General features: G+C 66.6%; 44 protein-coding genes (1 of these 44 running past the window's edge). 27 read left to right on the forward strand and 17 right to left on the reverse strand.

Features of this window, described 5'->3' with window-relative positions:
• Positions 1-504 precede the first annotated feature (504 nt).
• The gene (locus ACYJSS_RS10905; protein ID WP_111259597.1) at positions 505-810 is read left to right on the forward strand and encodes an NIPSNAP family protein; all 306 of its coding nucleotides are present in this window, start codon (positions 505-507) and stop codon (positions 808-810) included.
• Positions 811-977: 167 nt separating this feature from the next.
• Here the strand turns inward: ACYJSS_RS10905 and ACYJSS_RS10910 are convergent, their stop codons facing one another.
• On the reverse strand, positions 978-1277 hold the full coding sequence (locus ACYJSS_RS10910) for a hypothetical protein (protein ID WP_111259598.1): 300 nt from the start codon (positions 1275-1277) through the stop codon (positions 978-980).
• Between the two features lie 233 nt (positions 1278-1510).
• Between ACYJSS_RS10910 and ACYJSS_RS10915 the strand changes: the two genes are divergently transcribed.
• Positions 1511-2554, forward strand: a complete 1044-nt coding sequence (locus tag ACYJSS_RS10915) for a threonine aldolase family protein (RefSeq protein ID WP_111259599.1) — start codon at positions 1511-1513, stop codon at positions 2552-2554.
• A gap of 806 nt (positions 2555-3360) precedes the next feature.
• Here the strand turns inward: ACYJSS_RS10915 and gbcB are convergent.
• Positions 3361-4464 (reverse strand): glycine-betaine demethylase subunit GbcB, encoded by a 1104-nt coding sequence (gbcB, locus tag ACYJSS_RS10920; protein WP_111259600.1) that lies wholly within the window; start codon positions 4462-4464, stop codon positions 3361-3363.
• Between the two features lie 348 nt (positions 4465-4812).
• Between gbcB and gbcA the strand changes: the two genes are divergently transcribed.
• The gene (gene gbcA / locus ACYJSS_RS10925) at positions 4813-6102 is read left to right on the forward strand and encodes a glycine-betaine demethylase subunit GbcA (protein ID WP_111259601.1); all 1290 of its coding nucleotides are present in this window, start codon (positions 4813-4815) and stop codon (positions 6100-6102) included.
• A gap of 249 nt (positions 6103-6351) precedes the next feature.
• On the opposite strand, the gene ACYJSS_RS10930 is transcribed toward gbcA, so the two are convergent.
• Complete coding sequence (locus tag ACYJSS_RS10930; RefSeq protein ID WP_111259602.1) at positions 6352-6729, reverse strand: NUDIX hydrolase; 378 nt, start codon at positions 6727-6729, stop codon at positions 6352-6354.
• A gap of 532 nt (positions 6730-7261) precedes the next feature.
• Here ACYJSS_RS10930 and ACYJSS_RS10935 point away from each other — a divergent pair.
• Entirely contained in the window at positions 7262-7570 is a 309-nt protein-coding gene (locus ACYJSS_RS10935) for a hypothetical protein (protein ID WP_111259603.1), read from the forward strand.
• A gap of 345 nt (positions 7571-7915) precedes the next feature.
• Here ACYJSS_RS10935 and ACYJSS_RS10940 read toward each other — a convergent pair whose 3' ends face one another.
• The 3 genes from ACYJSS_RS10940 to ACYJSS_RS10950 all read right to left on the reverse strand — a co-directional run bounded on the left by ACYJSS_RS10940 (position 7916) and on the right by ACYJSS_RS10950 (position 12312).
• Positions 7916-10471, reverse strand: coding sequence for a fimbria/pilus outer membrane usher protein (locus tag ACYJSS_RS10940; RefSeq protein WP_459479873.1), 2556 nt, complete (start codon positions 10469-10471; stop codon positions 7916-7918).
• 167 nt (positions 10472-10638) lie between these two features.
• Complete coding sequence (locus ACYJSS_RS10945; protein WP_111259605.1) at positions 10639-11373, reverse strand: fimbrial biogenesis chaperone; 735 nt, start codon at positions 11371-11373, stop codon at positions 10639-10641.
• Positions 11374-11676: 303 nt separating this feature from the next.
• Positions 11677-12312 (reverse strand): response regulator, encoded by a 636-nt coding sequence (locus tag ACYJSS_RS10950; RefSeq protein WP_111259606.1) that lies wholly within the window; start codon positions 12310-12312, stop codon positions 11677-11679.
• Positions 12313-12479: 167 nt separating this feature from the next.
• On the opposite strand from ACYJSS_RS10950, the gene ACYJSS_RS10955 reads away from it, so the two are divergent.
• The gene (locus ACYJSS_RS10955) at positions 12480-13688 is read left to right on the forward strand and encodes an EAL domain-containing response regulator (RefSeq protein ID WP_236205475.1); all 1209 of its coding nucleotides are present in this window, start codon (positions 12480-12482) and stop codon (positions 13686-13688) included.
• A 23-nt stretch (positions 13689-13711) separates the two neighbouring features.
• On the opposite strand, the gene ACYJSS_RS10960 is transcribed toward ACYJSS_RS10955, so the two are convergent.
• The gene (locus tag ACYJSS_RS10960) at positions 13712-17323 is read right to left on the reverse strand and encodes an ATP-binding protein (protein ID WP_236205476.1); all 3612 of its coding nucleotides are present in this window, start codon (positions 17321-17323) and stop codon (positions 13712-13714) included.
• 503 nt (positions 17324-17826) lie between these two features.
• Here ACYJSS_RS10960 and ACYJSS_RS10965 point away from each other — a divergent pair.
• The gene (locus ACYJSS_RS10965) at positions 17827-18453 is read left to right on the forward strand and encodes a response regulator transcription factor (protein ID WP_111259609.1); all 627 of its coding nucleotides are present in this window, start codon (positions 17827-17829) and stop codon (positions 18451-18453) included.
• 19 nt (positions 18454-18472) lie between these two features.
• Here ACYJSS_RS10965 and ACYJSS_RS10970 read toward each other — a convergent pair whose 3' ends face one another.
• The 4 genes from ACYJSS_RS10970 to choX all read right to left on the reverse strand — a co-directional run bounded on the left by ACYJSS_RS10970 (position 18473) and on the right by choX (position 21971).
• Entirely contained in the window at positions 18473-18952 is a 480-nt protein-coding gene (locus ACYJSS_RS10970; RefSeq protein WP_111259610.1) for a thioesterase family protein, read from the reverse strand.
• Positions 18953-19025: 73 nt separating this feature from the next.
• Positions 19026-19991 carry an L-carnitine dehydrogenase gene (locus ACYJSS_RS10975; protein WP_236205477.1) on the reverse strand — a complete coding sequence of 322 codons (966 nt, stop codon included), beginning with the start codon at positions 19989-19991 and terminating at the stop codon, positions 19026-19028.
• A gap of 62 nt (positions 19992-20053) precedes the next feature.
• The gene (locus ACYJSS_RS10980) at positions 20054-20941 is read right to left on the reverse strand and encodes a beta-keto acid cleavage family enzyme (protein WP_236208552.1); all 888 of its coding nucleotides are present in this window, start codon (positions 20939-20941) and stop codon (positions 20054-20056) included.
• A gap of 91 nt (positions 20942-21032) precedes the next feature.
• Positions 21033-21971: a choline ABC transporter substrate-binding protein gene (gene choX, locus ACYJSS_RS10985; protein WP_236205479.1), complete on the reverse strand. Its 939-nt coding sequence runs from the start codon at positions 21969-21971 to the stop codon at positions 21033-21035.
• Between the two features lie 239 nt (positions 21972-22210).
• Here choX and ACYJSS_RS10990 point away from each other — a divergent pair, with 239 nt between their 5' ends.
• The 8 genes from ACYJSS_RS10990 to ACYJSS_RS11025 all read left to right on the forward strand — a co-directional run bounded on the left by ACYJSS_RS10990 (position 22211) and on the right by ACYJSS_RS11025 (position 31565).
• Complete coding sequence (locus ACYJSS_RS10990) at positions 22211-23221, forward strand: GlxA family transcriptional regulator (protein ID WP_236205480.1); 1011 nt, start codon at positions 22211-22213, stop codon at positions 23219-23221.
• 218 nt (positions 23222-23439) lie between these two features.
• Positions 23440-24417 (forward strand): dipeptidase, encoded by a 978-nt coding sequence (locus tag ACYJSS_RS10995; RefSeq protein ID WP_111259616.1) that lies wholly within the window; start codon positions 23440-23442, stop codon positions 24415-24417.
• Between the two features lie 139 nt (positions 24418-24556).
• Positions 24557-25087 carry a 4-vinyl reductase gene (locus ACYJSS_RS11000; RefSeq protein WP_111259617.1) on the forward strand — a complete coding sequence of 177 codons (531 nt, stop codon included), beginning with the start codon at positions 24557-24559 and terminating at the stop codon, positions 25085-25087.
• 16 nt (positions 25088-25103) lie between these two features.
• Complete coding sequence (gene dgcA, locus ACYJSS_RS11005) at positions 25104-27164, forward strand: dimethylglycine demethylation protein DgcA (RefSeq protein ID WP_459479877.1); 2061 nt, start codon at positions 25104-25106, stop codon at positions 27162-27164.
• 111 nt (positions 27165-27275) lie between these two features.
• Positions 27276-29240 (forward strand): dimethylglycine demethylation protein DgcB, encoded by a 1965-nt coding sequence (gene dgcB / locus ACYJSS_RS11010; RefSeq protein ID WP_236205481.1) that lies wholly within the window; start codon positions 27276-27278, stop codon positions 29238-29240.
• A 46-nt stretch (positions 29241-29286) separates the two neighbouring features.
• Positions 29287-30519: an electron transfer flavoprotein subunit alpha gene (gene etfA, locus ACYJSS_RS11015; RefSeq protein WP_111259620.1), complete on the forward strand. Its 1233-nt coding sequence runs from the start codon at positions 29287-29289 to the stop codon at positions 30517-30519.
• A complete protein-coding gene (gene etfB, locus ACYJSS_RS11020; protein ID WP_111259621.1) occupies positions 30509-31288 on the forward strand; it encodes an electron transfer flavoprotein subunit beta in 780 nt (259 codons plus the stop codon). The genes etfA and etfB overlap by 11 nt, the downstream gene beginning before the upstream one ends.
• A 31-nt stretch (positions 31289-31319) precedes the next feature.
• Positions 31320-31565: a hypothetical protein gene (locus ACYJSS_RS11025; protein WP_111259622.1), complete on the forward strand. Its 246-nt coding sequence runs from the start codon at positions 31320-31322 to the stop codon at positions 31563-31565.
• A 246-nt stretch (positions 31566-31811) separates the two neighbouring features.
• Here ACYJSS_RS11025 and gbdR read toward each other — a convergent pair whose 3' ends face one another.
• Both gbdR and ACYJSS_RS11035 read right to left on the reverse strand, forming a co-directional pair.
• Positions 31812-32912, reverse strand: coding sequence for a choline metabolism transcriptional regulator GbdR (gbdR, locus tag ACYJSS_RS11030; RefSeq protein ID WP_111259623.1), 1101 nt, complete (start codon positions 32910-32912; stop codon positions 31812-31814).
• 415 nt (positions 32913-33327) lie between these two features.
• Complete coding sequence (locus ACYJSS_RS11035; protein WP_236205482.1) at positions 33328-34704, reverse strand: L-serine ammonia-lyase; 1377 nt, start codon at positions 34702-34704, stop codon at positions 33328-33330.
• A gap of 269 nt (positions 34705-34973) precedes the next feature.
• Here ACYJSS_RS11035 and ACYJSS_RS11040 point away from each other — a divergent pair, with 269 nt between their 5' ends.
• From ACYJSS_RS11040 to betI, 6 genes are all read left to right on the forward strand, one after another.
• Positions 34974-35912 carry a choline ABC transporter substrate-binding protein gene (locus ACYJSS_RS11040; RefSeq protein ID WP_173174932.1) on the forward strand — a complete coding sequence of 313 codons (939 nt, stop codon included), beginning with the start codon at positions 34974-34976 and terminating at the stop codon, positions 35910-35912.
• Between the two features lie 672 nt (positions 35913-36584).
• A complete protein-coding gene (locus tag ACYJSS_RS11045) occupies positions 36585-37781 on the forward strand; it encodes a quaternary amine ABC transporter ATP-binding protein (protein WP_111259626.1) in 1197 nt (398 codons plus the stop codon).
• 2 nt (positions 37782-37783) lie between these two features.
• On the forward strand, positions 37784-38668 hold the full coding sequence (locus ACYJSS_RS11050) for an ABC transporter permease (RefSeq protein ID WP_111259627.1): 885 nt from the start codon (positions 37784-37786) through the stop codon (positions 38666-38668).
• A 51-nt stretch (positions 38669-38719) separates the two neighbouring features.
• Positions 38720-39664 carry a choline ABC transporter substrate-binding protein gene (locus ACYJSS_RS11055; protein WP_236205483.1) on the forward strand — a complete coding sequence of 315 codons (945 nt, stop codon included), beginning with the start codon at positions 38720-38722 and terminating at the stop codon, positions 39662-39664.
• 131 nt (positions 39665-39795) lie between these two features.
• Positions 39796-40653 (forward strand): glycine betaine ABC transporter substrate-binding protein, encoded by an 858-nt coding sequence (locus tag ACYJSS_RS11060; RefSeq protein ID WP_236205484.1) that lies wholly within the window; start codon positions 39796-39798, stop codon positions 40651-40653.
• Between the two features lie 203 nt (positions 40654-40856).
• A complete protein-coding gene (gene betI / locus ACYJSS_RS11065) occupies positions 40857-41450 on the forward strand; it encodes a transcriptional regulator BetI (RefSeq protein ID WP_111259630.1) in 594 nt (197 codons plus the stop codon).
• A gap of 750 nt (positions 41451-42200) precedes the next feature.
• Here the strand turns inward: betI and ACYJSS_RS11070 are convergent.
• Positions 42201-43736 carry a BCCT family transporter gene (locus tag ACYJSS_RS11070; protein ID WP_111259660.1) on the reverse strand — a complete coding sequence of 512 codons (1536 nt, stop codon included), beginning with the start codon at positions 43734-43736 and terminating at the stop codon, positions 42201-42203.
• A 362-nt stretch (positions 43737-44098) separates the two neighbouring features.
• Between ACYJSS_RS11070 and betB the strand changes: the two genes are divergently transcribed.
• The gene (gene betB / locus ACYJSS_RS11075; protein WP_111259631.1) at positions 44099-45571 is read left to right on the forward strand and encodes a betaine-aldehyde dehydrogenase; all 1473 of its coding nucleotides are present in this window, start codon (positions 44099-44101) and stop codon (positions 45569-45571) included.
• 77 nt (positions 45572-45648) lie between these two features.
• A complete protein-coding gene (gene betA, locus ACYJSS_RS11080; protein ID WP_111259632.1) occupies positions 45649-47340 on the forward strand; it encodes a choline dehydrogenase in 1692 nt (563 codons plus the stop codon).
• A 57-nt stretch (positions 47341-47397) separates the two neighbouring features.
• Here betA and torT read toward each other — a convergent pair whose 3' ends face one another.
• Positions 47398-48429 carry a TMAO reductase system periplasmic protein TorT gene (torT, locus tag ACYJSS_RS11085; RefSeq protein WP_111259633.1) on the reverse strand — a complete coding sequence of 344 codons (1032 nt, stop codon included), beginning with the start codon at positions 48427-48429 and terminating at the stop codon, positions 47398-47400.
• 128 nt (positions 48430-48557) lie between these two features.
• Here torT and mdtD point away from each other — a divergent pair, with 128 nt between their 5' ends.
• The 3 genes from mdtD (at position 48558) to ACYJSS_RS11100 (ending at position 52748) form a co-directional block, all read left to right on the forward strand.
• A complete protein-coding gene (mdtD, locus tag ACYJSS_RS11090) occupies positions 48558-49973 on the forward strand; it encodes a multidrug transporter subunit MdtD (protein WP_111259634.1) in 1416 nt (471 codons plus the stop codon).
• 83 nt (positions 49974-50056) lie between these two features.
• A complete protein-coding gene (gene dbpA, locus ACYJSS_RS11095; RefSeq protein WP_111259635.1) occupies positions 50057-51439 on the forward strand; it encodes an ATP-dependent RNA helicase DbpA in 1383 nt (460 codons plus the stop codon).
• 70 nt (positions 51440-51509) lie between these two features.
• The gene (locus ACYJSS_RS11100) at positions 51510-52748 is read left to right on the forward strand and encodes a GGDEF domain-containing response regulator (RefSeq protein ID WP_111259636.1); all 1239 of its coding nucleotides are present in this window, start codon (positions 51510-51512) and stop codon (positions 52746-52748) included.
• Here the strand turns inward: ACYJSS_RS11100 and ACYJSS_RS11105 are convergent.
• Complete coding sequence (locus ACYJSS_RS11105) at positions 52745-53479, reverse strand: substrate-binding periplasmic protein (protein WP_111259637.1); 735 nt, start codon at positions 53477-53479, stop codon at positions 52745-52747. The two genes, ACYJSS_RS11100 and ACYJSS_RS11105, sit on opposite strands and share 4 nt — an antisense overlap.
• A 153-nt stretch (positions 53480-53632) precedes the next feature.
• Here ACYJSS_RS11105 and ACYJSS_RS11110 point away from each other — a divergent pair, with 153 nt between their 5' ends.
• Both ACYJSS_RS11110 and yccS read left to right on the forward strand, forming a co-directional pair.
• A complete protein-coding gene (locus ACYJSS_RS11110) occupies positions 53633-54811 on the forward strand; it encodes a BaiN/RdsA family NAD(P)/FAD-dependent oxidoreductase (protein ID WP_111259661.1) in 1179 nt (392 codons plus the stop codon).
• A gap of 155 nt (positions 54812-54966) precedes the next feature.
• Positions 54967-57144, forward strand: coding sequence for a YccS family putative transporter (gene yccS / locus ACYJSS_RS11115; protein WP_111259638.1), 2178 nt, complete (start codon positions 54967-54969; stop codon positions 57142-57144).
• Between the two features lie 142 nt (positions 57145-57286).
• Here yccS and ACYJSS_RS11120 read toward each other — a convergent pair whose 3' ends face one another.
• A protein-coding gene (locus ACYJSS_RS11120; protein WP_111259639.1) for an REP-associated tyrosine transposase crosses the window boundary here: on the reverse strand, positions 57287-57671 show its 3' portion. It continues 47 nt past the right edge of the window; the window shows 385 of its 432 coding nt (coding positions 48-432); the start codon falls outside the window, past its right edge; the stop codon is at positions 57287-57289.

Raw genomic sequence — 57671 nt, forward strand, 5'->3', positions numbered from 1 at the left:
CGCTGATCTCCTGACGCGCCTGCGGTGGCGCCTGTCGTTTGGTACGGGGGCTTCCCGTTTGCAGCGATGGTATGACTCGCCCTGCCTTGCCAGATGCCTACGGACGCCACGGGAGAATGCGTTTGCGACATGCAAAGGGTCGCAATCGAACATCCTTGCAGCTGACCCGGTCACCCACAGTTTCCGTGGACCAAGCTGTGGATAAGCTGTACACCCCGCGCTACCGGCCAGGGCCCATGCAGGCTGTGGCCCATCGAGCATTTATTGAGCGATATCAGGCAGTTAGCGAATTTCTTACGCACAGAAGCTGTGCAGCGATCTGTGGACAAGCTGTGCGTGGATGCCGCAACGCCAGGATTGACGGGGCTTTCGACCGGCTGTACGTGAACCGATCAGCCCGCAGCAGGCGAAGATGCCCACAGCGACGCGCCTGGACAGCGAGGGTGGCAGTGGATAGTTTCGACTCCCCCGCGGCATTCCGCACGCGCCTGGACGAGCAACTGCATGATCACCTGCTACCTGCGCTACATCATCGATCCGTACAAGCTGGCCGAATTCGAGCACTACGGAAAACTCTGGATTCCCCTGGTGGAGAAATTCGGCGGCACCCACCACGGCTACTTCCTGCCCTCCGAAGGCGCGAACAACGTCGCCCTGGCGATGTTCAGCTTCCCCAGCCTGGCGGCCTACGAGGACTACCGCACCCGCTCCATGGCGGACGCCGAGTGCATCGCGGCCTTCGGCTATGCCGAGGCAACCCGTTGCATTCTCAGCTACGAGCGCAGCTTCTTCCGTCCGGTATTCGGCTGAGCACGCCCTCGCCCCCGGACCGAAGCCGGGCGACGCCCAGGGAAAACCGCCCACAAAGACCGTGGACCACCCTGTGGATAAGCTGTGCGACGAACGCGCAGGGCCAGGCACGGCGCAGGATGGCGCCGCCTGGCTCTTTTTTGCTCAGGGCCCGGCGGCCCGGTGGGTCAGTTCAGCTGGGTGAGGCACTTGTTGGTGACGCTCAGCAGCCGCTCGTGGGTGGCCTTGGGCAACGGCGTCTTCTGGGCCTTCAGCTCGTCCAGCTCGGCCTGGCTGAATTCGGCGCTGACCCGGTCGGCCGCGCAGCCGCAATATTTCTGCAACTTGTCCGCGCTGACTTGGGCCTGGGCCCCCGCCATGCACTCCTTGACGAAATGATCACGCTCGCCTGCGGGCCATTCGGCTGCCTGTGCGCAAAGGCTCACGAGCCAGGGTGCGGCAAGGGCGATCAGGTAGGGATAGCGCATCTGTGACACTCCTCATTGATGGCAAGGTCCGTCCCCGTGCAGGCACGGTTATGTTGTGAGCGGCAAAGACCCCGGCGAGTTCCTCCCGGCATCCCCGACACCGGACCGGGGACAGCGCCTGGTTTAAAAAGGATGTCGCCTGGAGTCATTTGCGGGCGTCCATCCTGTCGTAAAGTTAGTTCCCATCCGCCTGCCCCTCCCGGGGACCCGGGCGACAGGACCAAGGACCCGAGATGACCGACCAGACCCAGCAATTCGCCAGCGACAACTATTCGGGCATCTGCCCCGAAGTCTGGGCCGCCATGGCCGAGGCCAACCGTGGCCACGAGCGCGCCTATGGCGACGACCAGTGGACGGCGCGCGCCGCCGATCACTTCCGCCAGCTGTTCGAGACCGATTGCGAAGTGTTCTTCGCCTTCAACGGCACCGCCGCCAACTCCCTGGCCCTCGCGTCGATGTGCCAGAGCTACCACAGCGTGATCTGCTCCGAGACGGCCCACGTGGAAACCGACGAATGCGGCGCGCCGGAGTTCTTCTCCAACGGCTCCAAGCTGCTGCTGGCCCGCACCGAGCAGGGCAAGCTGACGCCCGAGGCGGTGCGCGAGATCGCCCTCAAGCGCCAGGACATCCACTACCCCAAGCCGCGCGTGGTGACGCTGACCCAGGCCACCGAAGTGGGCACCGTGTACCGGCCGGAGGAAGTGCGCGCGATCAGTGCCGTGTGCAAGGAGCTGGGCCTGCGCCTGCACATGGACGGAGCGCGCTTCTCCAACGCCTGCGCCTTCCTCGGCTGCACCCCGGCGGAGCTGACCTGGAAGGCCGGCGTCGACGTGCTGTGCTTCGGCGGCACCAAGAACGGCATGGCAGTGGGCGAGGCCATCCTGTTCTTCAACCACGAGCTGGCCGAGGACTTCGACTACCGCTGCAAGCAGGCCGGCCAGCTGGCCTCGAAGATGCGCTTCCTTTCCGCTCCCTGGGTCGGCCTGCTGCAGGACGATGCCTGGATGCATTATTCCCGGCACGCCAACAGCTGTGCCCAACTGCTGGCCGAACTGGTGGCGGACGTGCCGGGTGTGAGCCTGATGTTCCCGGTGGAGGCCAACGGCGTGTTCCTGCAGATGTCCGAGCCGGCGCTGGACTACCTGCGCGCCCGCAACTGGCGCTTCTACACCTTCATCGGGGCCGGCGGCGCGCGCTTCATGTGCTCCTGGGACACCGAGAAGGACCGCGTGCGCGAGCTCGCTGCCGACATCCGCGCCGCCATGGCCAACACCTGACACGTCCCTCCGGCCTGGAACCCCGGGCCGCGCTCCTTTCCTTCCGTTCGAGGCGCCCTGCGAAACCGGGCGCCTCCCACGCACCCGTCGCACACCCCGGATGAGGTTCCGCCGGAGATATCCTCAGGCGGCGGCTTATCCTCGATTTCAGTGCATCACCCTGTGGACAAGCTGTAGAGCGACGGCCAGGCGCCAGGCAGGGCGCCATCTGTGCAGAACAGGTCGTTTTATGAGCGTATTCAAAGCGTTATGAATATTCGGCACACAATTTCTGTGCGGCGATCTGTAGGCAACCTGTGGATAAACTGCCACAGGCCACGGGATACGTCCGCTGCAGGGAATCGATCAGATAATGAGCAGCGCTGTAGGCCGCGTGGCGCCTGGGGCAGCCCGGATGCGACACACGCAGTCTGGCAACGCCATGCCTGAATTTGTCCCCTGCTGCGGTGGAGGCTTCTGTGGACAAGCTGTGCAGCGTCGCCTGGATGCCTTGCGCCCCGTGGGGCGTGGCTTTCAGGCTATTTATCGAACGATTTCATGGGGATGGCGGCGATCTTGTGCACAGCCTCTGTGCAAGGAGCTGTGGCCTGCCTGTGCATAGCCCGCCGCATCGCCCGCCCCACGGTGGATACAGGCGAGCGGTCAATCCTTGATCAACGCCCCGCTCGCTGCCGAGCCCTTGCCAGCCGGGCCTCGGAGCCTGGTGACAAACCCACAGAAGCCGTGCACCAGCCTGTGGACAAGCTGTTCGCCAAACGCCAGGGGCCCCACGTGCCGGGGCCTGCGGGCGATCGGTCAGTTACTGATCAATAGTCGATGGCGACATCACCCTTGGGCACGCTGCAGCAGGAGAGGATGTAGCCCTCGGCGACGTCGTCGTCGGTGATACCGCCGTTGTGCTCCATCTCCACGTCACCCGCGGTCTTCATGACCTTGCAGGTGCCACAGATGCCCATGCCGCAGGCCTTGGGGATATGCAGGCCGAGCTTGGCGGCGGCGGTGTGCACGGTCTCGCCCGGCGCCACGCGGATGCTCTTGCCGGTGCTGGTGAACTCCACCAGGTTGAGGTCGGCCGCCGGCACCGCCGGTGCCTCCGCCGCTTCGGCCGCATGCTCCTTTACCTCGGCGCGGATTTCCGGCGGGGTGGGGCCGAAGGCCTCCTCGTGGTAACGCTGCATGTCGAAGCCGTTGGCTTCGAGCAGGCGCTTGACCGCGCTCATGTAGGGGGTGGGGCCGCAGCAGAAGATCTCGCGCTCCATGAAGTCCGGCGCGATCAATTGCAGCATCGGCTGGCTGAGGTAGCCGCGATAGCCGGACCAGGTCTCGCCGATGTCGTACTTCTCGCAGACTAGGTGCAGCTTGAAGTTGCCGACGCGCGAGGCCATGTGGCGCAGCTCGCGGTGGTAGATGATGTCCTTCGGCGTGCGCGCGCTGTGGACGAAGACCATGTCGACGTTGGCGTTGGTGTCGAAGAACCAGCGCGCCATGGACATCACCGGGGTGATGCCGACGCCGCCGGAGAGGTAGAGCACCTTGTCGGCCGGGAAGTCGATGGCGTTGAACAGGCCGACCGGGCCATGCACCGGGATGACGTCGCCTTCCTTGAGGTTGTCGTGCAGCCAGTTGGAGACCTTGCCACCCGGCACGCGCTTGATGGTGATGGAGAAGCTGTAGGGCACCGACGGCGAGCTGGAGATGGTGTAAGAGCGCATGATCGGCAGGCCGTCGATCTCCAGCTCCAGGGTCACGAACTGCCCGGGCTTGAAGAAGAACACCATCGGCTGATCGGCCATGAAGCAGAAGGTGCGCACATCCCAGGTCTCCTGGATGACCTTCACGCAGCGCATCAGATGACGGCCGTTGGCCCAGGTCTGTGTCGTCACCGGATTCAGGAAGCTGTTGCTGCTCATAACGCATCTCCGCGCGGCCGGAAATCGGCCCCAATGGAGCGGATTCTGCGTAAGCGAAAAAGCGCCCACTTACCTGCCAGCGACATTCACATGCTTATCGCGACCTGCCAGCAACGCCAAGGGCTGCGGAGTCGGAAACGGATGTGGCCGTGTCGTCCATGGATAAGGTCGGGTCAGTCCCCGACGCCACACTCAGCCCCAGCCGAACACAAGCAAACGAGCGACATTCCCCCCTCTATCAGCGCGCTATCGGCGGCGTCGGAAGGGGAGGTGAAGCCGCCTTGCGTCACGACCGAAAGCCATTTTCGCGGAGGCCGCCCAGCGCGCCCCGCCACTGAGGAGTCAACGATGGATATCACTTCCACCCTGAGTCTGGGCGATCCGCTGGACCCGGCGCGCAAGGCCACCGCCGAGATGCTCCGCGAGCGCGACCACAGCTTTTCCCTGCCGCAGCCGTTCTACAACGACGAGCGCCTGTTCCAGATCGACATGCAGGAGATCTTCCACAAGGAGTGGCTGATCGCCGGCATGACCTGCGAGATCCCCGCCAAGGGCAACTACCTGACCCTGCAGATCGGCGACAACCCGATCATCGTGCTGCGCGGCGCCGAGGGGCAGGTGCATGCCTTCCACAACGTCTGCCGCCACCGCGGCTCGCGCCTGTGCGTCAGCGACAAGGGCAAGGTCGCCAAGCTGGTCTGCCCCTACCACCAGTGGACCTACGAGCTGGACGGCCGCCTGCTGTTCGCCGGCACCGAGATGGGTGCCGACTTCGACCTGAAGGACTACAGCCTCAAGCCGGTGAAGGTGAAGACCGCCGGTGGCTACATCTTCATCTCCCTGGCCGAGAACCCGCCGGCCATCGACGACTTCCTCTCCACCCTGGCCCATTACATGGAGCCGTACGACATGGAGAACACCAAGGTGGCCGTCCAGACCACCCTGATGGAAAAGGCCAACTGGAAGCTGGTGATCGAGAACAACCGCGAGTGCTACCACTGCAACGGCTCGCACCCCGAGCTGCTCAACACCCTGCTGGAGTGGGACGACGTCACCGACCCGCGTGCCAGCCAGGCCTTCAAGGACCAGGTAGCCGCCTGCACCACCGCCTGGGACGCCGAGAAGATCCCCTATGCCCACGCCAGCTTCGGCCTGCGCAACCGCATCGTGCGCATGCCGCTGCTGCAGGGCACCGTGTCCATGACCATGGACGGCAAGCAGGGCAGCAAGAAACTCATGGGGCGCATCCAGAACCCGGACCTGGGCTCCATGCGCATCCTCCACCTGCCGCACTCCTGGAACCACTGCATGGGCGATCACATGATCGTCTTCACCGTGTGGCCCATCGGCCCGCAGGAAACCATGGTCACCACCAAGTGGCTGGTGCACAAGGACGCGGTGGAAGGCGTGGACTACGACGTGGCGCGCCTGCGCGAGGTGTGGGACGCGACCAACGACCAGGACCGTCGCCTCGCCGAGGAGAACCAGCGCGGGATCAATTCCACCGCCTATCAGCCGGGGCCCTACTCCAAGACCTACGAGTTCGGCGTGATCAATTTCCTCGACTGGTACAGCGAGCGCCTGCTCAACAACCTGGGCGACGTCCCCGCCACTCGCTTGCGCCAGGTCGGCGAATAAGGCGATGAGCCTGAGCCTGGGGTTCGTCCTGCTGCTCACCCTCTACACGGCGCTGGCCTGTCGCAAGGGACGGCGCCCCGAGGCAACACACTGAGGTCCCGCAAGGGACACCCTCGCCCCCACCAGGTCGTCGGCCCTGGCGGGGGCTTTTTTTGCCCAGGTCCCGCACGCCAGGGCACCATGGCCCGGGTCTCAGCCCGGGAAACCGGCACGGAGCAGGCGCGAGAGAGCTTCTCGGATGGCGTGAACCTATGCGCCTGGCCGCTGGCAGGTCTTGAGCAGGCGGCGGATGGCCTTGTTGATGCTGCGCTTGCCCAGGTCCTCGACGGAGAACCAGCGGCAGTCGGCGATCTCGTTCAGCGGCGTGGGCTGCTGGGATGCCGGCATCGGCGCTTCGAAAACGTAGTGAAGGGTCGTGTAAAGCTCCAGGGGCGCGATGTAGTCGAGGGTCTCGAGCGCGAGCCCGGTCTCCTCCACCAGTTCGCGGAACGCCGCCTGCCCGGGCGCTTCGTCCGCCTCGATCCGGCCGCCTGGCAACGTCCACTTCGACCTGGGTTTGCGCACGAAGAGAATCTTGTCTTCCATGCGGCAGATGACGGTCGCCCGTTCTTTGATTGCCCTGCCCATCTGCTCACCCCCCGCCACTGCGTTGAAAGACCGGAACGGCCACGAAAACCCTCGTAACCAAAGCAAGAAGGGGGCCAGACATGGCCGGCCCCCACACGAGGACGCGCCTGTATCTAACGTTAGGCGCCCTTGGCGATATCTGCCTCGCGCAGAAACTTGGAACAGGACATTCCGGGGAAGATTCCCGGTCTATTCACCGTGGCAGGCGAATCCGCCACGTGGTTCGGGTGAAGACACCCGCAAGAAGCCGGCAGGAAACGAGGGGTGGATGCGCAGAAAGACCGGAAGCCCGACGGAAATTTCTGCGAGGCGGATAGTGGAGTATCCCACGTGTCACGAGGAAGTTTGTAGGTCGGATTAGTCCGACTCACCACCGAACCGGACCGGGTTCACAGCCTGGCGCCAAAGGACCGGGATAATGCGAAACCATCAGGCTCCTACAGTTAGAACCTACAAAAAATCCGGATCGCCAAAGTGTGGATCGTAGGAGCCATCTGATTTTTACTCAGTTCAGCCTGTAAGGAGTGCTGAGATGAAACGACTACTGACTATTCCCCTCCTCGCCCTCATCTGCGTCGCCGGCCTGGCCCAAGCGGAAAACGCGCCAGCGGCCCTGGGGCAGATCACTTTCGTAGGAAGCATCTGCAAGGACCTTTGCGATACCCCTACAAGCACCTGGCTCGAACATGTAGGACGCCGCAGCGGCCTCAGCCCCATCGGCCGATCGGAGCCCCGCGGGCGCGGCCATTGCGCAGGCCTGGGTGAAACCAGCTCGGTGAGCATGACCAGCATCGCCTCCCGCACGGGCGACGCCGGGATCATCACGGTGGTCTACAACTGAGGCCGCATGTCGAGCACACCACGAATGCCTATCCGGTACGCGGCACTGCGAGCCGCCATCGCACGGGATCGTGCATGGCGGCAAGGATTCGCTCGATCGACCAGCAAGCTGGCGCGAGAGCTGGAGCCTGCGGCCATCGACCTGCAGGGCCATGCCCGCTTGCACGCCGGTCGAGACCGAGCGGGATGATCCATGGGGCGCAATGAAGACTGGCGAGCCTGCGATCGAGCGGCGAGGCCGCCGACTCGGAAGCCCAGGTGTGAGGGATCGCGTGCCGGCCAGGGACGCATCAGCACCGGTCCGAGCGCCCGCGCCAATGCATGGCGAGCCGCACGGCCGGCAAGATCATTCGGCTAGCGCGATCTCGGTCCGCCCACCGAGCGTGACGCAGCGCACCCCGACCTGTTGGTAGCTGGGGTCGTCCGGGTCCTGCTCCGGCAGTTGGTAGTCGACCCGACAGGCCTTGTCCGGCCCCTCGCCCCAACGCACGATCAGCACGCCCTCACGCGCGAGCCCGCGCAGGAATGCCCGGCCTCCCTGCCCCACCATGGCCAGGGACACACCCTGGTCATCGATGACGTCTGAGCCCAGCGGCGGGATCTGGCCATCTTCGCGAAGGATGCGCAGCAACACCGGCACGCCAGTGATGGTCGGGTAGCTGAGCATCACCACGGCGCCATGGCGCGGGGCCACTGCCTGCTCGGTGATCTGCAGCTCGACGTTGCGCAGGGTACCGACCGGGTCGATCACGACCTGGTTGTGGCGGTAGGGGGCGAGGCCGCCGACCACTGCGTAACCGTTGCTGCCGACACGGGCGCTCATGTCGTTGCTGACATAGGCGCCTTCCGCCCCCTTGGCCTCGATGACGGCAAAGGTTTCGCTCTGGCTCTGGGTGAAGTTGATCCCACCCGGGTGGGCCACCAGGCTGCCACCGATGCCGACGCTCTGCTGGCGGTAACCGGTGCCCTCGCTGTAGCTGGCGTTGAGCGACGCCGCCGGTGCGAAGTAGTGGACGCTGCCACCGGCGTTGCTGGAGCGGTCGCCCTGGTCACTGCTGCGCGAGCCGTAGAGGCTGTAGTTCATCTGCGAGCGCTCGCCCGCGACACCGCTGAGGCTGGCCTGGATGTTGTTGCGCTTGCCGGCTTGGCTGACCGAGCTACTGAGGAAGGGCGAGCGCACATCACGCCCCAGGGGCACGCTGAATGACAGCAGGTACTGGTTCTCGTACCCCGAGCCCATGCGCGTCCGGCCTGCGGAGGTGCTCATGGTTCCCCAGTTGAAGCCGTTGGAGTAGCCAGCCTGGAAGGTCATGTCGCTGCGCTGCCCGGCGTTCCAGTAGTTCTGCGCCGAACCGCTCAGGTAAAGGCTGCCGAAGTTAGCCCCCAGGGGCTGGCTGATGTTGGCTTGCAGCCGGCTGCGCTGGCGGTAGAGACGGCTTTCGGGGTTGCCGACGGACTGCGCGTAGTCGCCGAACTCGAGATATCCCTCGCTGGAGAAGCGGTAGGCAGCCAGGGTGAAGTTGGTCTGGGTGCTGTCCAGGAGCTTGCTGTAGGTGACCCGGTAGCTTTGGCCGCTCCTGGGGGCGGAGTCGGCGACGGGACGCTCGGTGACATGCGAGCGGGTGACATCGAACGCGACGGCCCCCAGCCCGGTGCTGATCGCGACACCGCCCTGGGCGGCCATGTACTTTTCGGCCACGATGCTGCCCAGGTAGCCGGTGAAGGCGTTGGTCACACCGCGCTGGTAGGTGCCCATGACGAACTTCGGCGATGCGTCCAGGCCACGGTCCCGGTACTCGCCGGCAGTCACGCTGAAACGCGATACACCAGGGCGCAGCAACTGCGCCACCGAGGCGTAGGGCACGACGAAGGAACGCTGGCGGCCATCGGCCTCGGTCACCGTCACCTCGATGTCTCCGGAGTAACCCGAGTCGTAGAGGTCATCGATGGCGAAGGGCCCGGGGGCCACCGTCGCCTCGTAAAGCACCGATTGCCCCTGGCGCACGGTGACCTTGGCGTTGGTTTCCGCCACGCCACGGATCACGGGAGCGAAGCCGCGCTGGGAGTCGGGGAGCATGCGGTCGTCGGAACTGATCTGCACGCCTCTGAAAGGTACGCTCTCGAACAGCTCGCCAGGCGTGTAGTAGTCGCCGACCGTGAGCTGCGAGCGCAGGCCGGTGAGGTCGCGCTGGGCATAGGTGCTGGCGTTGCTGTAGTGGCTGCGGGTAGGGCCGCCATCCTGGCTGGAGCGGTTGTAGTAGCCATTGGAGCGCAGGCGCCACTCACCGATGTTGAGGCCGTTGTTGAGGCCCAGGGACAGCTGGTTCGAACCAATGCCGCCGCTGTGGCTGCGGTAGCCGCTGGCGTTGTAGCCGATGAAGCCGGCCGTGACGCCGGCATCCCAGTCACGGGGGTCCACTTGCCCGCGTGCCTGTCGCCCCAGATAGGCCTGCGGGATGCTCAGGTGGGCGCTCAGCTCGGACAGATCGACCTCGACCTGCGCCTGCGGCACCAGGCGATCGAGCTCGATGCAATCCTCGTTGTCCATAATCGATTGCCGTGCGGCCTGAGGGTCCGGCAGGTTCGCCAGCTCGATGCCGAAGGTGCCGACGTGCTCGGGCTTGAAGCAGTAGCGCTGGATGAGCGCAGCGCCCTCGCCTTCGCTGAGCACCCGCAACTCGTGCCGCCCCTTCCAGGTCTGGTTGACGTAGATATCCAGGAGATAGGTGCCAGGAGGCAGGGCGTTTGCGTTGGCGAAGCGCGACAGGTCGACGGCCTCTTCAGCACCGCTACCGAAGAACGCCGGGTTGAAGACGGCATAACGGGCCGGGGAAACCGCTTCGTCCGCGTCCACCTGGTTCCAGTCGCTGAGCGCCAGGGAGGCGGCAAGGGCCACGGCCATGACCTTGAGCCGTCCCACACGGGGTGCGAGACGCACCCTGCGGGTGCCACGCGTAGACGATCCCCGATACCTGTCTGAAAGAGCTTTCATAGTCGTACCTGGCGCATCGATGAATGGCGCGCGAACGATCGAGCGGCATCAGCGCCTTGCGCGCACGAGCCGCCTGCTCACGGCTCCAGCCTCGCCTCGTGCCCAATGGACGAGCCGTAGTCGTTGATCCACTTCGTCACCACCTTGGCGGCCGTTCCCCGTTGCACCGTGCCCGACAGAGGGAAGTCGCGACTGCCGAGCGGCGGCACCATCCCATCGCCAGCCTCGTGCGCCCGCCCGCCGACATTCAGCGAGACGTCGCTGAACGACACATGGAAGGCGCTGGGGTTGCTCGCTCGCAGCACGCTTTGCGCGCCGTTCTGCACCAGCCGCCAGCTGATCTGCTGGGCCGCTCCGGACGCACTGCCCGGCAAGCCGGACGGTCGATAGAAGAGTTTCAGGCGGGTGCGGATGGCGAACTGCATGGAGTTGCCGCTGTCCGCCGCGGGTTGTGGCGGGACATCCAGGAGGTTGAGCCAGAACACCGTCTCGCGGTCAGTGGGCAGTGCCTCGCCCGTGAACGCCAGGCGCAGGCTCTGCCCCTTGCCCGGGTCGAGGCGGAAGATCGGCGGCGTGAGCAAGAAGGGCGCATCGGCCTGGTCCGGCTTGCTCGACGGATCGCCGCGATCGATCCAGGCCTGCGCCAGGGAAGGCTGCGTACCGTCGTTGCTCACCCGTACGCTGATTTCCTGCTGCTTGGCGGGATAGATGAAGCGGGTGCCGTTCACCACCATGCCGGCCTGCACGCTCGGCAGGAAGGTGGCGATGAAGAGTGCGGCGATCAATCGGGTGATCCTGGCGGTGGGATGCATCGGTTTTTCCTGAATGGCCGCCGCCCGGGGCGGGCCGGGCGGGTGGCGATTGATCCTGATTCGTGGCGGGGAAGGCGGGAACGAAGGCCGCAGTGGCGGCGCGCCTTTTCCCGGGGGAGGATGATATCGAGCGACACACCCGCCATCCGGCATCGAGCGCCAGGGAAAACCGTAGGAAAAATCCTTAAAAAGCCAGGAAAAGGCCGTCAACTGCAAAAATGAGCCGAGGCTCAGATCAGGGGATGCGCAAAGTCAGAGCGCGGGAGTGCGCAGGGGAGGCACTGCGCCAGGGAAGGACCCCGGCTAGGAAGCGGTGCTGTTGGCCAGGTCGTTGCGCCGGGCGAATTCGATCAGCTCCAGCAACGAGCCGAGGTTGAGCTTCTGCTGGATGCGGCTCTTGTAAGTACTGACGGTCTTGTTGCTGAGCAGCATCAGGTCGCCGATCTGCTTGTTGGAGAGGCCCGACGCCAGGTACTGCAGCACCATCAGCTCCTGGTTGGACAGACGTGCGACCAGCTCGGCCTCGCTGGTCAGCGCGGCCTGGCCCGCCTGCAACGCATCGGCCGGGTAGAAGGAAAACCCCGCGCTGATCGAGTTGATCGCGATGACGAGGTTCTGCAGGTCCTCTTCCTTGCTGACGAATCCCTTGGCGCCAGCCTGCATGCAGCGCTGACAGAAGCTCTCGGCGGGTTGCGACGTGAGCACCAGCACATGGCTGTCCAGTCCCAGGGCGCGGATGCGCGCGATCACCTTGAGCCCGTCCAGGCGCGGAATGCCGATATCGAGGATGACGATGTCGGGCTCGTGCTGGCGGATCAGTTGCAGCGCATCGACACCGTTGTCCGTCTCCGCAAGCACCTGGATGCCATTGCGTTCCAGCAGCATGCGCACGGCGAGGCGGATGACGGGGTGATCGTCGACTATCAGGGCACTTCTCATGTCGGTCTCTTCTGGGGCGACGCGGGCTCGACGCCGAAGCACGGCAACCATGGCCACGCCCAAGCACTGATGAAATTTCCTACAAGTTTCCGGGAATCTTCGCCTAGCTCGTTGCCGAGCCTCCTAAGTAACGTGACCGGCATCACAAATCTGCCGAGCGAAACCCGATGAAGAACATAAGCATTCTGGTGCTGGAAGACGAACCCTTCCAGCGCCTGCTGGCGATAGCCGCACTGGAGAGAATGGGTCTGGACCGGATCCAGGGAGCGGAGGACGGCGACCAGGCGCTGGCCATGCTACAAGCCTGCGGCGGTGTCGACATCGTGCTCTGTGACCTGCGCATGGCCGGCATGGACGGCCTGGCCTTCCTCCGCCATGCCAGCCAGCGGGGCCTGTTGCGCGCGGTGATGCTCGCCAGCGCGGTCGAGCCGGTGCTGCGCCAGGCCACCATCTCGATGATCCGCTGCCTCGGCGTGGAATTCCTCGGCGATCTTGGCAAGCCGTTCGACATCAACCGGGCTACCCGCCTGCTGCGCAGCTTCGCGCCCGAGCAGGAGCAGTTGCCCGCATCCCCCGAAGTGATCGAATTGCCGTCCCTGGCGGAAATAGCCGAAGGCTTCGAACGCGACGAGTTCGAAGCGTGGTTCCAGCCCAAGGTCGACATGCGCGACGGTGCGTTGCGTGGCGCCGAGATGCTCGCTCGCTGGCGTCACCCCCAGCACGGCGTCCTGTCACCGGCACAGTTCCTGCCGCAGATGGAGGCCAGCGGCCTGGTGGACCGCCTGTTCTGGCGATTGCTGGACCAGGGGCTGGCGGTGCAGCAGGAACTGGCGCAAGAGGGTCGGCAGGTCGAGCTGGCCATCAACATCCAGCCCATCCAGCTGGGCGACCGGCAGATGGTCGAGCGGGTGGCCCGGCGCCTGATGGACAGCGGCCTGCCCGGCGAGGGGCTGACCTTCGAGGTGACCGAGACGGGCCTGCTGCGCGCCCCGGCCACCAGCCTGGAGAACCTCGTGCGCCTGCGCCTGATGGGTTGTGGCCTGGCCATGGACGATTTCGGTGCCGGCTACTCCTCGCTCGACCGGCTGTGCGCGCTGCCCTTCAGCCAGATCAAGCTCGACGCCTCGTTCATCCGCAAGCTGCACAGCCAGCCCCGCTGCGGCGCAGTCATCCGCAGCAGCGTGACCCTGGCCGAGGCGATGGGTATTTCCCTGGTGGTCGAAGGCGTGGAGACCCTGGAGCAGAAGACACTGTTGATGGAGCTGGGTTGCGTCCAGGCCCAGGGCTACCACTTCGCCCGGCCCATGGATGGGTCGGCCTTCCGTCGATGGATCGGCGATGCCCGCCCACCGGCGACCACCCGGCTGCAGTCCTGACCCCAGGCTCCGCCTTCGCCCGCTCAGGGCGCGGGGGCCGCAGCTCCTTCGGTCAGGTAATCACTCAACTCCAGTTGCAGACGCTCCAGCGCGCGCACCAGGTCTTCGACTCCCCGGCGCAGGCCGTCAGGGGCACTGGGCACCGTACAGGCCTCCATCAGCCGCTGGCACGCCGCGATGACCTCCTCGGCCCGCACAACACGGGCCGCGCCGATCAACCGATGTGCCAGCTCGGACAGGCCCGCGCTATCACCCCGCTCCAGCAACATGCCGAGCAAGGCGAGGTCCTGGCCATTGGTGGCCATCAGCTCGCCGAGCAGGTTGCGCACCAGCAGCGGGTCGCCACCGGTCAGGGGTTGCAACGGGGATAGGTCGAACAGTCCGGTGACCGACAGGCCCTCCGCCTCGAGCAACTCCCCGCCGCCATCACCAAAGACCCGCTGCAGGGCGGCGAGCCCGATGGGCTTGACCAGGCACTCGTCCATCCCGGCGGCCAGGCCCCGCTCGATCTCATCGGCCTGCGCATCGGCGGTGAGTCCGAGGACCAGCGTGCGAGGCCGCACACCATCGCGCTCCTCGCGGCGTATCGCCGCCGTCAGCTCGGCCCCGCTCATGCGGGGCATGTGGCAGTCGGTCGCCACCGCGTCGAAGTGCCGGGCGCGCCAGCGTTGCAGGGCGTCCTGGCCATCCGCCGCCTCCTCGGCCTCATGACCGAGGAAGACCAGTTGCTGCTGGAGAATCTGCCGGTTCACCGGATGATCGTCGACCACCAGCACCCGCAGGCGCCGCGCCGGGCCGGCCAGGGGGCCCGGTGCGGGCACGGGCTCGGGAACGGGGTCGAGGCGGTGCAGGCGCAGCTCCACCTCGACCCGCGTGCCACGCCCCGGCTCGCTGTCCAGGGCCAGCTGGCCGCCCATCATCGAACAGAGCGAGCGGCAGATGACCAGGCCCAGGCCGGTGCCTTCGGCCAGTTGGTCGGCACGCTCGATCCGCGAGAAGGGCTGGAACAGCCGCGCCTGGTCTTCGGGCGCGATGCCGATGCCGCTGTCCTCCACGACCAGCACCACGCGCAGCATCCCGGGCTCGGCAAGGTCCCCCGTGACGCGCACGCCGACCCGCCCGGCAGGGGTGAACTTGATGGCATTGCTGACCAGGTTGGAGAGGATCTGCTTGAAGCGCATGCCATCGACCAGGACGTCGCCCTGGATGCTCGAGTCGATTTCCAGCACCAGTTCCAGGCGCTTCTGCCGGGCCAGGCCGTCGAACACCCGGGCCACCGACTCCACCAGCTCGCGCAGGTTGGCGCGCGCCGGGGCCAGGCTCAGGCGTCCCGCCTCGATACGGGCGATGTCGAGGATGTCGCCGATCAGGGTCAGCAGGCTGCGGGCCGACCCATAGGCCACCTGGATGCCGGCCGGGTCGATCGGGCCGTGCTCCGCGCGCTTGAGGGCCAACTCGAGGATGCCGATCACCGCATTCAGAGGCGTACGGATCTCGTGGCTCATGGTCGCGAGGAAGGCGGTCTTGGCTCGGCTGGCATCGTCGGCCAGGTTCTTCGCCTCCTCCAGTTCACGGACCAGATGATGATGCTCGGTGATGTCGATCCAGCCACAGATCACGCCCTTGACCGCGCCGGTCGAGTCCTGGAAGGGCTGGGTCCAATGGTCGATCCACAGCCTGCGCCCGCCCAGCTCCAACTCGTGCACGCCGCGCACCAGCTGCCCGTCGACCATCGCCTGCAGATAGCCCTGGTGGAAGTACGGCGCGGCCTCGAACGCCAGGGGCAACTCCGGGGCCGTCGTCCCGAGAATGTCTTCGCGCGCCAGCCCCAGGGTGTCCAGGTAACTGCGGTTGCACGACAGCAGGCGGCCCTCGGCATCACGCACGAAGACAGGTTGCGGCATGCAGTCGATCAGCGTCTCGATGAAGCGCAGTTCGTCGTTCAGTTGCCGCTCCGCCGCCATGCGCTTGCGCACCTCGCGGCGCAGGCGCAGGCCCCAGGCCAGGGCCAGGGCCAGCAGCACCAGCGCGCCAATCACGATCTGCAGGATCAGCTGGTTGTAGTCACGCCAGGTCTGCGCACTCATGGCCGGGCTGCCGCGCCAGCGATTGGCAGCAGCGTTCAGCTCGTCTGGAGTCAGGCTGGCCAGGGCCTTGTCGAGGATGGACTGCAGCTCGACATCGGCCCGGCGCATGGCGAAGTTCGCCGTGGCCGGCTCGATGGGCACCAGCTCAGCCACCGCCAGGCGATTGCGGAACAGCCGGACCACGTAGTAACGGGCCGTGGGTAGCGACACCAGGGCCGCATCGGCGTCGCCGCTGTAGACAAGGTTCATCGCATCCAGCGTCGAACCCGCCTCGACGATTTCGGCACCGGGGTAGGTGTCCCGGACCTCCGCCATCGCCACATGCCCCCTGGCGATGGCGAGCCGCTTGCCCTCCATGCCGTCGAGCGGTTCGGCGAGGCCGTCATCGCCACGCGGCGCCACCAGCACGTAGGGATTGGTCATCACCGGGCGGGTGAAGCGCAGCAGCGCCTCACGTTCGCGCCCCTGGCTGAGGATCGCCAGGTCGGCGCTGCCCTGCTGCAGGCTGTTCATCTGGTCGGTGAAACCACCACGACGGCTGATCGCCTCGAAGCGCAGGCCGGTCCGCAGGGACGTCATTTCCAGCAGGTCGGCGGTGATACCGCGGAACTGGCCCTGGGCATCGAAGAAGGCCATGGGCGCCATGTCGTCGTCGATCACCAGGCGCACCACAGGGTGACGCTCCACCCAGCGGCGCTCCTCCTGCGTCAGGGGCAGGGGCTCCAGCGCCGGTATCACACCGCTGCCGATCCAGCGCCGGGTGATCTCATCCAGGCGCGAGCGGCCCAGGGCATGGAGCGTGGCATCCAGGCCGCGCAGCAGCGGAGCATCGTTCGAGCGCACGATGAAAGCCACGCCATCGGCCTTGAGCTCGGCGAAACGCTCGAAGCGCACCATCCCGTGGAAGCCCCGGTTGATCCGGTAGTAGGCGGCGAGTACATCGCCGAGGAACAGGTCGGCCTTGCCGAAGGCCACCGCGGCCATCGCCCCGTCCACCGACTCGGCGGCCACCAGGCGTGCCCCGGGAAACCCCCGGTGCAGGGCCGGGTCGCCCAGGTATTCGGTGGTGGTGACCACGGTCAGCCCGGCCAGGTCCACGGGAAACTCGCGCGTGTCCTCCTGGCGGCGGAAGAGCGCCGCGTGTTCGATGGCGAAGGGCTGGCTGCGCGCCACGCTGGCACCGCGCAAGCCGTGGCTGGATGCGGTCGTCATGTCGATCTCGCCCGACTCCAGTGCCCGCGCGAGGGAGGCCTGGTCCGGCAGCTCGCGCAGGACGATGCGCATGCCCAGCATCTGCCCGACCAGCGCGGTGGTGTCCGCCGTGATGCCCTCGAAACTGCCGTCGCGCTGCAACATCGCCATCGGCGCCTCGGCATCGCCGGCCACGCCGAGCACCAGGTCACGCTTCTGCCGCAACCAGTGCCAGTCGCTTTCGGATATGGCCAGTTCCTGCTGGTCGACCTGCAACTGGCTCGACAGATGCAGGGGCACAGCGCCCACGGGGGCGGATTCGACCGCCATCGGCGACAGCAGAAGGAGCCCCAGCATGAGCGACCGGACGGATACGCAAAACCACGAAATGCCGTGCAACGTGGCGACCTCCCTCTGCCTGTTGGACTGGAACAATGCCCATTACAGGAAGTGACTGATATTCATTGACTGAGGAAGCCTAAAAACTTGCCTACATGGATTGTAGGAAACTTCCCAAACAACCGATCGCGGCGCGCACCGCGAATATACTTCTCGCCTCACATATTCAGCCAATTCCATGAGCGGCCAAGCCCAAAAGCCTATGGCAGCTCGTGTCGCCTTGTTTGGCGTACGCAATAAACATTAGGAATTGTCTGAACGACATCAACATAACTTCTGAAGAAATATCCCATATGCAAGGAAAGTCCGATACGGACTATCGCTGGCTACGGATAACTTGTTCGCGCCGCCTCTATCGGTAATAGCAAGAAAACCAATCGGAAGAAGTGCCAACCCTGTTTCGAACGGCTTTGTGTGCGTGCCGTGGAGCAACGGGAAACTCACCAAGGAGAAATGAACGGATGAGTAAGATCCTGCTTATCGACAACCAGCCCATGATCCGCTTCGCCACACGCGTCCTGCTGGAGCGTGAGGGCTACGACATCGTCGGCGAGACCGAGAACGGCGTGGAGGGCCTGAGCCTGGCGCGTTCGCTCAGGCCGGACCTGGTCATCCTCGATATCGCCGTGCCCAAGCTGGACGGCATGGAGGTGCTCACCCGCCTGGCGGCGATGGACGTCAACCTCAAGCTGCTGGTGCTGACTTCGCTGCCTGCGGCGCTCTATGCCAACCGTTGCCTGCAGGCCGGCGCCACCGGTTACCTGTCCAAGCAGGAACAGGCCGTCAGCCTGATCGCCGCGACCAAGTCGGTGCTTTCCGGCTACAGCCTGTTCCCCAGCACCGTGCACCTGCCCGTGCCGTCCCAGGCCGGCGAGGACACCCAACTGCTCGACAGCCTGTCAGACCGGGAGCTCGCGGTGCTGCAGAACCTTGCCAACGGCAAGAACAACAAGGAGATCGCCGAGCAGCTGTTCATCAGCCACAAGACGGTGAGCACCTACAAATCCCGACTGATGGACAAGCTGAAGACCCGCAACCTGGTCGACCTCATCGACTTCGCCCGCCGCTACGCCCTCCCCACGGCCTGACCGGGCGGCCCGGGCTCACTCAGCGTGCGGGTGGCAAGCCGATGACCCGCGCGACATGCACCGGCAGTGGCAACTGCCGGTGCGCCTCCAGCAGCCCCGCTACACGCCCGGCCACCGCTTCGGCGAAGGGCGCCGATCGCGCGCTCTCGCTCTCCACGTTCATCAGCATCTGCTCACTGGCCGCCAGCAGCTCATCGCCGCCGGGGTAGTACAACCCATGGTGGATGTGCAATCGCTTGGCATCGCTGGCCAATACCTGGGTGCGCACTTCCACATGCGCGCCCTGCTTCACCTCGGCGAGGTAGTTGAGGTGGCATTCCAGGGTATAGAGCGTATGCCCGGCCGCAGCCCTCCCCGCCTCGTCGAGGCCGATACGCTCCATCAGCGCATCGGTGGCGTAGCTGAAGATCAGCAGGTAGAAGGCGTCGCGCAGGTGGCCGTTGTAGTCCACCCACTCGGCGGGGATGAGGGTGCTGTAGGTGGTCAGGGCATGGCTCATGGGGCGGTTCCTGGCGATAGGCCCTCCCCGTGAGGGAAGGACCATTGGCTAAGGTCGGGAAGCGGTTGGCGCGTCAGTCGGCGAAGGCGAAGCCGTGCTTCTCCTTGGTCGCCTTCACCGCGTCCAGCACCGCCAGCAGGCAGTCATCACGATAGCGCTCCAGTTCGGCGATGCTGCGCGAGCCCTGCTGCTCGGTGGTGCCTTCCACCACGCTGTCGATCAGCGCCTCGGTCAGCTCCGGAGCCGGCAGGTAGGTCCAGGGCAACTGCAGCGCCGGGCCGAACTGCGCCATGAAGTGGCGCATGCCCGCGTTGCCGCCGGCCAGGGTGTAGGTGAGGAAGGTGCCCATGAAGGACCAGCGCAACCCTGCGCCGAAGCGGATCGCATCGTCGATCTCGCCCGTGCTGGCCACGCCGTCATTGACCAGGTGCAGCGCCTCGCGCCACAGCGCTTCCAGCAGGCGGTCGGCGATGAAGCCCGGCACCTCCTTGCGCACGTGCAGCGGGCGCATGCCCAGTGCGGTGTAGATCTGGATCGCCGCCTGCACGGCTTCGGGCGCGGTCTTCTCGCCCCCCACCACCTCCACCAGCGGCAACAGGTAGACCGGGTTGAACGGGTGGCCCACCACGCAGCGCTCCGGGTGCACGGCGTCGGCGTAGAACTCGCTGGGCAGCAGCCCCGACGTGCTGGAGCCGATGATCGCCTCCGGGCGCGCCGCCGCGCTGATGCGGGCATGCAGGTCGAGCTTCAGGTCGAGCCGCTCGGGCGCGCTTTCCTGGATGAAGTCGGCACCGCGCACGCATTCCTCGACCGTCTCGACGAAGCGCAGCCGCTCCGGGGAGGCGCCGGGCGCCAGCCCCTGCTGCCGCAGCGCCGGCCAGGCGTTGGCGATGCGCGCACGCAGGGCGGCCTCGGCACCGGGCGCCGGGTCCCAGGCGACGACGTCGAGGCCGTGGGCCAGCGCGCGGGCGACCCAGCCGCTGCCGATGACGCCGCTGCCAAGAGCGGCGAAGGTCTTGATGTGGGTGATGAAGGCCATGGTGGCTCCTGGTCCTGTGTCCGATAGGGGGCCCGGGGTGAAGTCCGGGCCAGGGAGAAATGTCAGCCGCGACGCTTGAGGTTCATCTTCTCGCGGCCCTCGGCCGGGCTCAGGGCGCGGCCGCCGAGGCGTTCGATGATCTCCACCGCGCGCTCCACCAACTGGCCGTTGCTGGCGTGCACGCCACGGTCCAGCCAGATGTTGTCCTCCAGCCCGACACGCACGTTGCCGCCCAGCAACATGGCCTGGGCCACCATCGGCATCTGCGAGCGGCCGATGCCGAAGCCGGCCCAGGTGGCGCCCGACGGCAGGTTGTCGGCCATGGCCTTCATGGTGGTGGTGTCCGCCGGCGCGCCCCAGGGGATGCCCAGGCAGATCTGGAACAGCGGGTCGTCCAGCAACCCTTCCTTGAGCATCTGCTTGGCGAACCACAGGTGGCCGGTGTCGAAGATTTCCAGTTCGGCCTTCACGCCCAGTTCGGTGATGCGCCTGGCGCCGGCGCGAAGTTGCGCCGGGGTGGAGACGTAGATGAAATCGCCATCGCCGAAATTCAGCGTGCCGCAGTCCAGGGTGCAGATCTCCGGCAACAGCTCCTCGACATGCTTGAGCCGCTCCAGCGGGCCCACCAGGTCGGTGCCGGCGCCGAACTCCAGGGGCTGCTCGCCCTTGCCGATCTCCAGGTCGCCGCCCATGCCGGCGGTGAGGTTGATGATCACGTCGGTGTCGCTTTCGCGGATGCGCTCCACCACCTCGCGATAGAGCGCCACGTCGCGGCTGGGCTTGCCGGTGCGTGGGTCGCGCACGTGGCAGTGGGCGACCGTGGCGCCGGCCTTGGCCGCCTCGATGGCGGCCGCGGCGATCTCCTTCGGCGTGACCGGGATGGCCGGGTGCTTGCCGACGGTATCGCCGGCGCCGGTTACCGCACAGGTGACGATGACTTCATGGTTCACGGTTGCAACATCCTTTCTCGGGGCGATCGGGTGCCGTGCGCGGCGGGCCGCGCACGGGCGTGGGTCGATGACTGCGGTGAAGCGTCGGGACTTACTTGAGCGAGGCGATGACCGTCTCGGCGCCGTCCTTGCCGTCGAAGGTGGTCACCCCGGCCAGCCAGCTCCTGACCACCTCGGGGTTGGCCTTGAGCCAGTCGCGGGCGACCTTGGCCGGCGCTTCGCGCTCCATGATCGGCTGCATCAGGCGGCTCTCCTGCTCGCTGGAAAAGCGCAGGTTGGTGAGCAGGCGATCGGCGTTGGGGCAGCGCTGGGCGAAGTCCGGCGCGGTGACGGTGGAGACCGTGGCGGCGCCGTCGTTGGGGCCGAACACGTCATTGCTGCCGGTGAGGTAGGTGATCGGCATCTGGATGTTCATCGGGTGCGGCTTCCAGCCGAAGAACACCACCGGCTTGTGGTTCTTCACCGCGCGCGATACGGCGGTGAGCATCGCCGCCTCGCTGGACTCCACCAGCTTGAAGCCGCCGAGGCCGAACTGGTTCTCGTCGATCATCTTCTTGATCGCCGTGTTGGCGCCGGAGCCCGACTCGATGCCGTAGATCTTGCCGCCCAGCTGGTCCTTGTAGCGGGCGATGTCGGCGAAGGTCCTGAGCCCCTCCTCCGCCGTGTAGGTAGGCACGGCCAGCACCGCCACGGCGTCGTCCAGGGACGGCTGCGGCGCCACCTTGACCGAGGCGCTGTCGAGGAAGGGCTGGATGTTGTCATCCATGATCGGCTTCCAGTAGCCGAGGAACACGTCCACCTGCTTCTTCTGGATGCCGGCGAAGATGATCTGCTGCGACGCCTGGGTCTGGGTGGTTTCGTAGCCGAGGCCGGCCAGCAGCTCGGAAGCCACGGCGGTGGTCGCGACCACGTCGGTCCAGCCGACCGCGCCGATGCGGATCTTCTGGCAACTGGCGTCGTCCGCCGCCATCAGGGTGGAACTGAACAGGGTGAGAAGACAGCAACCCGCGAATGCGTTGAGACCTTTCATCGAATGCTCCCCTACAGCCATACGGTTATCGGGCCGCGTGGCCCGTCTGTTGTTGTGCCGGGGCCAGTCACGCCCCGCCGTTCGCGGGCCCTGTTGCACCCGTGGCAGCCAGATTACGCAGCGCACCCAGGGGCAAATCGAACTAAAACGACCGAATGTTGAACGGGAACGACCACCTGCATTGCCTTGCGCCGCGTCCTGCCTTCTAGTGTGGCGACGCCTTCGCGAGGACGCCTGCCATGCCCCAGACCCTGTGGTTCCTCCTGCTGCCCGGTTTCTCCATGATGGGCCTGATGTCCGCCATCGAACCCCTGCGCGTGGCCAACCGTTTTCGCGGCGAGCTCTACCGCTGGCGCCTGCTGAGCCTGGAAGGCGGCCCGGTGGAAGGCAGCAACGGCATGTCGCTGAACGTCGACGCCGCGCTGGAACGCCCCGGTGCCGGCGACTGCCTGTTCGTGGTCGCCGGCTTCGAGCCGCTGGCCAGCTACACGCCCCGCCTGGCCCACTGGCTCAAGCGCGCCGACCTCGACGGCGCCACCCTGGGTGGCATCGATACCGGCAGCTTCGTCCTCGCCGAGGCGGGCCTCTTCGCCCGCCAGCGCCTGACCCTGCACTGGGAAGCCATCGAAGCCTTCCAGGAACGCTACCCCGGCCTGCTGCCGACCCAGGAGCTGTTCGAGATCGACGGCCGCCGCATCACCAGCGCCGGCGGCACCGCCACCCTCGACCTGATGCTCACCCTGATCGGCCGCGACCACGGCGACGAGCTGGCGGTGGAGGTATCCGAGCAATTCGTCCTCGGCCGCATCCGCACCCATCAGGACCACCAGCGCATGCAGATCACCCGCCGCTACGGCGTGCACAACCGCAAGCTGGTGCAGGTGATCGGCGAGATGGAGCGCCACTGCGAACTACCCCTGGGCTCCTGTGAGCTGGCCGCCCTGGTGGGCGTCACCCCGCGCCAGCTGGAGCGGCTGTTCCGCCTGCACCTGGACGACACGCCATCGGGCTTCTACCTGGCCCTGCGCCTGGAGAAGGCCCGCCAGCTGCTGCGCCAGACCGACATGAGCGTGCTGGAGATCGGCGTCGCCTGCGGCTTCGAGTCCTCCTCCTACTTCTCCCGCTGCTACCGCAACCGCTTCGCCGCCTGTCCCAGCCAGGACCGCCACGAACACCCCGCCGGCGAAGGGACTACGCCCGGCACGCGCATGCGGGATCACGCACGATCGCCATCAGATCAAAGAGCTTGAGCACAGATCGCTTGCATTTCCACCCCATGCCGTTGACGCACCGATACCTGTCGGCCGGCGGTGCCGCCCACCCGGCTTGTCCATCCACGACCCCGCATTGACGCTTTCGGCAATCCCCCCGTCGCTTTTGCGCGATAGCGCCGAAAGCCCCGGCGATATGCTCGGTTCAAAGCGCCGGCAGAAGATTCGGCGCACCAAGAATCAAAGGGGACAGCCTGATGAGCCCAGCCGAACTGCACGCCGACAGCATCGTCATCGATGGCCTGATCATCGCCAAGTGGAACCGCGAACTCTTCGAGGACATGCGCAAGGGCGGCCTGACTGCGGCCAACTGCACCGTTTCCGTTTGGGAGGGCTTCCAGGCCACGGTCAACAACATCGCCGCCAGCCAGAAACTGATCCGCGAGAACAGCGACCTGGTGATGCCCGTGCGTACCACGGCCGATATCCGCAAGGCCAAGGAACAGGGCAAGACCGGCATCCTTTTCGGCTTTCAGAACGCCCACGCGTTCGAGGACCAGATCGGCTACGTGGAGGTGTTCAAGCAGCTCGGCGTGGGCATCGTGCAGATGTGCTACAACACCCAGAACCTCGTGGGTACCGGCTGCTACGAGCGCGATGGCGGGCTCTCCGGCTTCGGTCGCGAGATCGTCGCCGAGATGAACCGCGTCGGCGTCATGTGCGACCTCTCCCACGTCGGCTCCAAGACCTCCGAGGAAGTCATCCTCGAATCGAAGAAGCCGGTCTGCTACTCCCACTGCCTGCCCTCCGGCCTCAAGCAACACCCGCGCAACAAATCCGACGAGGAACTGAAGTTCATCGCCGACCACGGCGGCTTCGTCGGCGTGACCATGTTCGCGCCGTTCCTGGCCAAGGGCATCGACTCCACCATCGACGACTACGCCGAAGCCATCGAGTACGTGATGAACATCGTCGGCGAGGACGCCATCGGCATCGGCACCGACTTCACCCAGGGCCACGGCCAGGACTTCTTCGAATACCTGACCCACGACAAGGGCTACGCCCGCCGCCTGACCAACTTCGGCAAGATCATCAACCCGCTGGGCATCCGCACCGTGGGCGAATTCCCCAACCTCACCGAAACCCTGCTGGGGCGCGGCCACAGCGAACGCGTGGTGCGCAAGATCATGGGCGAGAACTGGGTGAATGTCCTCAAGGACGTCTGGGGCGAATGACGCCGGCCCGAACCGAACACGAACGTAGGGTGGATGACGCTCTTTTCATCCACCAGCCCACCGCGCGGTGGCTCATCTCTGCGGCGGATGACTGAAGCGCCATCCGCCCGATACCTGAACTGAATTCGGAGTTATCCACATGGCCAAACACGCCCCCGAACTGCCCATCGAAGTCGACAGCGAGACCGGCGTCTGGACCACCGACGCGCTGCCCATGCTCTATGTGCCGCGCCACTTCTTCGTCAACAACCACATCGGCATCGAAGAGGTGCTGGGTGCCGACGCCTATGCCGAGATCCTCTACAAGGCCGGCTACAAGTCCGCCTGGCACTGGTGCGAGAAGGAAGCCGAATGCCACGGCCTGGAAGGCGTGGCGGTGTTCGAGCACTACATGAAGCGCCTGTCCCAGCGCGGCTGGGGCCTGTTCAAGATCCAGGACATCGACCTCGACAAGGGCACCGCCAGCGTCAAGCTCGAGCACTCCGCCTTCGTCTACGTCTACGGCAAGGTCGGGCGCAAGGTCGACTACATGTTCACCGGCTGGTTCGCCGGGGCCATGGACCAGATTCTCCAGGCGCGCGGCAGCAGCATCCGCACCGTCGCCGAGCAGGTCTACAGCGGCTCGGAAGAAGGCCACGACGATGGCCTGTTCATCGTGAAACCCCTCTGAGGCGAGGCACGGCATCATGGCGTTCGAAGCAATGTTCCAGCCGATCCAGATCGGCAAACTGACCATCCGCAACCGCGTGCTCAGTACCGCCCACGCCGAAGTCATCGCCACCGATGGCGGCATGACCACCGAGCGCTACGTGAAGTACTACGAGGAGAAGGCCAAGGGCGGCATCGGCCTGGCCATCTGCGGCGGCTCGTCGGTGGTGTCCAGCGACAGCCCGCAGCAATGGTGGAGCTCGGTGAACCTGTCCACCGACCGCATCATCCCGCACTTCCAGAACCTCGCCGACGCCATGCACAAGCACGGCGCCAAGATCATGATCCAGATAACCCACATGGGCCGACGCTCGCGCTGGGACGGCTACAACTGGCCGACCCTGATGTCGCCGTCGGGCATCCGCGAGCCCGTGCACCGTGCCACCTGCAAGACCATCGAGGTGGAAGAGATCTGGCGCGTCATCGGTGACTTCGCCCAGGCCGCGCGCCGCGCCAAGGCCGGCGGGCTGGACGGCGTCGAGCTCTCCGCCGTGCACCAGCACATGATCGACCAGTTCTGGAGCCCACGCGTCAACAAGCGCACCGACGAATGGGGCGGCACCTTCGAAGGCCGCATGAAGTTCGGCCTGGAAGTGCTCAAGGCCGTGCGCGAGGAAGTCGGCCCCGACTTCTGCGTGGGCCTGCGCATCTCCGGCGACGAGTTCCACCCCGACGGCCTGTCCCACGAGGACATGAAGCAGATCGCCAAGTACTACTGCGACACCGGCATGCTCGACTTCATCGGCGTGGTCGGCTCCGGCGCCGACACCCACAACACCCTGGCCAACGTCATCCCCAACATGAGCTTCCCGCCGGAGCCCTTCCTGCACCTGGCGGCCGGCATCAAGGAAGTGGTCAACGTCCCGGTGCTGCACGCACAGAACATCAAGGACCCGAACCAGGCCACGCGCATCCTCGAGGGCGGCTACGTGGACATGGTCGGCATGACCCGCGCGCACATCGCCGACCCGCACCTGATCGCCAAGATCAAGATGGGCCAGGTGGACCAGATCAAGCAGTGCGTCGGCGCCAACTACTGCATCGACCGCCAGTACCAGGGCCTGGACGTGCTGTGCATCCAGAACGCCGCCACCACCCGCGAGTACATGGGCCTGCCGCATATCATCGAGAAGACCACCGGCGTAAAACGCAAGGTGGTCGTCGTCGGCGGCGGCCCCGCCGGCATGGAAGCGGCCCGCGTGGCGGCCGAGCGCGGCCACGACGTGACCCTGCTGGAGAAGAAGGACCAGCTCGGCGGCCAGATCAGCATCGCCGCCAAGGCCCCGCAGCGCGACCAGATCGCCGGCATCACCCGCTGGTACCAGCTGGAGATCGCCCGCCTCGGCGTCGACCTGCGCCTGGGCACCGCTGCCGACACCGACACCATCCTCGACCTCAAGCCCGACATCGTGGTGCTGGCCAACGGCGGCCATCCCTTCATCGAGCAGAACGAGCACTGGGGCGCGGCAGAAGGCCTGGTGGTCAGCGCCTGGGACATCCTCGAAGGCAAGGTGGAGCCCGGCAAGAACGTGCTGGTCTACGACACCATCTGCGAGTTCGGCGGCATGTCGGCGGCGGACTACCTCTCCGAGAAAGGCGCCCAGGTGGAGATCGTCACCGACGACACCAAGCCCGGCGTCGCCATGGGTGGCACCACCTTCCCCACCTACTACCGCAGCATGTACCCCAAGGACGTGATCATGACCGGCGACCTGATGCTGGAGAAGGTCTACCGCGAGGGCGACAAGGTGGTGGCCGTGCTGGAGAACGAATACACCGGCGCCCGCGAGGAGCGCGTGGTCGACCAGATCGTCATCGAGAATGGCGTGCGCCCTGACGAGAGCCTGTACTACGCACTCAAGCAAGGCTCGCGCAACAAGGGCCAGATCGACGTCGATGCGCTGTTCGAGATCAGGCCGCAACCCTGCCTGTGCGAACCCGGCGACGGCTACCTGCTGTTCCGCATCGGCGACTGCGGCGCCCCGCGCAACGTGCACGCGGCGATCTACGACGCCCTGCGGTTGTGCAAGGACTTTTAAAAGCAGCCACAAGCGGCAAGAGGTAAGCCGCAAGCAGGAGCCGGAGCGGGACTCGGCTCTTGCTTGCAGCTTGAAGCTTGTCGCTTGCCGCTGCGGCCAAGGTGGTTATCCATGTTGAGCACATTGCTTCCGATCCTTCTTTTCACCGCCCTGGCACTGGCCGTACTCGGCTCCGCCAAGCGCTTCCTCATGTGGCGCCGAGGCCGCCCGTCGCAGGTCGACTGGCTCGGCGGGCTGATGAAGATGCCGCGCCGCTACCTGGTGGACCTGCACCACGTGGTCGAGCGCGACACGTACATGTCCAGGACCCACGTCGCCACGGCCGGCGGCTTCGTCCTGGCGGCGCTGCTGGCCATCCTGGTTCACGGTTTCGGGCTGCACAGCCGCATCCTCGGCTTCGCCCTGCTGGGTGCCACCGCGCTGATGTTCGTCGGCGCCCTGTTCGTCGCCAAGCGCCGCCTCGACCCGCCCTCGCGGCTGTCGAAAGGCCCGTGGATGCGCCTGCCCAAGAGCCTGCTGATGTTCGCCGCGAGCTTCTTCATCGCCACCCTGCCGGTGGCCGGCATCCTCCCCGCCGGCTTCGGTGGCTGGTTCCTCGCGGCGATTCTCGCCGTCGGCGTGGCCTGGGGCGTGTCCGAGCTGTTCTTCGGCATGACCTGGGGCGGGCCGATGAAGCACGCCTTCGCCGGTGCCCTGCACCTGGCCTGGCACCGCCGCGCCGAACGCTTTGGTGGCGGCCGCTCCACCGGCCTCAAGGCCCTGGACCTGGCCGACCCGAGCGCCCCCCTGGGCGTGGAGAAACCCACCGACTTCACCTGGAACCAGCTGCTCGGCTTCGACGCCTGCGTACAGTGCGGCAAGTGCGAGGCCATGTGCCCGGCCTTCGCCGCCGGCCAGCCGCTGAACCCGAAGAAGCTGATCCAGGACATGGTCATCGGCCTGGCCGGCGGCAATGACGCCAACTTCGCCGGCAGCCCCTACCCAGGCAAGCCCCTGGGCGAACACAGCGGCGGCCCGCACCAGCCCATCGTTGCCCTGCAGGGCAAGGCCCTGGTAGACGCCGAGACGCTCTGGTCCTGCACCACCTGCCGCGCCTGCGTCGAGGAGTGCCCGATGATGATCGAGCACGTCGACGCCATCGTCGACATGCGCCGCCACCTCACCCTGGAAAAGGGCGCCACCCCGAACAAGGGCGCCGAGGTGCTGGAAAACCTCATCGCCACCGACAACCCCGGCGGCTTCGCCCCCGGCGGGCGGCTCAACTGGGCGGCCGACCTGAACTTGCCACTGATGAGCGAGAAGAAGCAGGCCGACGTGCTGTTCTGGGTCGGCGACGGCGCCTTCGACATGCGCAACCAGCGCACCCTGCGCGCCTTCGTGAAGGTGCTCAAGGCCGCCAACGTCGACTTCGCCGTACTCGGCCTGGAAGAGCGCGACAGCGGCGACGTGGCCCGTCGCCTGGGTGACGAAGCCACCTTCCAGCAGCTCGCTCGACGCAACATCGCCACCCTGGCCAAGTACCGCTTCACGCGCATCGTCAGCTGCGACCCCCACAGCTTCCACGTGCTGAAGAACGAATACGGCGAGCTCGGCGGCCACTACCAGGTCCTGCACCACAGCACCTTCATCGACGAACTGGTGTGCAGCGGCATGCTGAAGCTCGGCCGGAGCAAGGCCGGCAGCGTGACCTACCACGACCCCTGCTACCTCGGCCGCTACAACGGCGAGTACGAAGCCCCGCGTGCCGTGCTCAAGGCCATCGGCATCGAGGTGAAGGAAATGCAACGCTCCGGTTTCCGCTCCCGCTGCTGCGGCGGCGGTGGCGGCGCGCCGATCACCGACATCCCCGGCAAGCAGCGCATCCCCGACATGCGCATGGTGGACATCAAGGAGACCGGTGCCGAAGTGGTGGCCGTGGGCTGCCCGCAGTGCACCGCGATGCTCGAAGGCGTGGTCGCCCCGCGCCCGGAGATCAAGGACATCGCCGAGCTGGTCGCCGAAGTGCTCATCGAAGCACCGGTGGAAGCCAGGAAGCCGGCGGCGGCCAAGCGTGAAGACGTGGCGGAGGTGCATTGATGAAGTGCCGTTGCCGCCAGCGCCCCCCTCGGACGGAGACTCAACGATGAGCGACATCATCCGCCGCGACCCGCGCGCCGAGCGTATCGCCCGCAACCGCCTGCACCCGCTGCACGCCACGTTGCAGCAACAGGGCCAGACCACCTGGATGGGGCCCAACGGCGTCATCCGCAAGAACCCCCATGCCATCGCCGCCGGCTTCATCGGTCCCGCCGGCATCAAGCGCATCGACCGCAGCGGCGCCCAGCAAGGCACCACCAGCAAGCGCAGTGGCGCCAGCGAGGCCGTGCAGGTGCCGCTGCACCTGGTGGTGCAACCGGCCTTCTACATCGCCGTGGTGCCGGACATGGTCGGCGGCCGCCTCGGCAGCCACGACAAGGACCTGCTCGGCCTGGCCAACAGGCTCGCCGGGCCGGACGGTGCGGTGGTCGCGGTGCTGTTCGGCGAGGACAAGGAAACCGCCTTCGACAACGCCGGTGTCGACCGCATCCTGCGCATCCAGGGCGAGGCCTTCGACGGCTACGCGCCGGAAGCGCGGGTGCTGGCCCTGAGCGCCGTGGAAAGCCAGCTGGCCCCGCGCCACTGGCTGTTGCCCGACAGCCGCAGCGGTGGCGGCGAGCTGGGCCGGCGCCTGGCCGCCAAGCTCGGCGAACGTCCGGCCACCCGCGTCTGGCAAGTGGACGGCGAGCAGTGCAGCGGCCGTGCCGGGGCCGGTCGCGAGGACCTGGTGCGCGCCACGCCACGGCTGATCCTGGCCGCCGCCGAATGCGCCGAGCCGGTCAGCGAGACCCGCCACGAAGCCCGCCCCATCGAACTGCAAGCCAACATCGCCCGCAGCCTGCCGCGCATCGAGGACCTCGGCGCGGTGGCCGTGGACCCGGCGCAGATCCCCATGGCCGAGGCCGAGTTCATCCTCTCCGGCGGCAACGGCGTGAAGGACTGGGCGCTGTTCCACGAGGCCGCCAGGGTCCTGGGCGCCACCGAAGGCGCCTCGCGCGTTGCGGTGGACGACGGCCACATGCCGCGCAACCGCCAGGTCGGCGCCACCGGCACCTGGGTCACCGCGCGGGTGTACCTGGCCGTGGGTATCTCGGGCGCCATCCAGCACCTGCAGGGCATCGGCGCCTGCGACAAGGTGGTGGCGGTGAACATGGACCCGGGCTGCGACATGATCAAACGCGCCGACCTCTCGGTGATCGGCGACTCCGGCGCCATCCTCGCCGCGCTGATCGAACGGATCACCGCTTACCGTCAGGGGGGCGCACGCGATGCTGCATGACGAACTGAACATCATCACCCTGGTCTCCGTCGGCGCTCACCCGACTTCCGGTCGCGCCCGGCGTGCGGAGCAGGACGCCCGCGCCGTCGAGCTGGGCCTACGCCTGGGCGGTGATCGCCTGCAGGTGCTGCACGCCGGCAACCCGCGCGAGGAAGCCCTGCGCGCCTACCTGGGCATGGGCCTGGCGGAAATCGCCGTGCTCGAACAGCCCGCCCAGGCTGACGCCCTGCCGGCACTGGCGGAGTACCTCGCCGACGCCGGCGCGCACCTCGTGCTCACCGGCAGCCAGGCGGAAACCGGCGAAGGCTCGGGGATGCTGCCCTTCCTGCTGGCCGAGAAGCTCGGCTGGCCGCTGGTGGTCGGGCTCGCGGAAGTGGAGAAGGTGGAGAACGGCGTGGCCCAGGTGCTGCAGGCCCTGCCCCGTGGCCAGCGACGCCGGCTGCGGGTGCGCCTGCCGCTCCTCGCCAGCGTCGACAACGCCGCCCCGGTGGCGCGCCAGAGTGCCTTCGGCCCGGCCCGGCGCGGCACGCTCGAGGCCTGCGACGTCGAGGTGGTTGAAGACACGCTGCTGGCCGAGGCACGCTTGCAACCGGCCCGGCCGAGGCCCAAGCGGCTCAAGGTGATCAAGGCCAAGACCGGCGCCGAGCGGATGAAGGCGGCCACGGCCAAGGCTTCCGGCGGGGGCGGCAAGGTGCTCAAGGACCTGTCGCCAGCCGAGGGTGCCGAGGCTATCTTCAAGCTGTTGATGGAAGAAGGAGTGCTGCGCTGACGCGCAGCCCGATGACCGGAGGAGACAGGCCATGATGCATGCCGATCTGATCGACCAGGAAGACTTCCGCGAGCGCCTGGTGGCGCTGGGGCTGGCCATTCCCTCGGGGGTGAGCGCCGAACAGGCCTGCGAGCACGCCGTGAGCGGCCTCAGCCCCGAACGCGCCGTGGCCCTGCGGCGCCTGGTGGAGGAGCTGCTGGGCGGCAGCGCCACCCTGCTGCCCAACGTGCGCGAGGCCATTTCCCGCACCCTGTTGCCGGCGCTGGTACCACGCTGATCCACCTGCAACGAAAAAGGGCGCCGATGGCGCCCTTTTTCATGCACGGAACCCATGCACAACGCCCCGTAGGATGGCGTAGAGCGAAGCGAAACCCATCACTCTCCGGCACTGAAATGACCCTGGCGCGGGCCGGCAGCATGGGTTTCACGGAGCTCGCGGAACGCCGCCCGACTCATCCTACGAATTGCGCCCGGAACTGGCCTCCGGGGTGAAAGGGGCCGCAAAGCGGCCCCGGGGAGTGCTTTACAAGCGCACGCTGGCGAAGGTGGACTCACCCTGGGCACGGGTGAGGGCCGCCATGGCGGTGGAGGACGAGGGGCGCATCAGGTCCTCGGGCATGGGCACCAGCGCCACCACGTTGGCGTTCTGGTTGGCGCGCTCGTCACGCGGCGGAATGCCGAAGTACTCGCGGTAGCACTTGGAGAAATGCGGCGTGGAGACGAAGCCGCACACCGAGGCCACTTCGATGATCGACATGGCGGTCTGCTTGAGCAGCTGGCGCGCACGGATCAGGCGCAGCTTCAGGTAGTAGCGCGAGGGCGAGCAGTGCAGGTATTTCTGGAACAGCCGCTCGAGCTGGCGGCGCGACACGTCGACGTAGCAGGCCAGCTCGTCGAGATCGATGGGCTCCTCCAGGTTGGCCTCCATCAGCGCCACGATTTCCTGCAGCTTCGGCTGGTTGGTGCCGAGCATGTGCTTGAGCGGCACGCGCTGGTGGTCCTGCTCGTTGCGGATGCGTTCGTAGATGAACATCTCGGAGATCGCCGCCGCCAGTTCGCGGCCATGCTCGCGGGCGATCAGGTGCAGCATCATGTCCATCGGCGCGGTGCCGCCGGACGAGGTGTTGCGATTGCGGTCGATGGAGAACAGGCGCGTGGTGATGGCGGCGCGGGGGAAGGCCTCCTGCATCGCCGCCAGGCATTCCCAGTGCACGCTGCAGTCGTAGCCGTCGAGCAGCCCGGCCTTGGCCAGCGCCCAGCTGCCGGTGCACACGGCGCCGAGCTGGCGCCCCTGGCGGGCTTGCGATTGCAGCCACTGCAGGTGTTCGCGGGTGACGCTGTGCTGGATGTCGACACCGCCGCAGACGATCACCGCGTCCAGTGCCGGGGCGTTCTCCAGGCTGGCGTCGGGGGTGATCTGCAGGCCGTCGCTGGCGCTCACCGGCAGGCCGCTCTGGGTCAGGGTGAACCAGCGGTACAGCTCCTTGCCGGAGAGCTGGTTGGCCATGCGCAGCGGCTCCACCGCAGAGGCCAGGGAGATCAGGGTGAAGTTGTCCAGCAGCAGGAAGCCGATGGATTGGGGAGCGCGGTTCTGGGGCTGGGAGCCCTGGTTGGACTGTGACATCTGAAAACCCTCACGCTAAACACGCTGTGAACCTTCGTTGCGAGGTTCTCTTCTTATGGTTCTGGTACGGCGACTGACCCAGATGAGTTGCCCCTGATACGAGGCAAAGGTCATGCCTAAATTGTTCGCGCGTTCAATAAAAATGCACAAGCGCATCCAAACCCCATGCCAGCGGGGCTAGGCGAGAGCGACAGAAACATTCTGTTAGCGACCGCCAGGCCGCGTGGTTCGCGGGCTCTGGGGCATTAGGTAGCACCTGCTGGCGGTGCCGTTGTCACCCCGCTACATCCGGGAATACCGGGCGTAACAGACGAGCGGCAGCGTGAGTGACCAATCGGTCACGCCGGGTTCGCATCGCATCCCCGGGCATCGCACCAAAAGCTGGCAGGCGGACGCACGGGGGAGCGAAAGCGGGTCAGCATTCGATGGCGCTGACGGCCAGGCCGCCACGCGAGGTTTCCTTGTACTTGTCGTGCATGTCCGCGCCGGTGTCACGCATGGTGCGGATCACCCGGTCGAGGGAAATGAAGTGCTCGCCATCGCCACGCAGGGCCATCTGTGCGGCGTTGATGGCCTTCACCGCGGCGATGGCGTTGCGCTCGATGCAGGGCACCTGCACCAGCCCGCCCACCGGGTCGCAGGTCAGCCCGAGGTTGTGCTCCAGGCCGATCTCGGCGGCGTTCTCCAGTTGCTCCGGGGTGGCGCCGAGCACTTCGGCCAGGCCGGCGGCGGCCATGGCGCAGGCCGAGCCGACCTCGCCCTGGCAGCCGACCTCGGCGCCGGAGATGGACGCATTCTTCTTGCACAGGATGCCTACCGCAGCGGCCCCGAGCAGGTAGTTCACCACGTCGTCGTCGGAGGCTTCCGGATTGAACTTCATGTAGTAGTGCAGCACCGCCGGGATGATGCCTGCCGCGCCATTGGTGGGCGCGGTGACCATGCGCCCGCCGGCGGCGTTCTCCTCGTTCACCGCCAGGGCGAACAGGTTGACCCACTCCATGGCACTCATGGTCGAGCCGATGACGTTGGGCTTGCCCAGCTCCAGCAGGCTGCGGTGCAGCCGCGCGGCGCGGCGCCGGACATTGAGCCCGCCGGGCAGGATGCCTTCCTGGCTCAGGCCGTTTTCCACGCATTCGCGCATGGCCGCCCACAGGCGCAGCAGGCCGCTGCGGATGTCCGCCTCGCTGCGCCAGGCCTTCTCGTTGGCCAGCATCAGTTCGGAGACGCGCAGGCCGTGGCGCTTGCACAGGCGCAGCAGCTCTTCGGCACTGGAGAAGTCGTAGGGCAGCCGGGTGTGGTCCTGGTCGAGCTGGCCGGCGGCGGCCTGCTCGGCGTCGACGACGAAACCGCCGCCGACCGAATAGTAGGTATCGCGGTGCAGCTCGCCGCTCTCGCCGAAGGCCACCAGGGTCATGGCGTTGGGGTGATACGGCAGGTTCTCGTCGAGCAGGCGCATGTCGCGCTGCCAGTCGAAGGGCACCGGCAGGCGACCATCGAGCGGCAGGATCCCGCTGGCGAGCAGCTCGGCGATGCGCGGGGCGATCTGCCTGGGGTCGATGCGGTCCGGCCACTCGCCCATCAGCCCCATGACCACGGCGCGATCGGTGCCGTGGCCGACCCCGGTGGCGGAGAGCGAGCCGTAGAGGTTCACCTCCAGGCGCGTCACCCGCTCCAGCAACTGCCGCTCACGCAAGGCGCCGACGAAGAGCACGGCTGCCCGCATGGGGCCGACGGTGTGGGAGCTGGAGGGACCGATCCCGATCTTGAACAGGTCGAACACGCTGATGGCCACGATGGTCTCCGCGAGAGGTGGTGGGGCTTGGGCCACATGATCGGCATTTCCGGACGCCCCCGCCGCCCCACACCGACCCGCTCGTGTCCAAATACGTCGCGGCGACGCACAGGCGAAAAAAGCGACAGTACCTTTCTGCTTGCGACCTGCTTCGTAGAAGCAGGCGCGACTTCGTCACATGATCCGGGCGCACCCGCACCGGCCAGCAGCAGTCCGTTCGCCGCGCGGACAGGCGATCGCCCACCCTCGACACTGCTGTGGAAGTCCCCATGAACCCATTGATCAACCGGTTCCTGGCCGTAGCGCTCTGCACCCCGCTGCTGGCCCAGGCCGTAGAACCGGAATCCTGCAAGACCGTCCGTTTCGCCGATGTCGGCTGGACCGACATCACCGCCACCACCGCCGTCACCCGCTATGTGCTGACCGAGCTGGGCTACAGCACGCAGGTCAAGCGCCTCTCGGTGCCCGACACCTACAAGGCGCTGTCGGAGAAGAAGATCGACGTGTTCCTCGGCAACTGGATGCCGAGCATGGAGAACGACATCAAGCCGTACCGCGAGAACGGCTCGGTCGACACCCTGGGCGCCAACCTCAAGGGCGCCAAGTACACCCTGGCGGTGAACCAGGCGGCCTATGACGGGGGCCTGAAGAGCTTCGCCGACCTGGCCCGGTTCAAGAACGAGCTGGGTGGGAAACTCTACGGGATCGAGCCCGGCAACGACGGCAACAAGCTGATCCAGAAGATGATCGACGACAAGGCGTTCGGCCTCGCCGACTTCAAGCTGGTGGAGTCCAGCGAGAGCGGCATGCTGTCCCAGGTCAAGCGCGCCGAGCACCTCAAGCAGTGGGTGGTGTTCCTGGGCTGGGAGCCGCACCCGATGAACAACCAGTTCCAGATGCACTACCTGGCCGGAGGCGACGACTATTTCGGCCCCGACTTCGGTGGTGCCACCGTCTACACCAACACCCGAGCCGGCCTGGCCAAGGAATGCCCGAACCTGGGGAGGCTGCTCGGCAACCTGCAGTTCAGCCTGGAAATGGAAAACCACCTGATGGGGGCGATCCTCAACCAGAGCACCAATCGCCGGCGCGAGGCCAAGGCCTGGCTCAAGGCGCATCCCGAGCAACTGGAGAAGTGGCTCGATGGCGTCACCACCCGTGACGGGAAAATGGCGAATGCCGCTCTGGGGCTCGCCGCAGCGCCATGAATTTCGCTTTTTCGCGATTGCGCTGAAGCCCCCGGCAGCTCTTGCCTATGGCCATGTCAACCCCTGAAACCCGCGCCCTGCGCGGGTTCCAGCATTTCTATCCGGTGAGAAAATTCTGTTATGGTTTTTTTCGGCAACCGACCTGGTGTCGTCGCCCAACACGTCAGAGTCGTAAACCGACAATTGCCCGGCCACCGAGGCTATATCGTTGACTCAGCCGATTTCGTCGCTGTCGCTTCAAGCCAGAACTGACAGACCGGGGCCCTCAGCCCCGGACCGAAGAACAGAAAACGGCGGAGCCCCCTGTGACAGGCTTCCGCCCTACAAGAAATTTCGGATGTACGCGCACCTCCGGTCGAGGTGTTGAACGACCCAAGGATCGGGTTTCGTAGCACTGCCAGAGGGTTTGGAAAGCGGTTTGCAATACAGCGGAATGAAGGTCAGGAACTCAAGGAATCGAACGGTCGTCCATACACCCGAGGTGTCATGGCGGACCGCCGAACCCGTGTCGTGCCGTCCCCCCGCCGCCCGTTGCGCGATCCCCCTGCCACACCCTGGAACCAGTAAACCCACACAGGCAATAACAGTCGGCATCGCCTGTCGGCGCGTCCCCGTGGCGCCCGCCGGGTCCCGTGTAGCTGATCTGGATGTCTACTGAAGGGGAACCATCCCATGCAGTCTGGAAAAATCGTGGTCCAGAACCTCTACAAGGTTTTCGGCCAACAGCCACAAGAAGCCATCGACTTGCTCAAGCAAGGCTGGAGCAAGGAGAGGATCCTCGCCGAACGTGGCGCGGTGATCGGCGTCAGCGACGTGTCGTTCAGCGTCGAGGAGGGCGAAATCTTCGTGCTCATGGGCCTCTCCGGCTCGGGCAAGTCCACCCTCATCCGCCTGATCAATCGCCTGATCGAACCCACCGCCGGTGACGTGTTCATCGACGGGCAGAACGTCGCCAAGCTGCCCAAGGCGCAGCTGATCGACCTGCGTCGCCGCGACATGAGCATGGTCTTCCAGTCCTTCGCCCTGATGCCCTCGCGCACGGTGCTGGACAACGCCGCCTTCGGCCTCGAAGTGGCCGGCAAGAGCAAGAAGGAGCGCGAGCGCCGCGCCATGGAAGTACTGGAGCAGGTGGGCCTGGCGCCCTTCGCCCAGAAGTACCCCCATGAACTGTCCGGCGGCATGCAGCAGCGCGTCGGCCTGGCGCGCGCCCTGGCGGTCGACCCTTCGATGATCATCATGGACGAGGCCTTCTCGGCCCTCGACCCGCTCAAGCGCCGCGAGATGCAGGACGTGCTCCTGCAACTGCAGAAGACCCACCGCCGTACCATCATCTTCGTCTCCCACGATATCGAGGAGGCCATGCGCATCGGCACCCGCATCGGCATCATGGAAGGCGGCAAGCTGGTCCAGGTCGGCACCCCGCAGGAGCTGATCGAGAAGCCCGCCAACGACTACGTGCGCAACTTCTTCGACACCGTCGACACCAGCCGCTACCTCACCGCCGGCCAGCTCAAGGCCGACAGCGTCCCGCTGTACGTGCACAACGGCAAGGCGCCCGACGCGCAGCAGGTGTGCCAGGAGCTGCAGGCGCTGGACAAGCACTACGCCTTCATCGTCGACGAGGACAACAAGTTCCGCGGCTCCATCAGCCTGGAGAAGATCGCCCTGCTGGTGGAGGAAGGCCAGACCAGGAGCCTGGAGCCCGAGCTGCTCAAGCACATCGTGCCGGTGCCCGAGGACCTCCCCCTGGAACAGGTGATCGAGCGCCTCGTGGACAACGAAGGTCCCATCCCAGTCGTCGACCAGGACGGCCATTACTGCGGCGCCATCAGCAAGGGCCGCCTGCTTAGCCGCCTGCAGGGAGAATGACCATGAGCGAGAAACTGGATCTGGGCAGCTGGGTCAACGATGTCGTCCAGCACCTGCTGGACAACTACAGCGGCGCCTTCGAGAACATCGGCGCCGTGGTCAGCGGCTTCTCCGAGCTGATCGAGCGCTTCCTCATGTGGCCGCCGGCCTGGCTGGTGATCGCCGTCTTCGTCGGCCTCGGGCTGTGGCGAATCGGCGTCAAGTTCGCCCTGTTCACCGCCGTCGCCTTCGTGCTCATCGTGCTCACCGGCTTCTGGGAGCAGACGGTGGTGACCCTCGGGCTGACCTTCTCCTCGACCCTGATCAGCCTGCTGCTGGGCGTGCCCCTGGGCATCTGGGCGGCGAAGAGCGAGCGGGTGGCCTACATCATCCGCCCCATCCTCGACTTCATGCAGACCATGCCGGCGTTCGTCTACCTGATCCCCGCCGCCATGCTCTTCGGCCTCGGCCGCGTGCCCGGGATCATCGCCACGGTGATCTTCGCCATGCCCCCGGCGGTGCGCCTGACCAGCCTCGGCATCCGCCAGGTGAACAAGGAAATCGTCGAGGCCGGGCAATCCTTCGGCTGCACCAGCTGGCAGCTGCTATACAAGGTGCAGCTGCCGAACGCGATGCCCTCGATCATGGCCGGGGTCAACCAGACCATCATGATGGCGCTGTCGATGGTGATCATCGCCTCGATGGTCGGTGCCGGTGGCCTGGGCAACGACGTGCTCGCCAGCATCCAGCGCCTGGACATCGGCCTGGGCTTCGAGAGCGGCATGGCCGTGGTGCTGCTGGCGATCATTCTCGACCGCATCACCGAGAGCTTCGGTACCCCGCAGACCGCTTCCCGCGGCCGCCTGTTCGGCTGGTTGAGCGCACGGGCCAAGCTGCAACGGCAATGACGCATACCTAGAAAACAAGAGCCATCACTTTCCAGTAGCAGGGAGTTGCAGATGATGAACATGAAGAAGATCGCGGGTGCCGGCTTGCTGGCCTGCGCGCTGGTGCAAGGCGCGTGGGCGCAGGACCCGGAGAGCTGCAAACAGGTGCGTTTCGCCGAGATCGGCTGGGCCGACATCTCGGCCACCACCGGCGTCGCGATGGTCCTCACCGAGGGCCTGGGGTACACCCCGCGCAAGATCATGGCTTCGGTCCCGATCGCCTTCACCGGCGTGAAGAACAAGCAGATCGACGTGTTCCTCGGCTACTGGGCGCCCTCCATGGACGCCGTGATCGAGCCCTTCACCAAGGACAACGGCGTGAAGGTGCTGCCGACCGCCAACCTCGAAGGCGCCAAGTACACCCTCGCCGTGCCCACCTATGCCGCCGAAGCGGGCCTGAAGAGCTTCCAGGACATCGCCAAGTTCAAGGACCCGCTGGGCGGCAAGATCTACGGCATCGAGCCGGGCAACGACGGCAACCTGCTGATCGACAAGATGATCAAGGGCGACCAGTTCGGCCTCGGCGGCTTCCGCATGGTCGAGTCCAGCGAGGCCGGCATGCTGGTCCAGGTGCAGCGCGCGGTGAAGAAGAAGGAGCCGGTGGTCTTCCTCGGCTGGGCCCCGCACCCGATGAACACCCAGTTCGACATCACCTACCTCGCCGGTGGCGATGACGTGTTCGGCCCGGACTTCGGCGCCGCCAAGGTCTACACCGTGGTACCGCCGGATTACGAGGCGCGCTGCGGCAACGTCGGCAAGCTGCTGAACAACCTGCAGTTCAGCGTCGAGATCGAAAGCCAGCTGATGGACCGCGTCCTGAAGAAGGAAGACCCGGTGGTGGTCGCCAAGGACTGGATCAAGGCCAACCCGGCGATCCTCGACAAGTGGCTGGCAGGCGTCACCACCCTCGACGGCCAGGACGGCGCCGCCGCCGTGAAGAAACACGTCGGCCTCTGATTTTCCGCTTCCCGTCTCCTGCAGCCATGGCCCACCGGGCCATGGCATGCAGCGCCACCCAGCCCGCCCGAGAACGGGCCCGTGGCATCCAACGTAGCTAGCTGCCAATCCCACCTGATGGAGCATTACGTATGCGAAAGCTGAAGTCCCTGTGTCTGCAATCCATCGGCATCGCCGCCCTGGCCATCGGCCTCGGCAGCGCCCACGCCGCTGACAAGCCCACCCTGAAGATCGGTTACGTCAACGGCTGGGACGACAGCGTCGCCGCCACCCACGTCGCCGGCGAAATCCTCAAGGAGAAGCTCGGCTACGGCGTCGAGCTCAAGCCCGTGGAGCCCGCCATCATGTGGCAGGGCATCGCCCGTGGTGACCTGGATGCCACCCTCTCCGCCTGGCTGCCCGCCACCCACGGCGAGTACTTCGAGAAGCTCAAGGACAAGGTCGTCGTCCTCGGCTCCAACTACAAGGGCGCCAAGATCGGCCTGATCGTGCCCGACTACGTCCAGGCCAAGTCCATCGAGGACCTGAACAAATACAGCAAGGACTTCGACGGCAAGATCACCGGCATCGACGCCGGCGCCGGCGTGATGCGCCGCACCGAGGACGCCATCAAGCAGTACAACCTCGACATCAAGCTGATGCCCAGCTCCGGCCCGGCCATGGCCACCGCGCTGACCCGCGCCGAGAAGGCGCAGAAGCCCATCGTCGTCACCGGCTGGATCCCGCACTGGATGTTCGCCAAGTGGAAACTGCGCTTCCTCGAGGACCCGAAGAAGGTCTTCGGCGACGACGAGCACGTCGACACCGTGGCCAACCCGGGCCTGGAAACCAAGGCACCGGAAGCCACCGCCTTCCTCAAGAAGTTCTCCTGGAGCGGCGAGGAAGTGGGCGCCGTGATGCTGGCCATCCGCGAGGGCGCCAAGCCCGAGGAGGCCGCCAAGGCCTGGATCGCCAAGAACCCCGAGCGCGTGGCCGAATGGCTTAAATAAGCGCTGGCGGCTCCGCCACGGCGATGCGTGCCCCCGGTGCGCATCGCCGCTTTTCGTCCTGCATCCCCCTTTCCCGGCACTTCACGGCGCATGCCTTTGACCGACAGGTCATCCCTGAAGCGACCGTCTTGATTGATCGATCAATTTGATACGCCCTAGACTGCGCGCTTTCCCTCGCTCGAATTCGCCATCTGGAGTGACTGATGCCCAAGGTCGGAATGCAGCCGATCCGCCGTTCGCAACTGATCAACGCGACCCTCGAAGCCGTCGACCAGGTCGGCATGGGCGATGCCAGCATCGCCTACATCGCCCGCCTCGCCGGTGTCTCCAACGGCATCATCAGCCACTATTTCAAGGACAAGAACGGCCTGCTCGAAGCCACCATGCGCCACCTGATGCAGGCCCTGAGCACGGCCGTGCGCGAACGTCGCGCGGCCCTGGGCGACGACTCCGCACGGGCGCACCTGCGCGCCATCATCGACGGCAACTTCGACGACAGCCAGGTCAACGGCCCGGCGATGAAGACCTGGCTGGCGTTCTGGGCCACCAGCATGCACCAGCCCGCCCTGCGCCGCCTGCAACGGGTCAACGACCACCGCCTCTACTCCAACCTGTGCTGCGAATTCCGCCGCGTGCTGCCCCAGGAATCCGCCCGCGCCGCCGCCCGTGGCCTGGCCGCGCTGATCGACGGCCTGTGGCTGCGCAGCGCCCTCACCGGCACCACCTTCAACGCCCGGCAGGCGCTGCAGATCGCCTATGACTACCTCGACCTGCAGCTGGCCAAGGCGACCGGCTGACGCGCGTAATGGCGGCGCGACGCGCCGCTTGGCGATTGAAATGGCGCTGTCGGCGTTAGCTTTGTGGTTTTAATGCAGGCGCTCAAGCACGGCACTTTCCGGGCTCCCCAAGGCTCGTGCCACCTCCACCGCATGGGTTTCGCTTCGCTCTACACCATCCTACGAAAGTCCGTGCGCACCACGTGGTGATGCGTTGGACGAAGAAAGTTGGAGCAGCCGCCAAATGCCCCTTTCAGGAGGCCGAGCGAATCGTCGTGGAAGGGGTTGAGCGACATGGATGTCGGGAGAGCCGCGATGGGCCAGGGATGGCCCTTCGCGGCGTGCCCCTGGACGCCACTTGTGGCGAACGCACTTCAGTGCGGCCCGAAGGGCGAGCGTAGCGAGTAACGATGATGGAGCGAGGGGAGTCTGGCGAAGCCAGACCCGTATGCAGGGGCGAGCGCTTTTGGTTCCTTTTAAGTGGTTCGGCATTCCGACGACTGTTAAAAGGGACTCGCCCGGGTGGGCGAAACCAGAAGCACCAGCAAAGCTCGGCAATCAGCTGGACTCAAATCCTCTAGCAATACTTAACGCAGACAGAGCCATTGAAATTGCCCCTACATTGGCCATGGCGGGGCATGTAGGTCGGGTGCAACCCGACATCGGCGGCACAGGGCTTTCGCAGGTTTCACCCGCCCTACGGACGGAGCCATCCGCCACAAACGAAAACGCCCCGGGGTTTCCCCCGGGGCGTTGTTCATTGCGGGCCGGTCAGACGGGGCCGGGCGCGATCACCGGTGAGTGCCGGTTCATCTCCTGCGCCTCCATGTCGATGCGCATGGCCTTGAGCAGGGCGAACATGTAGAGCAGCAGCACCACCGAGAACGGCAGGCCGGCGAGCACCACCACCGTCTGCATCGCCGTGAAGTTGCCGGCGAACAGCAGGCCGATGGTCACCAGGGTGATCAGTACCGACCAGAAGATGCGCAGCCAGTTGGGCGCGTCCTCGTCCAGCTCGCCGCCCTTGCGCGAGAGGTTGGCGAGCATCACCGAGCCGGAATCCGCCGGTGTCAGGAACAGCACGAAGCCCACGCAGATCGACAGGCCGATCACCGCCTTGGCCCAGGGGTAGTGCTCCAGCAGCAGGTAGATGGACATTGCCGGCTGCTCCAGCGCGGCCTTGCCCAGTTCGGTCGCGTTCTGGTCCATCACCAGGTCCAGCGCGCTGTTGCCGAAGACCGACAGCCAGGCCAGGGTGAAACCGAGCGGGATCAGCAGCACGCCGCAGACCAGCTCGCGCACCGTGCGGCCACGGGAGATGCGGGCGATGAACATGCCGACGAAGGGCGCCCAGGAGATCCACCAGGCCCAGTAGAACAGGGTCCACAGGCCCATCCACGCCTCGCTCTTGCCGGACTGCCCGGTGTACACGTAGAGGTCGAAGGTCTTCAGCACCAGGCCGTTGAGGTAGTCGCCGAGGTTTTGCACCAGCCCATTGAGCAGGTGCAGGGTGTCGCCGGCCAGCAGCACGAACAGCAGCAGGCCGCTGAACAGGATGATGTTCAGGTTCGACAACCGGCGGATGCCCTTCTCGATCCCCGACACGGCGGCCAGCGTCGCCACTGCGCTCATCACCAGGATCACCGTCAGCAGCGCGCCCTGGCTATGGGGGTAGCCGAACAGGTACTCCAGGCCGGAGGAGACCTGCAGCGAGCCGATGCCGAGGTTGGTCACCAGGCCCAGCAGGGTGACGAAGATGCCGAAGCAATCCACCGCATTGCCCACCGAGCCCTTCATCAGGCGCTCGCCGAACAGCGGGTAGAGCGCCGAGCGCAGCGCCAGCGGCTGCTTGTGGCGGTAGGCGAAGTAGCCCACGGCGAGGCCGACCAGCGCATAGATCGCCCAGCCATGCACACCCCAGTGGAGGAAGGTCAGCTGCAACGCCTGGCGCGCCGCGTGCTCGGTGCCTGCCTCGCCTTCCGGCGGGTTGTACAGGTGGTCGATGGGCTCGGACGCGGCGAAGTACAGCAGCGAGATGCCGATGCCCGAGGAGAACAGCATCCCCGCCCAGGCACCGTAGCTGAAGTCCGGCCGGTCGCCGTCCGCGCCCAGGCGCAGGTTGCCGTAGCGGGAGAAGGCCACGTAGAGCACGAAGAACAGGTAGGCCCCGATCGCCAGCATGTAGTACCAGCCGAAACTGCGCGAGAGCCAGCTCTGCGCCTTGTTCAGCCAGAGCCCGGCCCCCTCGGGGAAGAGGATCAGGGCGACGGTGAGGATCAGGATCAACGCGGTGGAACCGAAGAACACCACGGGGTTGAGCCGCGCACGCGACTCGGGATGCAGCGCAAGGGAAGCGGTACTCATGTGGAGAAGAGCTCCAGGGCAGTGAAAGCACGCGCCTGACGGCGCAACGACAGACCCGCGCCGCCCTGCCGACCCGCTCATGTAATCCGGCGAAGCCTCTGCAATGCGGCCTGAAGAGGTGCGGCGATGTGCCGCAGCCCCGTTCATGGAGCGCAGCTTATTCTTTGTTGTTTGAACGTTCAATAAAAATAAAGTAGGCTCGTTTTCATGCATCCGGGCGGCTCCACCGTGCCCGGGACTCCGACAAAGGGCCCGCCCCGAGCGCGGCCCGCCTTGCGTAAACGAGACCTGAGAGGACGAACCCCATGGCCCGATTCGAAGACCAGAAGCTCTACATCGGCGGTCGCTACGTCGACTCCACCAGCGGCGCCACCTTCGAGAGCATCAACCCGGCCAACGGTGAGGTCCTCGCCAACGTGCAGCGCGCCGGCAAGGAAGACGTCGAGCGCGCCGTCGCCAGCGCCATCGAGGGGCAGAAGATCTGGGCCGCGATGACCGCCATGCAGCGTTCGCGCATCCTGCGCCGTGCGGTGGAGATCCTCCGCGAGCGCAACGACGAGCTGGCCGCCCTGGAGACCCTGGACACCGGCAAGCCCCTGGCCGAGACCCGTGCCGTGGACATCGTCACCGGCGCCGACGTGATCGAGTACTACGCAGGCCTCGTGCCCGCCATCGAGGGCGAACAGATCCCCCTGCGCGAAACCAGCTTCGTCTACACCCGCCGCGAGCCGCTGGGCGTGGTCGCCGGCATCGGTGCCTGGAACTACCCGATCCAGATCGCCATGTGGAAATCCGCCCCGGCCCTGGCAGCCGGCAACGCGATGATCTTCAAGCCCAGCGAAGTCACCCCGCTGACCGCCCTCAAGCTGGCCGAGATCTACACCGAGGCCGGCGTACCGGACGGCGTGTTCAACGTCCTCACCGGCAGCGGCCGTGAAGTCGGCCAGTGGCTGACCGAGCACCCGCAGATCGAGAAGATCTCCTTCACCGGCGGCACCGCCACCGGCAAGAAGGTGATGGCCAGCGCCTCCAGCTCCTCCCTCAAGGAAGTGACCATGGAGCTGGGCGGCAAATCGCCGCTGATCATCTTCGAGGACGCCGACCTCGATCGCGCCGCCGACATCGCCGTCATGGCCAACTTCTTCAGCTCCGGCCAGGTCTGCACCAACGGCACCCGCGTGTTCATCCCGCGCGTGCTGCAGGCGCGCTTCGAGGCCAAGGTGGTCGAGCGCGTCAAGCGCATCCGCCTGGGCAGCCCGCAGGACGAGAACACCAACTTCGGCCCGCTCACCAGCTTCCCGCACATGGAGAGCGTGCTCGGCTACATCGAGTCCGGCCGCAAGGAAGGCGCGCGCCTGCTGATCGGCGGCGAACGCGTCACCGACGGCGACTACGCCAAGGGCGCCTACGTGGCCCCGACCGTGTTCACCGACTGCACGGACGAGATGACCATCGTCCGCGAGGAAATCTTCGGCCCGGTGATGAGCATCCTCGTCTACGACACCGAGGAAGAAGCCATCCGCCGCGCCAACGACACCGACTACGGCCTGGCCGCCGGCATCGTCACCCGCGACCTGGCCCGCGCCCACCGCGTGATCCACAAGCTGGAGGCCGGCATCTGCTGGATCAACACCTGGGGCGAGTCGCCCGCCGAGATGCCCGTCGGTGGCTACAAGCAGTCCGGCGTGGGCCGCGAGAACGGCCTCACCACCCTCGCCCACTACACCCGCATCAAGTCGGTGCAGGTCGAGCTCGGCGACTACTTCTCCGTCTTCTAAACGGCAACCCGAAGCGGGAAGCCAGGAGCCTCGAGCGCCCTGGCTTCCAGCCCCCAGCCATTTAAAGAGAGAGCCTCATGTCTCAAGAATTCGACTACATCATCATCGGTGCCGGCTCAGCCGGTAACGTACTGGCCACCCGCCTGACCGAGGACGCCGGCACCAGCGTCCTGCTGCTCGAAGCCGGCGGCCCCGACTACCGCCTGGACTTCCGCACCCAGATGCCCGCCGCCCTCGCCTATCCGCTGCAGGGCCACCGCTACAACTGGGCCTACGAGACCGACCCCGAGCCCTACATGAACAACCGCCGCATGGAATGCGGTCGCGGCAAGGGCATCGGCGGCTCCTCGCTGATCAACGGCATGTGCTACATCCGCGGCAACGCCCTGGACTTCGACAACTGGGCCAAGGCCCCGGGCCTGGAAGACTGGACCTACCTCGACTGCCTGCCCTACTTCCGCAAGGCCGAGACCCGCGACATCGGCCCCAACGATTACCACGGCGGCGACGGCCCGGTGAGCGTCACCACGCCCAAGAACGGCAACAACCCGCTGTTCCACGCCATGGTCGAGGCCGGCGTACAGGCCGGCTTCCCGCGTACCGAAGACCTCAACGGCTACCAGCAGGAAGGCTTCGGCCCGATGGACCGCACCGTGACCCCGGAAGGCCGTCGCGCCGCCACCGGTCGCGGCTACCTGGACCAGGCCCGTGGCCGGCCCAACCTGACCATCGTCACCCACGCCACCACCGACCGCATCCTCTTCAGCGGCAAGCGCGCCAGCGGCGTCGCCTACCTGCACTGCGACGGCAACGAGCCGATCATCGTCAACGCCCGCCGAGAGGTGCTGCTGTGCGCCGGCGCCATCGCCTCGCCGCAGATCCTGCAGCGCTCCGGCGTGGGCCCGAGCGCCCTGCTGCGCGAATTCGACATCCCCGTGGTGCACGACCTGCCCGGCGTCGGCGAGAACCTGCAGGACCACCTGGAGCTTTACCTGCAGTACGCCTGCAAGGAACCGGTGTCCATCTACCCGGCCACCAAGTGGTGGAACCAGCCCGCCATCGGCGCCAACTGGCTGTTCCGCGGCAAGGGCCTGGGCGCCAGCAACCAGTTCGAGGCCGGCGGCTTCATCCGCACCCGTCCCGAATTCGCCTGGCCCAACATCCAGTACCACTTCCTGCCGGTGGCGATTAACTACAACGGCAGCAAGGGCGTGCAGGAACACGGCTTCCAGGCGCACATGGGCTCCATGCGCTCGCCGAGCCGCGGCCGTATCCGCCTGAAGTCCCGCGACCCGCGCCAGCACCCGAGCATCCTGTTCAACTACATGGCGTCCGAGCAGGACTGGCAGGAGTTCCGCGACGGCATCCGCATCACCCGCGAGATCATGGCGCAGCCGGCACTGGACAAATACCGTGGCCGCGAGCTGAGCCCCGGCGCCCATGTGCAGACCGATGCCGAGCTGGACGAATTCATCCGCACCCACGCCGAAACCGCCTTCCACCCCTCCTGCTCCTGCAAGATGGGCAGCGACGAGATGGCGGTGGTCGACGGCCAGGGCCGCGTGCACGGCATGCAAGGGCTGCGCGTGGTGGATGCGTCGATCATGCCGGAGATCATCACCGGCAACCTCAACGCCACCACCATCATGATCGCCGAGAAGATCGCCGACCGGATCCGTGGCCGCCAGCCGCTGCCCCGCAGCACCGCCAGCTACTACGTGGCCGGCGACGCCCCGGTGCGCACCCAGCCGCAGCGCAAGGCCGGCTGACCCCCGGGGGCGGCTCGCACCGCCCCCGCCTCTCGCAGGGCCCGCGAATCATCCGCGCTATTCCGGCAGCTCCTGGCGGATCATCCAGTGCCCACCCGGCGGCATCAGCCTGCTGATGTCGAAATCCTCCAGGCTTTCCCGATCGAGCATCTGGATGCGCGGGCTGACCCAGTAAGCCTCCCCCTTGTGCTCCAGCGCCCGCACCGCCAGGTCGATGGCGATGCGCGCCTGGGTCACCGGCGAGTCCGTCGGCGCGGCCAGCACCCGCCCCTGGCGGATCTCCTCCAGCACCCGCTCGGTGGCGTAGAGCGACACCACCTGCGTCTGGAAGCGCGACGGCGAGCCGCTGACCAGTTGCCCGGCGAAGGCCGCCGCCTCGGCATTGGCCAGCAGATAGTCCAGCCGCGACTCGCGCCCCAGCAACCCGCGCACCAGGGCCGCCTGGGTCGAACGATCCACCGGACCGTAGCCACCGTCGGCGAGGCGCACCGGCGCGCCCTCCATGGCCGTGCGCAACCCGCGCTCGGCGTCCAGTACCCAGCCGGCGTCCCTGGGGCCTGGCAGCCAGCCCAGGTTGAGGGGGCCTGCACCCGCCCGCCCGCGTATGTAGCCCAAGGCCTCGCTCGCCATATCGGCGAAATCCACCCGCGAGTGAGCGGTCACGCCCGCGCAGTCGATGCCGTTGACCAGGTCGATCACCGGCGTGCCACTTTTCTTCAACTGGTCGATTTCATGGCAGAGCCCGCGCGCCTCGATGGCGCCGATGACGAAGGCGTCGGCGCCGAGCTGGATGCAGCGGGCCAGCTGGGCGCGCTGCATGGCCGGGAACTGGTAGCCACCGGCTTCGTAGATGCCCAGTTGCACGCCCTGGCGCCGGGCCTCCTCGTGCAACCCCCAGGCGACGCCCCACCAGTAGCGGTCGATGCCATGGGGCAGCAGCGTGCAGATGCGCCAGGGGCGGCTGGCACGGGTGAGGGGCACGTAGTCACGAGCCTTTGCATCGGCGATCACCGATACCGGGAACCACTCCGTCGCGTGGCAGGGCACCAGGGCCAGCAGGGAGAGCAGCAGCGCACAGCAGATCCGCATAGGGGCCATTTCGCAACGAAGAAACAAGGGGAATGAGCACAGCCTAGCAGCCGGCGACAGGTGCCGGCGGGGTGACAGCCCGCCCGCCGGCGCCTAAAGTCCGCAAGGTCGCCCGCCCGAGGAATCCCATGCCCGACCTGCCCAGCCTAGACGCCCGCACCGCCCGTCTGCTGCCCTGGCTGGTGGCCGTCGCCTTCTTCATGCAGGCCCTGGACGGCACCATCCTCAACACCGCCCTGCCCGCCATGGCCCGCGACCTGGCCGAAGACCCGCTGCGCATGCAGTCGGTGATCATCGCCTACATGCTCACCGTGGCCCTGCTGATCCCCGCCTCCGGCTGGATAGCCGATCGCTTCGGCACCCGGCGGATATTCTTCGGCGCCATCGTCCTGTTCAGCCTGGGCTCGCTGTTCTGCGCCCTCTCCGCCACCCTGCCGCAACTGGTCGCTGCCCGCGTGGTGCAGGGGCTGGGCGGCGCGCTGATGATGCCGGTGGGGCGCCTGGTGGTGCTGCGCGCCTACCCGCGTACCGAGCTGGTGCGGATCATGAGCTTCATCACCCTGCCCGGCCTGTTCGGCCCGCTGATCGGCCCCACCCTCGGCGGCTGGCTGGTGGAATACGCCACCTGGCACTGGATCTTCCTCATCAACCTGCCCGTCGGCCTGATCGGCGGCTGGGCCGCCTGGCGCTTCATGCCCGACTTGCGCAGCAGCGGCCCGGTGCGCCTGGACGTCTACGGCTTCCTGCTGTTCGGCACCGCCATGGTGCTGATCACCATCGCCCTGGAAGGCCTGGGCGAGCTGCACCTGCCGCACGTGCGCGTGATGCTCCTGCTGCTCGGCGGCCTCGCCTGCCTCGCCGCCTACTGGCTGCATGCCGTGCAGGTCGAGCAGCCCCTGTTCGCGCCCTCGCTGTTCCGTACCCGCACCTTCGCCGCCGGCATCCTCGGCAACCTCTTCTCGCGCCTGGGCAGCGGCGCCCTGCCCTTCCTCACGCCCCTGCTGCTGCAGGTGGCTCTGGGCTTCCCGCCGGCCCAGGCGGGCATGACCATGATCCCGCTCGCGCTCTCGGCGATGATCGCCAAGCCCCTGGCCAAGCCGCTGCTGGACCGCCTCGGCTACCGCCGCCTGCTGCTCGGCAACACACTGCTGCTGGGCGCGATGATCGCCAGCCTCGGCCTGATCGACGGCGACACGCCCTATCCGCTGCTGCTCCTGCACCTGGCGGCCCTGGGGGCGGTGAACTCCATGCAGTTCACCGCCATGAACACCGTCACCCTGCTCGACCTCGACGACCACCAGGCCAGCAGCGGCAACAGCCTGCTCTCGGTGGTCATGCAACTGTCCATGAGCCTGGGCGTGGCGGTGGCCGCCGCCCTGCTCGGCGGCTTCGGCAAGCCCGACACGCCCAGCGTGCTGGCGGCGTTCCAGGCCACCTACCTGTGCGTCGGCACCCTGACCCTGCTGGCGGCCGCGATCTTCTTCCAGTTGCCCCCGGACAGCGGTCGCGCCGTGCGTCGGGTGCCCGGCGATATGGAGGAATAACCGTCGCTGCGACACCGGGACGGCAGGGTGGCCGCGCGCCATCCTGCTAAACTGCGCGCCAATCCGATTGCCAGGCCCCACCCGTGACCACCAACGCCTTCTCCACCCTGCCCCTGTCGGCCGCCATGCTGGCCAACCTCGATGCCCTCGGCTACCACGAGATGACCCCCATCCAGGCCCTCGGCCTGCCGGTGATCCTCAAGGGCCGCGACCTGATCGCCCAGGCCAAGACCGGCAGCGGCAAGACGGCGGCCTTCGGCATCGGCCTGCTCGACCCGCTCAACCCGCGCTTCTTCGGCTGCCAGGCGCTGGTGCTGTGCCCGACCCGCGAACTGGCCGACCAGGTGGCCAAGGAAATCCGCCGCCTGGCCCGCGCCGCCGACAACATCAAGGTGCTGACCCTCTGTGGCGGCGTGCCCTTCGGCCCGCAGATCGGCTCGCTGGAGCACGGCGCCCACATCATCGTCGGCACCCCGGGCCGCATCCAGGAGCACCTGCGCAAGGGCACCCTGAAGCTCGACGGGCTCAACACCCTGGTGCTGGACGAAGCCGACCGCATGCTCGACATGGGCTTCTACGACAGCATCGCCGAGATCATCGAGCAGACCCCGGCCAAGCGACAGACCCTGCTGTTCTCCGCCACCTACCCCAAGGGCATCGCCGAACTGGCCGGACGCTTCCTGCGCGACCCGCAACAGGTGAAGGTCGAGGCCCTGCACGACGACAGCCAGATCGAACAGCGTTTCTACGAGATCGACCCGGCCCAGCGCATGGACGCCGTGGTGCACCTGCTGCTGCACTACCGCCCGCAGTCCAGCGTCGCCTTCTGCCACACCCGCCAGCAGTGCCAGGAACTGGTCGAGCACCTGCACACCAACCGCATCTCGGCACAGACCCTGCACGGCGAACTGGAACAACGCGAGCGCGACCAGGTGCTGACCCTCTTCGCCAACCGCAGCTGCAGCGTGCTGGTGGCCACCGACGTGGCGGCGCGCGGCCTGGACATCGCCGGCCTGGAGGCGGTGATCAACGTCGAGCTGTCGCGCGATCCGGAAATCCACGTGCACCGTGTCGGTCGCAGCGGCCGCGCCGGCGAGAAGGGCCTGGCCCTGAGCCTGGTGGCGCCGGCCGAGGCCAGCCGCGCCCAGGCCATCGAGGACCTGCAGAAGGCCCCCTTGAACTGGCAACGCCTGGACGAACTGGTGCTGCGCAATCGCGACCCGCTGGTGCCGCCGATGGCTACGCTGTGTATCAGTGGCGGGCGCAAGGAGAAGGTTCGCCCGGGCGACATCCTCGGCGCCCTGACCGGTGAAGCTGGCATTCCGGGGGCGCAGGTTGGCAAGATAGCCATCTTCGATTTCCAGGCCTTCGTGGCCGTGGACAGGAGCATCGTCAAACAGGCTCTCAAGCGCCTGAGCGACGGCAAGATCAAGGGTCGCTCGTTCAAGGTGCGGGCACTCCAGTAACGCCCCGGAAAGGTTCGTCCTGTATGACAGCGCAGGCGGGGATACCCGCCACGCAGCAAGGGAGTAGGTCGTGCGCAATATTCTGGTCGTCGAAGACAGCCCGCTGGTCCTGAAGATCCTCGAGCACCTGTTCCGTCAGGAGCCGGACCTGCAGCCCGTGTTCTGCGCCTCCTGCGCCGAAGCCGAGGTGCTGCTGGAAACCTCCGCCGCCTTGTTCTTCGCCGCCATCGTCGACCTCAACCTGCCGGACGCGCCCGACGGCGAGATCGTCGACCTGGTGCTGCGCTACGAACTGCCCTGCGTCGTCCTCTCCGGCTCCTACAAGGAGCAACGCCGCGACGAGCTCCTGCTCAAGGGCGTGGTCGACTACGTGCTCAAGGAAAGCCAGCACTCCTACGAATACGTCTTCCGCCTGCTGCACCGCCTGGTGCGCAACTGCGGGGTGAAGATCCTGGTGGCCGAGGACTCCGAGGCCACGCGCAACTTCGTGCGCCGCGTGCTGACCCCGCACCTCTACCAGATCATCGAGGCCCGCGACGGCGACGAAGCCCTGCACATCCTCCAGGAGCAGCCGGACATCGACCTGCTGCTGGTGGACCACGGCATGCCCGGCATCAGCGGCTTCGACCTGGTGAAGATGCTGCGGCAGAAGCTGCACCGCACCGAGCTGATCATCCTCGGCCTTTCGGCGGACCAGAAAGGCTCGCTCAGCGCCATGTTCATCAAGCACGGCGCCGACGATTTCCTGCGCAAACCCTTCTGCACCGAAGAGCTGAACTGCCGGGTGATGTCGACCCTGGAGCGCCGCGACCTGATGCGCGCACTGAAGCAGGCGGCGCTGTTCGACTCGCTGACCAACCTCTACAACCGCCGCGCCTTCTACGAACAGGGCCTGCAGCTGTTCCAGCAGGCCCAGCGTGCCGGCCAGGAGCTGAGCGTGGCGATGCTCGACCTCGACTTCTTCAAGCAGATCAACGACAAGTTCGGCCACGCCAGCGGCGACACCGCCCTGGTGATGTTCTCGCGGGTCCTGGCACACGCCTTCCCAGACGCCCTGCTGGGCCGGCTCGGCGGCGAGGAATTCGCCCTGGTCAGCAAGGGCGACGCCCCCACCGTCAAGGCCGCGCTCGACCAGCTGCGGCGCAACTGCGCCCGCCTGAAGTACGCCGCCGATGCACCACCGCTGTCATTCAGCGCCGGCGTCTACCAGGGCGTACCGGAGGATCTGGAAAGCCTGCTGCACGAGGCCGACCAGCGCCTCTACCAGGCCAAGCACGAAGGCCGCGGGCGGACCATCGCCAACCGCTAGAAACCGTGCCGGTCGAAGATGCGCTGGTAGGTCCCGTCATCGCGCATCGACTGCATCGCCCGGTCGAAGTCCTCCACCACCTGGCGATGCATCGGGTGGCTGCGCCGCACCAGGATCGCCAGGTTGTTCTCGCTGAGCGGTCGCGGCAGGAACTCCAGCTGGCCCTTGAGCTCCTTCAGCTCGCGGTTGAGGTGATAGCGCGCCACCAGCTCATCCTCCAGGGTCAGCTGCACGCGCCCGGCGGCGAGCATGCGCGCGCCCATCTCGAAGCCCATCACCGGCACCCGGTCGAGGGTCGGGTCCTGGTCGAACTCCGCTGAATAGGCATAGCCGCGCACCACGGCGATGCTGTAGGGGCGCAGGTCGGCCAGGGTCTGGAAGTCGATCTTGGCGCCGCGGTGGCGGAGGAAGCGCACGCGGTTGACCAGGTAGGGCCTGGAGTAGAGCCCATAGACGGCGCGGGCCTGGTCGTACCAGGCGTTGATCACCACGTCGTAGTCGCCCACCTCCAGCCCGCGCAGTGCCCGCGCCCAGGGGACCTCGACGTATTCGGTGCTGTGCCCGGCGCGCTCCAGTGCCGTTACCACCAGGTCCACCGCCAGGCCGCCCTCGGGCAGGCTCGCATCGGTGAACGGCGGCCAGGTGTCGGCCACCAGCCGCAGGTGCTCGGCGCGCAGCGGGCCCGAGCACAGCAGAACGAGCAACAACAGGACACTGCAGGTCTTTTTCATCCATGGCTTCCACTGGGGCTGGGACGGTCGGCATCGCCGGACTGCACGCATTTCCCTTGCCAGCCAGCGGAGAGCGCTGGTCGCGGCACCTCCATAGGGTAGACTTCGCCACCGGCGCGCGCCTTGGCCGATTCGACTTCCGAGGGTGGTTTCTTGTTCGTGACTGACGTGGTGATTATCGGGGCCGGCGCCGCCGGCCTGTTGTGTGCTTCGAAGACCGCCGCGCGCGGACGCAAGGTGCTCCTGCTCGACCACGCGAACAAGGCCGGCAAGAAGATCCTCATGTCCGGCGGCGGGCGCTGCAACTTCACCAACCTCTATACCGAGCCGGCCAATTTCCTCTCCGCCAACGCGCATTTCTGCAAGTCGGCCCTGGCCCGCTACACCCAGTGGGACTTCCTCGAGCTGGTCAACAAGCACGGCATCGCCTACCACGAGAAGAAGCTCGGCCAGCTGTTCTGCGACCACAAGGCCAGCGACATCCTCGCCATGCTCCTGGCCGAGTGCGACGAACACGGCGTCGACCTGCGCCTGGACACCGCCGTCACCGGCATCGCCCGCCACGACGCCGGCTACGAGCTGCAGACCGGCATCGGCCCGGTGCGCTGCCAGTCCCTGGTGATCGCCACCGGTGGCCTGTCGATCCCCACCCTGGGCGCCACCGGCTTCGGCTACCAGGTCGCCCGCCAGTTCGGCCATGAAGTGCTGCCGACCCGTGCCGGCCTGGTGCCCTTCACCATCACCGACCAGCTCAAGGAGATGTGCACCGAGCTCTCCGGCACCTCGGTGGACGCCCTGGTGAGCTGCAACGGCGCCAGCTTCCGCGAGAACATCCTGTTCACCCATCGCGGCCTCAGCGGCCCCGCCATCCTGCAGATCTCCTCCTACTGGAACCCGGGCGACACGGTGTCGATCAACCTGCTGCCCAATCTCGACGTGCCCGCCTGGCTGGTGCAGCAGCAGGGCGAACGCCCCAATGCCGAGCTGAAGACCCTGCTGGGCGAGCTGTTCACCCGCAAGTTCGCCGGCCTGCTGGCCGAGCGCTGGTTCGTCTCACGGCCGATGAAGCAGTACAGCCTGGCCGAGCTGCAGGCCATCGCCGAAGCCCTCGGCGACTGGCAGGTGACCCCGTCCGGCACCGAGGGCTATCGCACCGCCGAAGTCACCCTGGGCGGCGTCAGCACCCACGAGGTCTCGTCCAAGACCATGGAGTCGCAGAAGTCCCCCGGGCTGTACTTCATCGGCGAAGTGCTGGACATCACCGGCCACCTCGGCGGCTTCAACTTCCAGTGGGCCTGGGCCTCGGCGCACGCCGCCGCACAGTTCGCCTGAGGCGGCAGCATGCCTGACGGCGCCAGCGCCTGCGCATTCACGCCAGCGGGTGTAACCCGCCTCGCCCGGGCAGCATCCAAGCGGTAACCTCTCGCCATCGGCCCACGCACACCCGCGCAGGCCGAGCCCCCGGACCGCACGCCCACAAGGCCGTTATGCCATCGACCTCGCTCCGTCACTCCCTGCGCCGCCTCTGGGCCCAGGACAAGTTCAGCTACAGCCTGCGGGTGTTCGTCGCCCTCACCGGCAGCATGGCGCTCTGCTGGCAGCAGGACCGCATGGACCTGCTGATCCCGCTGTTCCTCGGCATCATCGCCAGCGCCCTGGCCGAGACCGACGACAGCTGGCAGGGCCGCCTCAATGCGCTGCTGGTGACCCTGGGCTGCTTCAGCATCGCCTCCTTCTCGGTGGAGCTGCTGTTCCCCTACCCCTGGCTGTTCGTCTCTGCCCTGGCGCTGGCGGCCTTCGGCCTGACCATGCTCGGCGCCCTGGGCGAGCGCTACGCCACCATCGCCTCGGCGACCCTGATCCTGTCGATCTACAGCATGATCGGCGTCGACCAGCGCGACGGCGTCGGCCACGACCTCTGGCGCGAGCCGGCGCTGCTGGTGGGCGGCGCGGCCTGGTACGGCCTGCTCTCGGTGATCTGGCAGGCGCTGTTCACCCACCAGCCGGTGCAGCAGAGCCTGGCCCGGCTCTACCGTGAGCTGGGGCGCTACCTCAAGCTCAAGGCCAACCTCTTCGAGCCGCTGCGCGAGCTGGACGTGGAGGCCAAGCGCCTGGAACTGGCGCAGCAGAACGGCAAGGTGGTGGCGGCGCTGAACGCGGCCAAGGAAATCATCCTGCACCGCGTCGGCAACGCCCGCCCCGGTCCCAAGGTGAGCCGCTACCTGAAGCTGTACTTCCTCGCCCAGGACATCCACGAACGCGCCAGCTCCTCGCACTACCCGTACAACCAGCTGGCCGAGGCGTTCTTCCACAGCGACGTGCTGTTCCGCTGCCAGCGCCTGCTGCGCCAGCAGGGGGGCGCCTGCCAGGCGCTCGGCCAGGCCATCCAGATGCGCCAGCCGTTCGACTACAACGACGGCACCCAGGCCCTGGACGACCTGCACCGCTCCCTGGAGCACCTGCGCATCCAGAGCAACCCGGCCTGGCGCGGCTTGCTGCGCTCGCTCAACGCCCTGGCCGGCAACCTCTCCACCCTCGATCGCCTGCTGACCGACGCCAGCAACCCCGACGCCCTCGCCGAAGCCCAGGACAGCAGCCTGCTGGACCGCTCGCCCAAGGGCCTGAAGGACGTCTGGGAACGCCTCAAGCAGAACGTCACCCCGACCTCCCTGGTGTTCCGCCACGCCCTGCGCATGGCCATCGCCCTGTGCGTCGGCTACGGCGTGCTGCACCTGATCCACCCCAGCCAGGGCTACTGGATCCTGCTCACCACGGTCTTCGTCTGCCAGCCGAACTTCGGCGCCACGAGGCGCAAGCTGGTGCAGCGGATCATCGGCACCGTCATCGGCCTGGCCCTGGGCTGGGCGCTGTTCGACCTGTTCCCCAGCGCCCTGGTGCAATCGCTGTTCGCCGTGGTCGCCGGGGTGATCTTCTTCGCCAACCGGTCGACCCGCTACACCCTGGCGACGGCGTCGATCACCCTGATGGTGCTGTTCTGCTTCAACCAGATCGGCGACAGCTACGGCCTCTTCGTGCCGCGCCTGGTGGACACCCTGCTGGGCAGCCTGATCGCCGCGCTGGCGGTGATCTTCATCCTCCCCGACTGGCAGGGCCGTGGCCTGCACCGCGTGGTGGCCAACACCCTGGCCTGCAACGCCCGCTACCTGCGCCAGCTGGTGCAGCAGTACAACGCCGGCAAGCGCGACGACCTCGCCTACCGCCTGGCCCGGCGCAACGCCCACAACGCCGATGCGGCGCTGTCCACGACGCTGGCCAACATGCTCATGGAACCCGGTCACTTCCGTAAGGAGGCGGACATCGGCTTCCGCTTCCTGGTGCTCTCCCACACCCTGCTCAGCTACCTCTCCGCCCTCGGCGCGCATCGCGCAACCGAACCCATGGCGCTGGAGGGCAGCCTGCTGGGCAATGCCGCCGAACGCATCGCCACGGCCCTGGAAGAGATCGCCAACGACCTCGCCGCGCGCAAGCCGGTGACCATCCACAGCGACAGCGAGGAAGCCCTGGCCAAGGAGCTGGAACAGCTCCCCGAGGACATGGACGAGCGCGCCCGCCTGGTGCAGACCGAACTCGGTCTGATCTGCCGCCAGCTCGGCGCCCTGCGCACCCTGGCGGCGCACCTGGCGAGTGGGAAGAAGGTGGAGTGAGGGCCCCTGCCGCCCAAGGAGCCCTGCGCTCGGACAATCGCGAATGAATTCGCTCCCACAGAAAAGCACGGTGCCCCGTGGGAGCGAATTCATTCGCGAAGCAGGCCGCAGGACTGCCACCCGCTCACAGCCACACCGCGTCTCAATGCGGGTAATCACCAAGGCGCTGTACCAGTCCCGCCCTCAGCGGATTGGCGACCACATAGCGCGCAATCGGCAGCAATTCATCCTCACGCCTCAGCGCCCGGTCATGGAATCCTGGCTGCCAGACCTTCCCTCCATCGTCCAGCGACAGGCCCAGGCGCCTTGCGGTGCGGCCCTTCAGCGCCTTGACCACCGATGACAAGGGCATTGGCCCGCTGAGCCGCATCAGCCAGTGGAAATGATCGGGCATCACCACCCAGGCCAGTGACTGTGCCAAGTTGCCGTGTTCCAGGCGCCTCAGTTCACCCACCAATAACCGAGCGTGCATGAAATCGGCGAAGAGCGGGCGCCGCTCGGCCGTAGTCGCGGTGATGAGATAAACC

Source organism: Pseudomonas sp. No.21, assembly GCF_054558415.1.

Excerpts from the sequence above, each read along its gene's own strand:
- ACYJSS_RS11060 (WP_236205484.1), top strand. The coding sequence starts at position 39,796 with ATGCGAAAGCTGAAGTCCCTGTGTCTGCAATCCATCGGCATCGCCGCC.
- gbdR (WP_111259623.1), bottom strand. The coding sequence starts at position 32,912 with ATGTCACAGTCCAACCAGGGCTCCCAGCCCCAGAACCGCGCTCCCCAA.
- ACYJSS_RS11105 (WP_111259637.1), bottom strand. The coding sequence starts at position 53,479 with ATGAAAAAGACCTGCAGTGTCCTGTTGTTGCTCGTTCTGCTGTGCTCG.
- torT (WP_111259633.1), bottom strand. The coding sequence starts at position 48,429 with ATGCGGATCTGCTGTGCGCTGCTGCTCTCCCTGCTGGCCCTGGTGCCC.
- ACYJSS_RS10915 (WP_111259599.1), top strand. The coding sequence starts at position 1,511 with ATGACCGACCAGACCCAGCAATTCGCCAGCGACAACTATTCGGGCATC.
- ACYJSS_RS11055 (WP_236205483.1), top strand. The coding sequence starts at position 38,720 with ATGATGAACATGAAGAAGATCGCGGGTGCCGGCTTGCTGGCCTGCGCG.
- ACYJSS_RS10930 (WP_111259602.1), bottom strand. The coding sequence starts at position 6,729 with ATGGGCAGGGCAATCAAAGAACGGGCGACCGTCATCTGCCGCATGGAA.
- dgcA (WP_459479877.1), top strand. The coding sequence starts at position 25,104 with ATGGCGTTCGAAGCAATGTTCCAGCCGATCCAGATCGGCAAACTGACC.
- gbcB (WP_111259600.1), bottom strand. The coding sequence starts at position 4,464 with ATGAGCAGCAACAGCTTCCTGAATCCGGTGACGACACAGACCTGGGCC.
- betB (WP_111259631.1), top strand. The coding sequence starts at position 44,099 with ATGGCCCGATTCGAAGACCAGAAGCTCTACATCGGCGGTCGCTACGTC.
- dgcB (WP_236205481.1), top strand. The coding sequence starts at position 27,276 with ATGTTGAGCACATTGCTTCCGATCCTTCTTTTCACCGCCCTGGCACTG.
- ACYJSS_RS11025 (WP_111259622.1), top strand. The coding sequence starts at position 31,320 with ATGATGCATGCCGATCTGATCGACCAGGAAGACTTCCGCGAGCGCCTG.
- etfA (WP_111259620.1), top strand. The coding sequence starts at position 29,287 with ATGAGCGACATCATCCGCCGCGACCCGCGCGCCGAGCGTATCGCCCGC.
- ACYJSS_RS10910 (WP_111259598.1), bottom strand. The coding sequence starts at position 1,277 with ATGCGCTATCCCTACCTGATCGCCCTTGCCGCACCCTGGCTCGTGAGC.
- choX (WP_236205479.1), bottom strand. The coding sequence starts at position 21,971 with ATGAAAGGTCTCAACGCATTCGCGGGTTGCTGTCTTCTCACCCTGTTC.
- ACYJSS_RS11040 (WP_173174932.1), top strand. The coding sequence starts at position 34,974 with ATGAACCCATTGATCAACCGGTTCCTGGCCGTAGCGCTCTGCACCCCG.
- ACYJSS_RS10955 (WP_236205475.1), top strand. The coding sequence starts at position 12,480 with ATGAAGAACATAAGCATTCTGGTGCTGGAAGACGAACCCTTCCAGCGC.
- ACYJSS_RS10905 (WP_111259597.1), top strand. The coding sequence starts at position 505 with ATGATCACCTGCTACCTGCGCTACATCATCGATCCGTACAAGCTGGCC.
- ACYJSS_RS10945 (WP_111259605.1), bottom strand. The coding sequence starts at position 11,373 with ATGCATCCCACCGCCAGGATCACCCGATTGATCGCCGCACTCTTCATC.
- etfB (WP_111259621.1), top strand. The coding sequence starts at position 30,509 with ATGCTGCATGACGAACTGAACATCATCACCCTGGTCTCCGTCGGCGCT.
- ACYJSS_RS11045 (WP_111259626.1), top strand. The coding sequence starts at position 36,585 with ATGCAGTCTGGAAAAATCGTGGTCCAGAACCTCTACAAGGTTTTCGGC.
- ACYJSS_RS10965 (WP_111259609.1), top strand. The coding sequence starts at position 17,827 with ATGAGTAAGATCCTGCTTATCGACAACCAGCCCATGATCCGCTTCGCC.
- yccS (WP_111259638.1), top strand. The coding sequence starts at position 54,967 with ATGCCATCGACCTCGCTCCGTCACTCCCTGCGCCGCCTCTGGGCCCAG.
- ACYJSS_RS10935 (WP_111259603.1), top strand. The coding sequence starts at position 7,262 with ATGAAACGACTACTGACTATTCCCCTCCTCGCCCTCATCTGCGTCGCC.
- ACYJSS_RS10950 (WP_111259606.1), bottom strand. The coding sequence starts at position 12,312 with ATGAGAAGTGCCCTGATAGTCGACGATCACCCCGTCATCCGCCTCGCC.
- ACYJSS_RS10960 (WP_236205476.1), bottom strand. The coding sequence starts at position 17,323 with ATGCTGGGGCTCCTTCTGCTGTCGCCGATGGCGGTCGAATCCGCCCCC.
- ACYJSS_RS10995 (WP_111259616.1), top strand. The coding sequence starts at position 23,440 with ATGAGCCCAGCCGAACTGCACGCCGACAGCATCGTCATCGATGGCCTG.
- ACYJSS_RS10940 (WP_459479873.1), bottom strand. The coding sequence starts at position 10,471 with ATGGCCGTGGCCCTTGCCGCCTCCCTGGCGCTCAGCGACTGGAACCAG.
- gbcA (WP_111259601.1), top strand. The coding sequence starts at position 4,813 with ATGGATATCACTTCCACCCTGAGTCTGGGCGATCCGCTGGACCCGGCG.
- betI (WP_111259630.1), top strand. The coding sequence starts at position 40,857 with ATGCCCAAGGTCGGAATGCAGCCGATCCGCCGTTCGCAACTGATCAAC.
- betA (WP_111259632.1), top strand. The coding sequence starts at position 45,649 with ATGTCTCAAGAATTCGACTACATCATCATCGGTGCCGGCTCAGCCGGT.
- mdtD (WP_111259634.1), top strand. The coding sequence starts at position 48,558 with ATGCCCGACCTGCCCAGCCTAGACGCCCGCACCGCCCGTCTGCTGCCC.
- ACYJSS_RS10970 (WP_111259610.1), bottom strand. The coding sequence starts at position 18,952 with ATGAGCCATGCCCTGACCACCTACAGCACCCTCATCCCCGCCGAGTGG.
- ACYJSS_RS10990 (WP_236205480.1), top strand. The coding sequence starts at position 22,211 with ATGCCCCAGACCCTGTGGTTCCTCCTGCTGCCCGGTTTCTCCATGATG.
- ACYJSS_RS11050 (WP_111259627.1), top strand. The coding sequence starts at position 37,784 with ATGAGCGAGAAACTGGATCTGGGCAGCTGGGTCAACGATGTCGTCCAG.
- ACYJSS_RS11000 (WP_111259617.1), top strand. The coding sequence starts at position 24,557 with ATGGCCAAACACGCCCCCGAACTGCCCATCGAAGTCGACAGCGAGACC.
- ACYJSS_RS10975 (WP_236205477.1), bottom strand. The coding sequence starts at position 19,991 with ATGGCCTTCATCACCCACATCAAGACCTTCGCCGCTCTTGGCAGCGGC.